The 57,545-nt window shown below is 61.5% G+C and carries 47 protein-coding genes, 1 tRNA gene and 6 pseudogenes (1 of these 54 running past the window's edge); 31 read left to right on the forward strand and 23 right to left on the reverse strand.

Annotation, left to right across the window (positions count from 1 at the left end):
- Window positions 1-97: 97 nt before the first annotated feature.
- Window positions 98-1,366: a YeaH/YhbH family protein gene (locus E4P82_RS08550; RefSeq protein WP_169248491.1), complete on the reverse strand. Its 1,269-nt coding sequence runs from the start codon at window positions 1,364-1,366 to the stop codon at window positions 98-100.
- Window positions 1,367-1,392: 26 nt separating this feature from the next.
- Window positions 1,393-3,315: a PrkA family serine protein kinase gene (locus tag E4P82_RS08555; RefSeq protein WP_169248492.1), complete on the reverse strand. Its 1,923-nt coding sequence runs from the start codon at window positions 3,313-3,315 to the stop codon at window positions 1,393-1,395.
- 679 nt (window positions 3,316-3,994) lie between these two features.
- On the opposite strand from E4P82_RS08555, the pseudogene E4P82_RS08560 reads away from it, so the two are divergent.
- A pseudogene (locus tag E4P82_RS08560) lies at window positions 3,995-5,090 on the forward strand (AI-2E family transporter).
- Between the two features lie 45 nt (window positions 5,091-5,135).
- On the opposite strand, the gene cls reads toward E4P82_RS08560, so the two are convergent.
- The 4 genes and pseudogenes from cls to E4P82_RS08580 form a co-directional block, all read right to left on the reverse strand.
- Entirely contained in the window at window positions 5,136-6,569 is a 1,434-nt protein-coding gene (gene cls, locus E4P82_RS08565) for a cardiolipin synthase (protein WP_169248493.1), read from the reverse strand.
- 9 nt (window positions 6,570-6,578) lie between these two features.
- Complete coding sequence (locus tag E4P82_RS08570; RefSeq protein WP_169248563.1) at window positions 6,579-7,925, reverse strand: PhoH family protein; 1,347 nt, start codon at window positions 7,923-7,925, stop codon at window positions 6,579-6,581.
- A gap of 186 nt (window positions 7,926-8,111) precedes the next feature.
- Window positions 8,112-8,580, reverse strand: a pseudogene (locus tag E4P82_RS08575) (peroxiredoxin).
- Window positions 8,581-8,586: 6 nt separating this feature from the next.
- A complete protein-coding gene (locus tag E4P82_RS08580; RefSeq protein ID WP_169248494.1) occupies window positions 8,587-9,117 on the reverse strand; it encodes a glycine cleavage system transcriptional repressor in 531 nt (176 codons plus the stop codon).
- 167 nt (window positions 9,118-9,284) lie between these two features.
- On the opposite strand from E4P82_RS08580, the gene dapA reads away from it, so the two are divergent.
- The 11 genes from dapA to E4P82_RS08635 all read left to right on the forward strand — a co-directional run bounded on the left by dapA (window position 9,285) and on the right by E4P82_RS08635 (window position 21,133).
- Window positions 9,285-10,163: a 4-hydroxy-tetrahydrodipicolinate synthase gene (dapA, locus tag E4P82_RS08585; protein ID WP_169248495.1), complete on the forward strand. Its 879-nt coding sequence runs from the start codon at window positions 9,285-9,287 to the stop codon at window positions 10,161-10,163.
- A gap of 4 nt (window positions 10,164-10,167) precedes the next feature.
- Window positions 10,168-11,349: an outer membrane protein assembly factor BamC gene (gene bamC / locus E4P82_RS08590; protein ID WP_169248496.1), complete on the forward strand. Its 1,182-nt coding sequence runs from the start codon at window positions 10,168-10,170 to the stop codon at window positions 11,347-11,349.
- Between the two features lie 73 nt (window positions 11,350-11,422).
- Window positions 11,423-13,228, forward strand: a complete 1,806-nt coding sequence (gene mutL / locus E4P82_RS08595) for a DNA mismatch repair endonuclease MutL (RefSeq protein WP_312914461.1) — start codon at window positions 11,423-11,425, stop codon at window positions 13,226-13,228.
- A 28-nt stretch (window positions 13,229-13,256) separates the two neighbouring features.
- Entirely contained in the window at window positions 13,257-14,255 is a 999-nt protein-coding gene (miaA, locus tag E4P82_RS08600) for a tRNA (adenosine(37)-N6)-dimethylallyltransferase MiaA (protein ID WP_169248497.1), read from the forward strand.
- Window positions 14,256-14,488: 233 nt separating this feature from the next.
- Window positions 14,489-14,740, forward strand: a complete 252-nt coding sequence (gene hfq, locus E4P82_RS08605) for an RNA chaperone Hfq (protein ID WP_169248498.1) — start codon at window positions 14,489-14,491, stop codon at window positions 14,738-14,740.
- 30 nt (window positions 14,741-14,770) lie between these two features.
- Window positions 14,771-16,072: a ribosome rescue GTPase HflX gene (gene hflX / locus E4P82_RS08610; protein WP_169248499.1), complete on the forward strand. Its 1,302-nt coding sequence runs from the start codon at window positions 14,771-14,773 to the stop codon at window positions 16,070-16,072.
- Window positions 16,073-16,106: 34 nt separating this feature from the next.
- A complete protein-coding gene (gene hflK, locus E4P82_RS08615) occupies window positions 16,107-17,417 on the forward strand; it encodes an FtsH protease activity modulator HflK (RefSeq protein ID WP_169248500.1) in 1,311 nt (436 codons plus the stop codon).
- Window positions 17,417-18,298 carry a protease modulator HflC gene (gene hflC, locus E4P82_RS08620; RefSeq protein WP_169248501.1) on the forward strand — a complete coding sequence of 294 codons (882 nt, stop codon included), beginning with the start codon at window positions 17,417-17,419 and terminating at the stop codon, window positions 18,296-18,298. The genes hflK and hflC overlap by 1 nt, the downstream gene beginning before the upstream one ends.
- Before the next feature lie 54 nt (window positions 18,299-18,352).
- Window positions 18,353-18,538, forward strand: a complete 186-nt coding sequence (locus tag E4P82_RS08625; RefSeq protein WP_169248502.1) for a DUF2065 domain-containing protein — start codon at window positions 18,353-18,355, stop codon at window positions 18,536-18,538.
- A 57-nt stretch (window positions 18,539-18,595) separates the two neighbouring features.
- Window positions 18,596-19,804, forward strand: coding sequence for an ATP phosphoribosyltransferase regulatory subunit (locus E4P82_RS08630; RefSeq protein ID WP_169248503.1), 1,209 nt, complete (start codon window positions 18,596-18,598; stop codon window positions 19,802-19,804).
- 33 nt (window positions 19,805-19,837) lie between these two features.
- Window positions 19,838-21,133 carry an adenylosuccinate synthase gene (locus tag E4P82_RS08635; protein ID WP_169248504.1) on the forward strand — a complete coding sequence of 432 codons (1,296 nt, stop codon included), beginning with the start codon at window positions 19,838-19,840 and terminating at the stop codon, window positions 21,131-21,133.
- A gap of 49 nt (window positions 21,134-21,182) precedes the next feature.
- Here the strand turns inward: E4P82_RS08635 and E4P82_RS08640 are convergent.
- A tRNA-Leu gene (locus E4P82_RS08640) sits at window positions 21,183-21,269 on the reverse strand.
- Between the two features lie 143 nt (window positions 21,270-21,412).
- Between E4P82_RS08640 and E4P82_RS08645 the strand changes: the two genes are divergently transcribed.
- From E4P82_RS08645 to E4P82_RS08660, 5 genes are read left to right on the forward strand one after another with little or no spacing between them, the layout of a single operon-like run.
- Window positions 21,413-22,945 (forward strand): ribonuclease R family protein, encoded by a 1,533-nt coding sequence (locus E4P82_RS08645; RefSeq protein WP_312914468.1) that lies wholly within the window; start codon window positions 21,413-21,415, stop codon window positions 22,943-22,945.
- On the forward strand, window positions 22,917-23,624 hold the full coding sequence (locus E4P82_RS23165) for an RNB domain-containing ribonuclease (protein WP_312914470.1): 708 nt from the start codon (window positions 22,917-22,919) through the stop codon (window positions 23,622-23,624). The genes E4P82_RS08645 and E4P82_RS23165 overlap by 29 nt, the downstream gene beginning before the upstream one ends.
- 5 nt (window positions 23,625-23,629) lie before the next feature.
- Window positions 23,630-24,391 carry a 23S rRNA (guanosine(2251)-2'-O)-methyltransferase RlmB gene (gene rlmB, locus E4P82_RS08650; RefSeq protein ID WP_169248505.1) on the forward strand — a complete coding sequence of 254 codons (762 nt, stop codon included), beginning with the start codon at window positions 23,630-23,632 and terminating at the stop codon, window positions 24,389-24,391.
- Window positions 24,392-24,429: 38 nt separating this feature from the next.
- Window positions 24,430-25,038 (forward strand): hypothetical protein, encoded by a 609-nt coding sequence (locus tag E4P82_RS08655; RefSeq protein ID WP_169248506.1) that lies wholly within the window; start codon window positions 24,430-24,432, stop codon window positions 25,036-25,038.
- On the forward strand, window positions 24,978-25,664 hold the full coding sequence (locus E4P82_RS08660) for a lysozyme family protein (protein ID WP_169248507.1): 687 nt from the start codon (window positions 24,978-24,980) through the stop codon (window positions 25,662-25,664). Before E4P82_RS08655 ends, E4P82_RS08660 begins: the two co-directional genes overlap by 61 nt.
- Window positions 25,665-25,724: 60 nt before the next feature.
- Here E4P82_RS08660 and E4P82_RS08665 read toward each other — a convergent pair whose 3' ends face one another.
- Genes E4P82_RS08665 through E4P82_RS08675 form a run of 3 tightly spaced genes read right to left on the reverse strand, consistent with a single transcriptional unit; the run spans window position 25,725 to window position 30,102 of the window.
- Window positions 25,725-26,903, reverse strand: a complete 1,179-nt coding sequence (locus E4P82_RS08665; protein WP_169248508.1) for a lipocalin-like domain-containing protein — start codon at window positions 26,901-26,903, stop codon at window positions 25,725-25,727.
- Between the two features lie 5 nt (window positions 26,904-26,908).
- Window positions 26,909-29,416, reverse strand: coding sequence for an ABC transporter permease (locus E4P82_RS08670; protein ID WP_169248509.1), 2,508 nt, complete (start codon window positions 29,414-29,416; stop codon window positions 26,909-26,911).
- On the reverse strand, window positions 29,413-30,102 hold the full coding sequence (locus E4P82_RS08675) for an ABC transporter ATP-binding protein (RefSeq protein WP_169248510.1): 690 nt from the start codon (window positions 30,100-30,102) through the stop codon (window positions 29,413-29,415). Before E4P82_RS08675 ends, E4P82_RS08670 begins: the two co-directional genes overlap by 4 nt.
- 269 nt (window positions 30,103-30,371) lie before the next feature.
- Between E4P82_RS08675 and E4P82_RS08680 the strand changes: the two genes are divergently transcribed.
- The 5 genes from E4P82_RS08680 (at window position 30,372) to E4P82_RS08700 (ending at window position 35,363) form a co-directional block, all read left to right on the forward strand.
- Complete coding sequence (locus E4P82_RS08680) at window positions 30,372-31,034, forward strand: polysaccharide export protein (protein ID WP_169248511.1); 663 nt, start codon at window positions 30,372-30,374, stop codon at window positions 31,032-31,034.
- 34 nt (window positions 31,035-31,068) lie between these two features.
- Window positions 31,069-31,968 carry an XrtA system polysaccharide chain length determinant gene (locus E4P82_RS08685; protein WP_169248512.1) on the forward strand — a complete coding sequence of 300 codons (900 nt, stop codon included), beginning with the start codon at window positions 31,069-31,071 and terminating at the stop codon, window positions 31,966-31,968.
- Window positions 31,943-32,620, forward strand: coding sequence for a GNVR domain-containing protein (locus E4P82_RS08690; RefSeq protein WP_169248513.1), 678 nt, complete (start codon window positions 31,943-31,945; stop codon window positions 32,618-32,620). Before E4P82_RS08685 ends, E4P82_RS08690 begins: the two co-directional genes overlap by 26 nt.
- Window positions 32,621-32,652: 32 nt before the next feature.
- Window positions 32,653-33,603 carry an XrtA-associated tyrosine autokinase gene (locus E4P82_RS08695; protein ID WP_169248514.1) on the forward strand — a complete coding sequence of 317 codons (951 nt, stop codon included), beginning with the start codon at window positions 32,653-32,655 and terminating at the stop codon, window positions 33,601-33,603.
- Between the two features lie 188 nt (window positions 33,604-33,791).
- Window positions 33,792-35,363, forward strand: a complete 1,572-nt coding sequence (locus E4P82_RS08700; protein WP_169248515.1) for a TIGR03016 family PEP-CTERM system-associated outer membrane protein — start codon at window positions 33,792-33,794, stop codon at window positions 35,361-35,363.
- Between the two features lie 54 nt (window positions 35,364-35,417).
- Here the strand turns inward: E4P82_RS08700 and E4P82_RS21970 are convergent, their stop codons facing one another.
- On the reverse strand, window positions 35,418-35,603 hold the full coding sequence (locus tag E4P82_RS21970; RefSeq protein WP_246327463.1) for a hypothetical protein: 186 nt from the start codon (window positions 35,601-35,603) through the stop codon (window positions 35,418-35,420).
- On the opposite strand from E4P82_RS21970, the gene E4P82_RS22800 reads away from it, so the two are divergent.
- The 4 genes and pseudogenes from E4P82_RS22800 (at window position 35,550) to E4P82_RS08710 (ending at window position 38,110) form a co-directional block, all read left to right on the forward strand.
- Window positions 35,550-35,900: a hypothetical protein gene (locus E4P82_RS22800; RefSeq protein WP_281383669.1), complete on the forward strand. Its 351-nt coding sequence runs from the start codon at window positions 35,550-35,552 to the stop codon at window positions 35,898-35,900. The genes E4P82_RS21970 and E4P82_RS22800 overlap by 54 nt on opposite strands.
- A pseudogene (locus E4P82_RS22805) lies at window positions 35,791-36,126 on the forward strand (ATPase); the annotation flags it as partial. The gene E4P82_RS22800 and the pseudogene E4P82_RS22805, both read left to right, overlap by 110 nt.
- A complete protein-coding gene (locus tag E4P82_RS21980) occupies window positions 36,041-36,472 on the forward strand; it encodes a hypothetical protein (protein WP_246327464.1) in 432 nt (143 codons plus the stop codon). The pseudogene E4P82_RS22805 and the gene E4P82_RS21980, both read left to right, overlap by 86 nt.
- A 33-nt stretch (window positions 36,473-36,505) precedes the next feature.
- Window positions 36,506-38,110 (forward strand): glycerol-3-phosphate dehydrogenase/oxidase, encoded by a 1,605-nt coding sequence (locus tag E4P82_RS08710; protein ID WP_169248516.1) that lies wholly within the window; start codon window positions 36,506-36,508, stop codon window positions 38,108-38,110.
- A gap of 105 nt (window positions 38,111-38,215) precedes the next feature.
- Here E4P82_RS08710 and aqpZ read toward each other — a convergent pair whose 3' ends face one another.
- The 4 genes from aqpZ to pdxA form a co-directional block, all read right to left on the reverse strand.
- On the reverse strand, window positions 38,216-38,932 hold the full coding sequence (gene aqpZ, locus E4P82_RS08715; RefSeq protein WP_169248517.1) for an aquaporin Z: 717 nt from the start codon (window positions 38,930-38,932) through the stop codon (window positions 38,216-38,218).
- 171 nt (window positions 38,933-39,103) lie between these two features.
- Complete coding sequence (locus E4P82_RS08720) at window positions 39,104-42,028, reverse strand: ATP-binding protein (protein WP_169248518.1); 2,925 nt, start codon at window positions 42,026-42,028, stop codon at window positions 39,104-39,106.
- On the reverse strand, window positions 42,003-43,124 hold the full coding sequence (locus E4P82_RS08725) for a hypothetical protein (protein ID WP_169248519.1): 1,122 nt from the start codon (window positions 43,122-43,124) through the stop codon (window positions 42,003-42,005). The genes E4P82_RS08720 and E4P82_RS08725 overlap by 26 nt, the downstream gene beginning before the upstream one ends.
- A 166-nt stretch (window positions 43,125-43,290) precedes the next feature.
- The gene (gene pdxA / locus E4P82_RS08730) at window positions 43,291-44,346 is read right to left on the reverse strand and encodes a 4-hydroxythreonine-4-phosphate dehydrogenase PdxA (RefSeq protein WP_169248520.1); all 1,056 of its coding nucleotides are present in this window, start codon (window positions 44,344-44,346) and stop codon (window positions 43,291-43,293) included.
- A gap of 189 nt (window positions 44,347-44,535) precedes the next feature.
- Between pdxA and pdxS the strand changes: the two genes are divergently transcribed.
- Together pdxS and pdxT are read left to right on the forward strand one after the other, a co-directional pair.
- Entirely contained in the window at window positions 44,536-45,417 is an 882-nt protein-coding gene (pdxS, locus tag E4P82_RS08735) for a pyridoxal 5'-phosphate synthase lyase subunit PdxS (RefSeq protein WP_169248521.1), read from the forward strand.
- Window positions 45,417-46,082, forward strand: a complete 666-nt coding sequence (gene pdxT / locus E4P82_RS08740; RefSeq protein WP_169248522.1) for a pyridoxal 5'-phosphate synthase glutaminase subunit PdxT — start codon at window positions 45,417-45,419, stop codon at window positions 46,080-46,082. The genes pdxS and pdxT overlap by 1 nt, the downstream gene beginning before the upstream one ends.
- Before the next feature lie 82 nt (window positions 46,083-46,164).
- Here pdxT and E4P82_RS08745 read toward each other — a convergent pair whose 3' ends face one another.
- Window positions 46,165-46,839 carry a L,D-transpeptidase family protein gene (locus E4P82_RS08745; RefSeq protein WP_169248523.1) on the reverse strand — a complete coding sequence of 225 codons (675 nt, stop codon included), beginning with the start codon at window positions 46,837-46,839 and terminating at the stop codon, window positions 46,165-46,167.
- Between the two features lie 254 nt (window positions 46,840-47,093).
- On the opposite strand from E4P82_RS08745, the pseudogene cobA reads away from it, so the two are divergent.
- Window positions 47,094-47,849, forward strand: a pseudogene (cobA, locus tag E4P82_RS08750) (uroporphyrinogen-III C-methyltransferase); the annotation flags it as partial.
- A gap of 531 nt (window positions 47,850-48,380) precedes the next feature.
- Here the strand turns inward: cobA and E4P82_RS23615 are convergent.
- Window positions 48,381-48,521, reverse strand: a pseudogene (locus E4P82_RS23615) (DUF4124 domain-containing protein); the annotation flags it as partial.
- Between the two features lie 163 nt (window positions 48,522-48,684).
- Here E4P82_RS23615 and E4P82_RS08760 point away from each other — a divergent pair.
- A complete protein-coding gene (locus tag E4P82_RS08760; protein WP_169248525.1) occupies window positions 48,685-49,503 on the forward strand; it encodes an undecaprenyl-diphosphate phosphatase in 819 nt (272 codons plus the stop codon).
- Window positions 49,504-49,595: 92 nt separating this feature from the next.
- On the opposite strand, the pseudogene E4P82_RS08765 reads toward E4P82_RS08760, so the two are convergent.
- The 6 genes and pseudogenes from E4P82_RS08765 to cobU form a co-directional block, all read right to left on the reverse strand.
- Window positions 49,596-52,881 (reverse strand): annotated as a pseudogene (locus tag E4P82_RS08765) (efflux RND transporter permease subunit).
- A gap of 1 nt (window position 52,882) precedes the next feature.
- On the reverse strand, window positions 52,883-53,935 hold the full coding sequence (locus E4P82_RS08770) for an efflux RND transporter periplasmic adaptor subunit (protein WP_169248526.1): 1,053 nt from the start codon (window positions 53,933-53,935) through the stop codon (window positions 52,883-52,885).
- Window positions 53,936-54,052: 117 nt separating this feature from the next.
- Complete coding sequence (locus tag E4P82_RS08775; RefSeq protein ID WP_169248527.1) at window positions 54,053-54,799, reverse strand: adenosylcobinamide-GDP ribazoletransferase; 747 nt, start codon at window positions 54,797-54,799, stop codon at window positions 54,053-54,055.
- Window positions 54,796-55,401 carry a histidine phosphatase family protein gene (locus E4P82_RS08780; RefSeq protein ID WP_169248528.1) on the reverse strand — a complete coding sequence of 202 codons (606 nt, stop codon included), beginning with the start codon at window positions 55,399-55,401 and terminating at the stop codon, window positions 54,796-54,798. Before E4P82_RS08780 ends, E4P82_RS08775 begins: the two co-directional genes overlap by 4 nt.
- Window positions 55,398-56,441 carry a nicotinate-nucleotide--dimethylbenzimidazole phosphoribosyltransferase gene (gene cobT, locus E4P82_RS08785; protein WP_169248529.1) on the reverse strand — a complete coding sequence of 348 codons (1,044 nt, stop codon included), beginning with the start codon at window positions 56,439-56,441 and terminating at the stop codon, window positions 55,398-55,400. The genes E4P82_RS08780 and cobT overlap by 4 nt, the downstream gene beginning before the upstream one ends.
- Window positions 56,438-56,956 (reverse strand): bifunctional adenosylcobinamide kinase/adenosylcobinamide-phosphate guanylyltransferase, encoded by a 519-nt coding sequence (cobU, locus tag E4P82_RS08790; protein WP_169248530.1) that lies wholly within the window; start codon window positions 56,954-56,956, stop codon window positions 56,438-56,440. The genes cobT and cobU overlap by 4 nt, the downstream gene beginning before the upstream one ends.
- Before the next feature lie 268 nt (window positions 56,957-57,224).
- Between cobU and E4P82_RS08795 the strand changes: the two genes are divergently transcribed.
- Window positions 57,225-57,545, forward strand: partial view of an ANTAR domain-containing response regulator gene (locus E4P82_RS08795; protein ID WP_169248531.1) — the 5' portion only. It continues 243 nt past the right edge of the window; only the first 321 of its 564 coding nucleotides appear in the window; its start codon is at window positions 57,225-57,227; its stop codon lies beyond the right edge, outside the window.

The following is a 57,545-nucleotide window of genomic DNA, read 5'->3' on the forward strand; positions in this document are numbered from 1 at the left end:
TGGAATTCCTCGGCGGCGATGCGGCCGATGACCTCGTTGTAACGTTCCAGCATCGAGAACGTCCATTCGGACGACTCGGCAATCAGTCGCGACGAGCTCATGACACGCGCCTCTTGAACAGATCCCGGAATACCGGGTAGATGTCGGCCGGGCCGTCGATCTGCCGCATGGCGAAGTGTGGGTGTTGCTCCTTCACTTCCTCGTAGGCTTCCCACAGGCTCTGATGGCGGTCCGGGGTGATTTCGATGTAGGCGTAGTAGCGCACGAACGGCACGATCTGCTTGAGCAGGATGTCCCGGCAGGCCGGCGAATCGTGGTGCCAGTTGTCGCCGTCCGAAGCCTGCGCCACATAGATATTCCAACTGGAGGTCGGGTAGCGCGCGGCCATGGTCTCGCCCATCAGGTGCAGGGCGCTCGATACCACGGTGCCGCCGGTCTCGCGCGAGTAGAAGAACTCCTGTTCGTCCACCTCCTTGGCCACGGTGTGGTGACGGATGAACACCACCTCGATTTTCTCGTAATTGCGCTTGAGAAACAGGTAGAGCAGGGTGAAGAAGCGCTTGGCCAGATCCTTGCGCGCTCGATCCATCGAGCCGGAGACGTCCATGACGCAGAACATCACCGCCTGGGTGGTCGGTTGCGGCTGCTTGACCCGATTGGTGTAGCGCAGGTCGAAGGTGTCGATGAACGGCACCGCCCGCGCCCGCGCCCGCAGGTGTTCGATGTCCTCGATCAACTCGCGGGCGCGGCTGTCGTCCACCGGCGGTTCGGCCAGCAGTCGTTGCAGTTGCTCTTCCGCTTCTCGCAGCCGGCGGGTGTAGGGCGCGGCCAGCGCCATCCGCCGCGCCATGGCCCCCTTCAGCGAACGCACCACATCGATGTTGGCTGGGTTGCCGGCACTACTGAAGCCGGCGCGCACCGATTTGAATTCGGTGAGCTTGGCCAACTGGGTACGCACCAGATTGGGCAGTTCCAGATCCTCGAAGAATAGCTCCAGGAATTCCTCGCGCGACAGATCGAACACGAAATCGTCTTCGCCCTCGCCGCTGTTGCTGGCTTGACCGCCACCACCGCCACTGCCACCGCCGCCCTGCGGCCGGGCGGCTCGGTCGCCGGCGACGAATTCCTTGTTGCCGGGATGGATGGCCTCGCGCTTCCCGCCCGGCCCGTGGCCGAACACCGGCTCGGACAGGTCGCGGGCGGGGATGTTGACTTTCTCGCCGTTGTCGATGTCGGTGATGCTGCGGCCATTCATGGCCTCGGTCACGGCCTTCTTGATCTGATTCTTAAAGCGCCGAATAAAGCGCTGACGGTTGACGGCGCTTTTGTTCTTGCCGTCCAGCCGCCGGTCGATAAGCGTGGCCATGCGCGGTTTCCTCCGAATTAGTCCGTTTACGATGCCTTGCGGACCCGCAAATACCAGTCGGACAGCAAGCGCACCTGCTTGGCCGTGTAGCCCTTGGCGACCATGCGATCGACGAAATCGGCGTGCTTCTTCTGCTCGTCGGCGCTGGCCTTGGTGTTGAAGCTGATCACCGGCAGCAGGTCCTCGGTATTGGAAAACATCTTCTTCTCGATCACCGCGCGCAATTTTTCGTAACTGGTCCAGGCTGGGTTTCTGCCGGCGTTGTTGGCCCGCGCCCGCAGCACGAAGTTGACGATCTCGTTGCGGAAGTCCTTCGGGTTGCTGATACCGGCCGGTTTCTCGATCTTCTCCAGTTCGGCGTTGAGCGCCGCCCGATCGAACGACTCGCCGGTGTCGGGATCGCGGTATTCCTGGTCCTGAATCCAGAAGTCGGCGTAGGTGACGTAGCGGTCGAAAATGTTCTGCCCGTACTCGGAATAAGACTCCAGGTAGGCCTGCTGAAGTTCCTTGCCGATGAACTCGGCGTAACGCGGCGCCAGGTAGCCCTTGAGGTAGGATAGATATCTTTCCTCGGTTTCGGCCGGGAATTGTTCGCGTTCGATTTGCCGCTCCAGCACGTAGAGCAGATGCACAGGGTTGGCGGCGACTTCGATATGGTCGAAGTTGAACACCTGCGACAGAATCTTGAAGGCGAAGCGGGTGGAAATACCGGTCATGCCTTCGTCCACCCCGGCGTAGTCGCGATATTCCTGCATCGACTTGGCCTTGGGGTCGGTATCTTTGAGGTTCTCGCCGTCGTAGACCCGCATCTTGGAGAAGATGCTGGAGTTTTCCGGTTCCTTGATGCGGGTCAGGGTCGAGAACTGGGCCAGCATCTCCAGCGTGCCGGGCGCGCAGGGCGCTTGCGACAACGAACTGTTGGTGAGCAGTTTCCGATAGATCCTGACCTCGTCCGATACCCGCAGACAGTAGGGGACCTTGACGATATAAACTCGATCCAGAAACGCCTCGTTGTTCTTGTTATTTCTGAAGCTCTGCCATTCCGACTCGTTGGAGTGGGCCAGAATGATCCCTTCGAAGGGGATGGCCGACAGCCCCTCGGTGCTGTTGTAGTTGCCTTCCTGAGTGGCGGTCAGCAAGGGGTGCAGCACCTTGATCGGTGCCTTGAACATTTCCACGAATTCCATCAGCCCGCGGTTGGCGCGGCACAAGGCACCGGAGAAACTGTAGGCGTCCGGGTCGTTCTGGGCGAAATGCTCCAATTTGCGGATGTCGACCTTGCCCACCAGCGAGGAAATGTCCTGATTGTTCTCATCGCCCGGTTCGGTCTTGGCGACGGCGACCTGATGCAGGATCGACGGCCGTAGTTTCACCACTCGGAACTGGGTGATGTCGCCGTTGTATTCCTGCAGACGCTTGGCGGCCCAAGGCGACATGATATGACGCAGGTAACGGCGTGGGATGCCGAAATCTTCTTCCAGGATCGGGCCGTCCTCGTCGGGATTGAACAGCCCCAGCGGCGACTCGAACACTGGCGAGTCGGCGATGGCGTAAAACGGCACCTTCTCCATCAACTGCTTGAGCCGTTCGGCCAGCGAGGACTTGCCGCCGCCCACCGGACCGAGCAGGTAGAGAATCTGTTTCTTTTCTTCCAGCCCCTGCGCGGCGTGCCGGAGATAGGAAACGATTTGCTCGATGGCATCCTCCATCCCGTAGAATTCCTCGAAGGCGGGATAGAGCTTGAGCACCTTGTTCTGGAAAATGCGCGACAGACGAGGGTCGTCGCGGGTATCGACCAAGCTCGGTTCGCCGATGGCTTTCAGCAACCGTTCGGGGGCGCTGGCATAGGCGTTCGAGTCACTCTTGCACAGCTCCAGATACTCGTGCAGCGATAGCGTTTCTTCGCGGCTCTCTTCGTAGCGCGATAAATAGCGATTGAAAATCTTCATCGGTCATACCTCTCTATCATGGTCGCGGGAGCGGGGCGGCTTCCCGGTGCGAGCCTTCGGGTTCAACTTCGACGATTCCTTCCTCGATCCTTGCGTCCCGGGCGTGGGCCGGCGGCGAGAGGGTCGCCGCGGAGCTCCAGCGTATTCCTGGCCGGATCGACCGAATGGTCCCGGTGGCGGGTGGTTGCGGTTGGTTTCCTCCGCTGACGCTGCTTGGGGAGATACAGCAATTAACGGACCAACCGCCGCTGGCGGCTGACGGGGTCGGGACCCGGTTACGGGATGGAGCGTAAACGGATTCCATCCAGGTGTTGTTCAAGGTGAAGACAACAAAATCAGTTGCTTGATGGTGCTTGATTCACCTGAAAGCAGGCTGAACAACTGGTGGAGCCGGACGCGAGCAGCCATGAGGCGCAGTCGATCGAAGAGCATGAATCGTTTGTCGATTGCACAAGTTTAGTGCAATGCACTCAAACTGACAGCTCGCGTGTCGATTGGTTTATCCGTTACGCCGCGCGCCGCCTGGCGCGGGTCGCGCGCTGGTGGGGTTCGATTCCAAGACCTGATAGACCACGGGGGCGGTGGGCGGTTCAGAGCTTGGTCGTCACGGTTGGGATGGCGGCGGCTTTGTTGCTAACATCGCTCGCCACGCGGACGCATTAAGGCTACAAGGCATGCCATGAAGATTATCAGCGACTGGTTTCGTCAGCTTTTCAACGATCCCCAGGCGGTCATTTTGACCGTCGTATTGGTGCTGGGCACCAGTGTGGTCCTGACCATGGGCCGAGATCTGGCGCCGGTGTTGGCCAGCATGGTCATTGCCTATCTGCTGGAGGGTGTCGTGCAACTGTTGCGGCGCTGGCTGCATCTGCCGCGGCTGCTGGCGTCCGTGCTGGTGTTTATCCTGTTCGTCGCCTTCGTGCTGTTTTTGCTACTGGGCTTGTTGCCCATGGTGTCCCGGCAGTTGTCCCAGTTGATCCAGCAACTACCCAATATGATCGTCGAGGGCCAGAACCTATTGCTTAGCCTGCCGACGATGTACCCGGAGTTCATTACCGAGGTACAGGTGTTGGGCGTCATCAACGCCATAAAGGCCGAGATCGCCACCTGGGGTCAGAGCGTGCTGTCCTGGTCACTGGCGGCGGGAATGGGCGTCATCACCATCACCATCTACGTGGTGCTGGTGCCATTGCTGGTATTCTTCTTTCTGAAGGATAAGGACTTGATCCTGAAGTGGTTGCACGGCTTCCTGCCGCACGATCATACCCTGGCGCAGCAAGTCTGGCGCGAGGTGGACCGGCAGATGGGCAATTATGTGCGCGGTAAGTTTCTGGAAGTGTTGGTGGTCTGGGCCGCGACCTTCATAGCCTTCGCCCTGATGGGCTTGCAGTTCGCCATGCTGCTCGCCCTGATGGTAGGGTTGTCGGTGATCGTGCCCTATATTGGTGCGGTGGTGGTGACGGTGCCGGTGGCGCTGGTGGCGTTTTTTCCAGTGGGGTTGGGGTTCCGAATTCATGTGGTTGCTGGGAGTTTACCTGATCATTCAGGGTTTGGACGGCAACGTGTTGGTGCCGCTGCTGTTTTCCGAGGTGGTCGATCTACACCCGATCGCCATCATCGTGGCGGTGCTGGTGTTCGGCGGCCTTTGGGGGTTCTGGGGGGTCTTTTTCGCCATCCCGCTGGCGACCGTGGTGCAATCCATTCTGAAGGCGTGGCCCAGGCCGACCCTGCTAGTGGAGAATGAGAATGTGGAGGCCGGCGCTCTTCGGTCCTGACCTCCGCTGGAGCGATACTGGTTTTCGTGGGATTGGCAAGCGCCATCACAACAACGGCGATAGCAGCCGGGCGGTGGATTCGCCCAGCCGCTGACCCAGGGTAGCGCGCCGGCCCGGCTTGACGTAGCGATTGGCGTGGCACAGATCGGCGGCGAAGCCGCGGGCCAGTTGCCCGGCGAGGCCGGCGTCGTACAGCACCGCCATCGCCTCGAAATTCAGCGCCAAACTGCGATTGTCGAAATTGGCGCTGCCCACCGCCGCAATTCGCTCGTCCACCACCAGCAACTTGGCGTGTAGCATGGGCGGGCCGTACTCGTGAATCGTGACGCCGGCACCGACCAGTTCGTCGTAATAGCTACGCGCGGCGGTACTGACCAAGCGGGAGTCGCTCCGCTTGGGCACCAGCACCCGCACCACCACGCCGCGTAAGGCGGCGGTGATCAGGGCGGCGGTCAGCGCCTCGCTGGGGACGAAGTAAGGCGTGGCCAGCAGGATTTGCCGCTGAGCGCCGGTGATGGCGGCGAAATACAGCTTAGCGATGGCGTGGCGATCGTTGTCGGGGCCGGATTCGACGACTTGCAGCCATGGGCCGGCCGCTTCGGCGAAATGGGGAAAAAATTCCGGTTCGAGCGGTTCCTGGCCGGTGGCGAAGTACCAATCTTCCAGGAAGATGAATTGCAAGCGATGAACCGGTTCACCCTCGATGCGCAGGTGCAGGTCGCGCCAGGCCTCCGTTCCTTGCTGGAGATGGCTGTGAGCGTCGCTGACGTTGATGCCGCCAGTGAAGCCGATCCGGCCATCGCAGACCACGATCTTGCGGTGAGTGCGGAAGTTGACGTAGCGCAGACGCAAGCGGCGCAGGCCGATGGGATTGAACCAGGCGACCTGGACCCCGGCGTCCCGCAGCGGTTGTAGAAAGCGACGATTGGCGCGGTCGGAGCCGATGGCGTCCAGCAACAGTCGCACTCGCACTCCGGCGTGGGCCTGGTCGACCAACCGGTCGCGCAATCGGGTGCCGATCCGGTCTGGTGTCCACAGATAGTATTCCAGGTGGATGTGATGCGTGGCGGCGGCGATGCTTGCCTCGATGGCCTCGAAGCAGGCATCGCCGGTTTCCAGCGGGGTCACGGCGATGGCTGGCGTGGGCGTGCCCTGGCTGACCCGCTCCAACAGCAGCGCGAGTTGCCGCTCCAGACCAGCTTCCGGGAAGTGGGGCGGGATGGCTTGGTCGGGGCGTAGGTCACGAGTGGATTGAATCAGGCGCTCGCGGGCGCGACCGTAGCGGCGCCGGCGCCGGTGCAGCCGCCGCGGTCCGAACAGCAGATACACCAGAAAGCCGAAGTAGGGCATGAACAGCAGGGCCAGCAACCAGGCCAGCGTCGCTGCTGGCGAGCGACGTTCCAGGATCAATCCGACCGCGACCAGGGCAATCCATAGCAGCCAGGCCAGCGAGAACAGCGCGATCAGATGATCGGTCATGCGTGGCGCTTAAAGCCGGTCGGACGCGAACTCGGCCAGCCGCGAGCGCTCGCCGCGACGCAGAGTAACGTGGCCGCCGTGTGGCCAATCCTTGAACCGGTCCACCACGTAAGTCAGACCCGATGTGGTTTCGGATAGATAAGGGGTATCGATCTGGGCGATGTTGCCCAGACAAATCACCTTGGTGCCGGGGCCGGCGCGGGTGATCAGGGTTTTCATTTGCTTGGAAGTCAGGTTCTGGGCTTCGTCGATGATCAGATACTTGTTCTGGAAGGTGCGGCCCCGCATGAAGTTGAGAGAGCGGATCTTGATCTTGCTGCTGAGCAGATCGGCGGTGGCGGCACGGCCCCATTCGCCGCCTTCCTGTGGGGCCAGCACTTCCAGATTGTCCATCAATGCCCCCATCCAGGGCGTCATTTTTTCCTCCTCGGTGCCGGGCAGGAAACCGATATCCTCCCCGACCGGAACGGTCACGCGGGTCATGATGATCTCGCGATAGCGTTTCGCATCCAGCACCTGCGCCAGTCCGGCCGCCAGCGCCAGCAGCGTCTTACCGGTGCCGGCGGCGCCGAGTAGGGAGACGAAATCGATTTCCGGGTCCAACAGTAGATTGAGCGCGAAATTCTGCTCGCGATTGCGGGCGGTGATGCCCCAAACCGCATGATTGGGGGTGGTGTGATCCCGGAGGATTTCGATGACGGCTTCCATGCCGCGTAACTGGCGGACGATGAACGCCGCATCGGTTTCAGCTTGAAACAGCCCTTGATTCGGATGCCAGTTGGCGATGTCGGGACCCTGGACCCGGTAGAAGGTGCGACCACTGTCCTTCCATGATTCCATCTCCTTGCCGTGGCTGTCCCAAAAGCTGGTGGGCAGGTTGTGCGTGCCGCCGTAAAGCAGGTTGACGTCGTCCAGCGCTTGGTCGTTGTAATAGTCTTCGGCGTGGATGCCGAGGATGGCGGCCTTGATCCGCAGGTTGATGTCCTTGGAAACCAGCGTGACCTGACGGCGGGGATGATCCTGTTGCAGGGTCAGCGCCATGCCGAGAATGTCGTTGTCCGGGGTGTTACCCGGCAACGTGGCGGGCGGGCTCAGGCGGGTGGGGCGAATCTGGAAATAGAGCCGGCCGCTGCTCGGTTCCCCGAGCTGGTTGACCGGGCCGGGTAGCGGCAGACCCCGATCGATCTCGTCCTTGCTGGCGCCGGCGATCAGATCGTCCAGGAGGTGGCTGACCTGGCGGACGTTGCGGGCGACCTCGGAAACGCCCTTTTTGGCGCGGTCCAATTCCTCCAGCACCATCATCGGCAGGTGGATGTCGTGCTCCTTGAAGCGAAACAGGGCGGTGGGATCGTGCATCAGCACGTTGGTGTCGAGCACGAACAGGCGGCGGTCGGCTGGATGAAGCGGAGGGGGTCGTGACGGCGGTTTGGGGGCATCGGGGCGGAATCGGGCGTCATGGCGCGGGTTTGCGGTTGGGCGGGGGGAGCGGGAAGGACCGGCGCGGCGGGCGCGACAGATATGTGGATCGGGTATCGGCGTGGGTTACGAAGTCAGGGATTCCACCGCCGCCAGCACTTCGGCGGCGTGACCATCGGGTTTGACTTTGCGCCATTCCCGTCGCAGCACGCCCTCCGCATCAATCAGGAAGGTGCTGCGCTGCACGCTCACCACGTCCTTGCCATACATTTTTTTTTGGCTGTAGCACGCCGAACCGTTGGCACAGGGTCTGGTCGGTGTCGGCGATGAGGGGAAACGGAAAGCTTTGCTGGGCGCGGAAACGGTCATGGCTGCGCAAGCTGTCGCGCGATGCACCGAGCACCACCGCGTTCAGGGCGGCGAAGCGGTCGTGCAGGTTCCGGAACTGCTGACCTTCAAGCGTGCAGCCCGAGGTATTGTCCTTAGGGTAGAAATACAGGATCACCCGGTGGCCACGCAGTTCGGAAAGCCGCATGGTTCCGTCGGTCGTGACGGCGCTGAAGTCGGGAGCGGGCTGGCCCACGGTCACATTCATGTCGGTTTACCCCTTGATCGGTTCCAGCACCGCATCCAGGTTCAGGTCGTCGCAGAAATCCAGGAATTCCTCGCGCAGCAGGGCGATGTGGGTGTTGGCCGGAATACCGATGGCCAGGTTGACCGAGAACATCGGCGTGCCGGTATGCGGGGCGCTGTAGCTGCGCGTGACCATGTCCTCGATGTTGATCGAGCGGCTGGCGAAGAAGCCGGCTAGGTGATGGACGATGCCCGGTTGGTTGACCGCCACCACTTCCACGGCGTAGGGCAGGACATCGCCCGCCGGTACGCGGCCCTCGGTGCGTTTGGCGACGATGGTCATGTCCAGCGCCTGCTCCAGCCGCTTGAGTTGCATTTCCAGCTTGGTCAGGGTATTCCAGTTGCCCTGGACCAACAGCAGGATGGCAAACTCGCCGCCCAGCACGGTCATGCGGCTGTCCACGATGCCGCAGTCGCATTCCAGGATCACGCGGGACAGTTCGTTGACCAGACCGGGACGATCTTCGCCGAGGGCGGAAACGACCAGATAGTTTTTCACGGACGGAGCTTCCTACGGGCAAATAATCGGGGAATGATAAACCGCAGTGTACAGGCATCCAGCGGGGGTGAAAACCGCCCTCGCGCCGCCCCACGCGGGCGCTTGTCAAGCTCGCCTGGTATCCGTACCATGCGACGATTGTTTGGAAAATCAGAGAGTATAAGATTATGTTTCGTGGCAGCATGGTGGCGATCGTTACCCCGATGCGCGCGGACGGCGCGCTGGATTTCGAGGCGTTGGCGCGGCTGGTGGAGTTTCATATCGACAGCGGCACCGATGCCATTGTCGCCGTCGGTACCACCGGTGAATCGGCGACGCTCGATTATGAGGAACACATCGCGGTGATCCGCAAGGTGGTGGGACAGGTCAAGGGGCGGATTCCGGTGATCGCCGGTACCGGCGCCAACTCCACCCGCGAGGCGCTGCATCTGACTCAGCGCGCCATGGAGGCCGGTGCCGATGGCTGCCTGTTGGTGACCCCGTATTACAACAAGCCCACCCAGGAAGGCTTGTACCAACATTACAAACTGATCGCCGACAGCGTGGCGATCCCGCAGATTCTGTACAACGTGCCCGGTCGCACCGCTTGCGATATGAAGCCGGAAACCGTCGAGCGCTTGGCCGATATTCCCAACATCGTCGGCATCAAGGAAGCCAGCGGCAGCATCGAGCGCATTCGGGAACTGGTGCGGCGCCTCGGTGATCGCATGGATGTCTACAGCGGCGAGGATGGAATTGCCGCCGAAGCGATTCTCAACGGCGCCAAGGGGACGATTTCGGTCACCGCCAACGTCGCGCCGCGCGCCATGCATGAGATGTGCGCCGCCGCGTTGGCTGGCGACCGCAACCTGACCGAAGCCATCGACAACCGGTTGGCCGAACTGCACAAAGCGTTGTTTCTCGAATCTAACCCGATTCCGGTGAAGTGGGCGGTCGGCCAGTTGGACTTGATTCCACCGGGCATCCGCTTGCCGCTGACGCCGCTGTCCGACGCCTTGCACCCGGCGGTGCTGGCGGCGATGCGGCAGGCAGGAGTGATTGGATAACACCATGACGATTCGATTTTCGTTTTCCCTTTGGCGCGCGATCGCGCTTGCCGTCGCCACCCTGATGGTTACCGCAGGTTGTTCCACCAGCTTCGATACCCTGCTGCCGGACCGGCGGCCGGATTACCGGAAAAGCACGGTGTCGCAGCCGCTGGAAATCCCGCCGGATCTCACCGCGTCCACCATCGACGATACCTTGCTGGTGCCGGAACTCAACCCGGCGGGTTCGGCCAGCCTGTCGACCTACGCCAAGGAACGCGGTGGACCGCAAGCGCAGGCCCGCGCGCCCGAGGCGGTGCTGCCGCAGCAGCCGGGCATTACCCTGGAACAGGACGGCAACCAGCGCTGGTTGGCGATCGCGGCGCCCACCGATCAGGTGTGGCCCAAGGTTCGGGAGTTCTGGACCAGTAACGGTTTTGTCCTGAAGCGCGACGATCCCACCATCGGCATCATGGAGACCGACTGGGTGGAGAACCGCGCCGATATTCCCCAAGACGGCCTGCGCGGCATTCTGAAAAAGTATCTGGATATCCTCTATTCCGCGCCGACCCGCGATAAGTTCCGGGTCCGGCTCGAACGGGCCTCGGACGACAAGGTTACGGATCTGTACCTGACCCATTACGGGGTGGAGGAAGTGGCGGTCGGCGGCGCGTCCGCCAGTGCCAGCAATGCCTATATCTGGCAGCGGCGACCTTCCGATCCGGAGTTGGAAGCCGAAATGCTCAATCGGCTGACGGTCTATCTGGGTGCATCGGAGAAGCGAGCCGAGACCCAGCAGGCCAAGGCGGCCGAGACGGCGGGGCCGCGCGTGCGCCGGATCGAGCAGGGTGGCGAGAGTCAGTTGATCATCGACGAGGACTATTCCCGAGCCTGGCGGTTGGTGGGGCTGGCGCTGGATGGCAGTAATTACGCGGTGGAAGAACAGAACCGCGGTCAGGGTCTGTATGTGGTCGAGTATCGCGATCCCGAAAAAGAGAACCAGAAACCGGGCAGCGAGGGCTTTTTCTCCAAGTTGGCCTTCTGGCGCGACAAGCCGGAAGCACCGGCGGTGGGAACCCGCTACCGGGTTCGGCTGGCCGGTCAGGGTACGCACACGTTGGTGGTGGTTCGCAACAGCAGCGACCAGCCCGACGATTCGGTCGGTGCCCGGCAGTTGCTGGACGTCTTGCAACAGGTCATCAAATAATGGCGAATGGCGAGCGGCGATTAACGGTTCGCCATCTCGCCACGCCTCCGCCCGCTGCGGGATACGCCTTGCGGTGAGCGCGGACATTCGGCGATTACCGCCGCAACTGGTCAGCCAGATCGCCGCCGGCGAGGTGGTCGAGCGCCCGGCGGCGGTTGTCAAGGAACTGTTGGAAAACAGCCTGGATGCTGGAGCGACTCGCATCACCATCGAAGTGGAGCAGGGTGGGGTGCGGTTGATCCGGGTGCGCGACGACGGCGGCGGCATTGCTCCCGCGCAACTGGCGCTGGCGCTGGCCCGTCACGCCACCAGCAAGATCGCCAGCTTCGAGGATCTTCAACAGGTGGTCAGCCTGGGTTTCCGCGGCGAGGCGTTGCCCAGCATCGCTTCGGTGTCGCGGTTGACCCTGACCTCCCGCGTTGCCGGCCAGGACAGCGGTTGGCGCATGGGTGGCGACGGTGGCGATGTCTTCAGCGAGCCGGTGCCGGCGCCGCATCCGCTGGGCACCACCGTCGAGGCGCGCGAGCTGTTCTTCAACGTTCCCGCCCGGCGCAAGTTCCTGCGCGGCGAGCGCACCGAGTTCGGTCATATTGAGGAAGGGGTCCGCCGTCTGGCGCTGAGTCGGTTCGCGGTCGGGTTCCACCTCTGGCACAACCAGCGCGCGGTATTGCGCCTGGAGCCGGCGCTCGACCGGGAAGCCGGCGCCCGGCGGCTGGCGGAGTTGTGCGGCCGGGAATTCGGCGCGGCCAGCGTGTGGGTCGACCGTGGCGAGACCGGTTTGCGGTTGACGGGTTGGTTGGGGTTGCCGGCCGTATCGCGCGCGCAACCGGACTTGCAATATTTTTTCGTCAACGGCCGGCCGGTGCGCGACCGGATCATGGCGCACGCGGTCCGGCAGGCTTATCGGGATATTCTCTATCAGGATCGTCAGCCGGCGGTCGTGCTCTATCTGGACATCGACCCTGACCGGGTCGATGTCAACGCCCATCCCGCCAAGCACGAAGTGCGCTTTCGAGACAGCTCGCTCGTCCACGAATTTATTCGTCGCGCTGTGCAGGCGACGCTGGCCGAGATCAGGCCCGGCACGGCGCCGCGACCCATCGTTCAAGCCGGTGAGCGTTGGCGGCCAGCGGGCGGATCCGGCGGTGGGCCGGTTTCAGCGGAGCGTTGGGAGCTCCGCCAGCCGGGATTGCCGTTGCGGGTGGACGAACAGATGGCGGTGTACGGTCGGATGCACTCGTCTTCGGGTCCCGAACCGGCTCCGGCCGATCCCGCTCCCGTCGCGGATGCCGAACGACCGCCGTTGGGCTACGCGCTCGGCCAGTTGCACGGTTGCTATGTGCTGGCGGAAAACGCCGATGGGCTGGTGGTGGTGGATATGCACGCCGCGCACGAGCGTATCCTGTACGAACGCTTGAAGCGCTTGCAGGCGGAAAACGCGCTCAAGACCCAGACCTTGCTGGTGCCGGTGACGCTCACGGTGGGTCCCAGGGAGCGCCAGTTGGTCGAAGAGCACGGTGCGCTGTTCGCCCAATCCGGTCTGGAGGTGGCGATACTGGGGCCGGAAACCCTGGCGGTGCGACAGGTGCCCGTGTTGCTGGTGGATACCGATATCGCCGGGATGGTACGCGACATGTTGGCCGATCTGGCGGTGCACGAGACCAGTGACCGGTTGGAGGACGCCAACCAAGCGTTGCTGGCCAGTCTGGCCTGTCACGGCGCCATACGCGCCAACCGGCCGCTCAACCTGCTGGAGATGAATGCCTTGCTGCGTGATATGGAGCGTACCGATCGCGGCGGTCAGTGCAATCACGGTCGACCCACCTGGACGCAACTGACGCTGGACGAGCTGGATCGACTGTTTCGGCGCGGACGCTGAGCGGAGAGATCACGGACAGGTGACGACGATGGGCGGGACGAGTCTGGCGACGGATTGTGGACTGGTCGATCCGCGTCCGCCGGTGTTGTTTCTGATGGGGCCGACCGCCTCCGGCAAGACCGCGCTGGCGGTGGCGCTGGCCCAACGCCTGCCGTTCGAAATCATCAGCGTGGATTCGGCGTTGGTCTACCGGGGCATGGATATCGGCACCGCCAAACCCGATGCGGACACCTTGCGGCTCGTCCCGCACCGACTGGTGGATATTCTCGATCCGGCCGAGGCGTATTCCGCCGGTCGGTTTCGGACCGATGCCCTGGCTGAGATCGCCGCCATTCAGGCCGCTGATCGTTTTCCGCTGCTGGTCGGTGGCACCATGCTGTACTTTCGGGCGCTGGAACGAGGCTTGGCGGAGTTGCCGGTCGCCGATCCGGCGATTCGCACCCGGTTGGCCGAGGAACTGGCAGAGCGTGGTGGCGCGGCGTTGCATGGACGATTGGCGCGGTGCGATCCGGCCGCCGCCGCGCGGATTCATCCGCACGACGCCCAGCGCATCCAGCGGGCTCTGGAAGTATATGAACTGACCGGGCGCCCGCTGACGGAACTTTGCGCCCGGCCGTGCGACGAAATGTTACCGTTCCGTGTCGTCAAGCTGATCTTGGCGCCGATGGAGCGGCGGGTTTTGCATGACCGTATTCGAACCCGGTTCCAGCTCATGCTGGAGCAGGGCTTCATTGCCGAAGTGGAGCGCCTGCGCGCGCGTGGCGATTTGGACCTGACCAAGCCCTCGATGCGGGCGGTCGGCTATCGGCAGGTTTGGGAGTACCTGGACGGCTTGTTGGATCGCGTGGACATGATCGAGCGCGCCGTGGTGGCCACGCGCCAGCTCGCCAAGCGGCAGTTGACTTGGCTGCGCGCGGACATGGTGGCGGCATGGCTGGACAGCGGTCAGCCGCGGTTGCTGGAGCAGGTTGTTGTCGAGTTGCGCGCACGCGGGTTTTTCCCCAAGGACACGCAGTGCTTGTGCTAGTATGCGAGCGTTTTAGACCGGCCGCTGTTTCGCCGCCGGCGTGAGCGCGGCATCTTGGGAACGGGGTGATTCCCATGAATAATACACGGCGGGAACGTGGCGAGCCGGTCCGATGGGTATTTCTGAGGGGGTAGGCACGCATCGTGCATGGTGTCTGTGGTTTAGGATGATTTCAAGAATCCTTGAGATTTTTTTTGTATGTTTCGTGCCCATAACAACAAGGGAGAATCGTAATGGCGAAAGGTCATTCCCTTCAGGAACCGTTCTTGAATGCATTGCGCAAGGAACGAATTCCGGTTTCGGTCTATTTGGTCAACGGGATCAAGCTGCAGGGCCAGATCGAGTCTTTCGATCAGTTCGTGGTGCTGCTCAAGAACAGCGTCAGCCAAATGATCTACAAACATGCCATTTCCACGGTCGTACCGGTGCGCAACGTGCGCTTGAATCTGGCAACGGACGACGGCACCGCCGGCGATCCGTCCTGACCGGTTCGAGCGGAATTACGGGGGGGCGTTTTGTTCGAGCGTCCGCGCGGCGGCGAACGTGCTGTTCTGGTGCACCTGTCGCTGGACAAGCCTGAAAGCAGTCAGGATTTCACCGAGTTTCAGGAGCTGGCCGCATCGGCGGGCGCCGAGTGCGTGGCGCTGATTACCGGGCGACGACGCACGCCGGATCCCCGCCTGTTCGTCGGCGGCGGCAAGGCCGAGGAAATCCGGGATGCGGCACGAAGCGGCGGGGCGGAACTGGTCATTTTCGATCACGCCCTGTCGCCCAGCCAGGAACGCAATCTGGAGACGCTGCTGCAATGCCGGGTTCTGGATCGTACCGGCCTGATCCTGGATATCTTTGCCCAGCGGGCGCGCAGTTTCGAAGGCAAGCTGCAGGTGGAACTGGCGCAATTGCGCCATCTATCCACGCGGCTGGTGCGCGGCTGGACGCACCTGGAGCGACAACGTGGCGGCATTGGGCTGCGTGGTCCGGGTGAAACCCAGCTCGAAACCGACCGTCGCCTGCTGGCCGACCGGATACGGCAGATCCGCCTGCGTTTGGATCGGGTCGATCGGCAACGCGAGCAGGGGCGGCGGGCCAGACGCAAGGCTGATCTACCGACAGTCTCGCTGGTCGGCTATACCAACGCGGGTAAATCCACCCTGTTCAATGCCCTGACGCAGGCCGGCGTCTATGTGGCGGATCAATTGTTCGCCACCCTGGATCCGACGCTGCGGCGGCTGGATCTGCCAGGCGCCGAGCCGATCGTGCTGGCCGATACCGTGGGTTTCGTCAGCCGTCTTCCGCACGAGTTGGTGGCGGCCTTCCGCTCGACCCTGCGAGAGACCTGTGAAGCCAGCCTGCTGTTGCATGTGATCGACGCCGGCCATCCGGATCGAGACGACATCATCGCCCAGGTGGACGCCGTGCTGACGGAGATCGGCGCGGCGGAGGTGCCCTGCTTGCGGATCTTCAACAAGATCGATCTGACGGGTGAATCGCCTCGGCTGGAGCGGGACGCCGAAGGGCAACCGCGAGCCGTTTGGTTGTCGGCGGCATCCGGTACGGGCACCGACCTGCTGATCGCGGCGCTGGCCGAGCGTCTGCGAGGCGAGACCATGCATGGTTGGTTATGTCTGCCCCCGGCGGCAGCCCGGTTGCGAGCGCGTCTGTTCAGTCTGGACGCGGTGGTGGACGAGCGGATTGGGCCGGCGGGAGAATGGTTGATCGAGGTGCGCACATCGCGCAGTAATATGGATCTGCTCCGTCGCCGGGACGGCTTGCAAGCGGAATGGGTGCGTTCGGGTCTGGCAATCCCGGCGGTGTGAAGAGTATCGGAGATAACGAATTTTGAGGTACGACATGGCCTGGAATGAACCGGGAGGCGGCAATCGCGATCCCTGGAGTGGAGGCGGCCGCGATCAGGGGCCGCCCGATCTGGATGAGGTGATCCGCAAACTGTCGGACAAGTTTGGCGCCCTGCTGGGTAGTCGGCGTAGTGGCGACGGTGGCGGCGGCGGTGGCGGTGGATCTTCGGGTGCCGGATTTGCCGGGGTCGGTCTGGTGGTCGGGTTGATCGCTCTGATCGGTTGGTTGATCGCCAGTATCTACATCGTCAACGAAGGCGAGCGTGGCGTGGTGCTACGTTTCGGCCGCTATCTGGAGACCACGTTGCCAGGTCCGCACCTGCGGTTGTTCCCCATCGACCGGGTGGAGATCGTGAATGTCGAGCAACGGCGCTTCCGGGAAATCGGCTATCGCTCCGGCGGTAACGGCGGCCGGCAAGCGGCGATCCGTTCGGTGCCGAAGGAGGCGTTGATGCTGACTCAGGACGAGAACATCGTGGACGTGCGGCTGGCGGTGCAATACCAGGTCAAGGATCCTCGTGCCTACCTGTTCCACCTGATCGATCCGGAAAGCGTTCTGGTTCAGGTGGTGGAAAGCGCCGCGCGGGAAACCATCGGCAAAAGCACCATGGATTTCGTGCTGACCGAAGGCCGCAGCGATATCGTGGCCGATATCAAGACCCTGAGTCAGCGCATTCTGGACAGCTACGGTCCGGATCAGCCGGCCGAGGCGCCGCCGACGGGGCAGGAAGCGGTGCAGGCCGGATTGGATAAACAGCAGGGTGGCGCCGGTCTGCAAATCGTGACCGTGGTGCTGCAGGATGCCCAGCCGCCGGAGGAAGTGCAGGATGCGTTCGCCGACGCGATCAAGGCGCGCGAGGACGAACAGCGACTCAAGAACGAAGCCGAAGCCTACGCCAATGAAATCATCCCGAAGGCGCGCGGTCAGGCGGCTCGGCGGCTGCAGGAAGCCTCGGCTTATAAAGAACAGGTCGTCGCCCAGGCCCAGGGCGAGGCCAGTCGCTTCGAGCAGTTGCTGTCGGCGTATCAGAAGGCGCCGGAGGTCACTCGCGAGCGCTTGTATCTGGAGACCTTGGAGTCGGTGTTGTCGCAGACGAGCAAGGTGTTGGTGGATGTCAAGAGCACCAATAACCTGTTGTATCTGCCACTGGATCGACTGCTCAACCCCTCGGCGGGATCGAATGCGGCCAGCCCGGCGACCAGCTCCTTGCCGGAGACCTTGCCCGCCACCTCGTCGACAACGATCGACGGCAGCGCGGCGGCCACGCGTTTGCGCGATCTTAACCGCGGTCGGGAGGTGCGCTAATGGCTCTGTCTCAATTGCCGGTATCCCGGAACGTGCTGTTGGGCGCGGTCTCCGCCGTTGTGTTGCTGCTGTCGCTGTCGCTGTTTACGGTGGATGAAACCCAGACCGCGCTTCGCTTTCAGTTGGGTGAAATGGTCGAGGCGGATTACCAGCCGGGCCTGCACTGGAAATGGCCGCTGATCAACAATATCCGCAAGTTCGATCGACGCTTGCAAACCCTGGATACCGAACCGGAGCGGTTTCTGACCGCTGAAAAGAAGAACGTCATCGTCGATTCCTTTGCCATGTGGCGCATCCAGGACGTGCGACGGTTCTACACGGCGGTGGGCGGCGATCCGGTTCAGGCTAACGTGCGACTGGATCAGATCGTCAAGGACGGCCTGCGCAGCGAGTTCAGCAAGCGCACCATCCAGGAAGTGGTATCGGGTGATCGCGACCAGATCATGGAAACCTTGAGTCGCCTGCTCAAGGAGCAAGCCAAACAGTTGGGGATCGCCGCTGTGGACGTGCGGATTAAGCGGATCGATTTGCCACCGGATGTCAGCAATTCGGTATTTAGCCGCATGAAAGCCGAACGGTTGCGGGTGGCCAAGGATTTCCGCTCGCGCGGCGCCGAGGCCGCCGAGCGTATTCGCGCCGATGCCGACCGGCAAAGCACGGTGATTCTGGCCGAAGCCTATCGCGACGCGGAACGGCAGCGCGGCGAAGGCGATGCCCAAGCCACCGATATCTATGCCCGGGCGTACGGCAAGGATCAGGACTTTTACAGTTTCTCGCGTAGCCTGACGGCCTATCGACAAAGCTTCGGCGACAAGAGCGACATACTGCTGCTACAGCCGGAAGGTTCTCAGTTCTTCCAGTATTTCAATAAATTGCAATGACTGGAAGCGATGGCTGGGTCGACAACGGTATCGCGTCCCCCAGCGAACGCCGCCATGTGGAATGAACTGCTGGCGGCTTTCGGCCTGATGCTGGTGCTGGAAGGTATCTTGCCGTTCCTCAGTCCAGGCCGTTTGCGCCAGACGTTGTTGCAGATGGCAAAACTGGAGGATCGTGCGCTGCGTCTGATTGGATTGGCCAGTATGTTGCTGGGGTTGTTGGTGCTGTATGTATTTCGCTGAGTTCGCCCGATCCATCCTCCACCGGTTTTTCCGGATCTCACTACATTTTCTCCCACCATGACCGCTGAAGATCGCTGGCTTTTGCCTGAAGGCATCGAAGAAATTCTGCCCCCCGCCGCCGGCCGAATGGAGCGGCTGCGCCGCGAGTTGCTCGATTTGTACGAGAGCTGGGGTTACGAACTGGTTACCCCTCCGCTGATCGAGTTTCTGGAATCGTTGCTGACCGGCACCGGCAACGATCTGGAACTGCAAACCTTCAAACTGACCGATCAATTGAGCGGGCGGATGATGGGGGTGCGGGCCGACATGACGCCACAGGTGGCTCGGATCGATGCTCACCTGCTCAAGCGTGCCGGCCCGGTCCGGCTGTGCTACATGGGCACGGTGCTGCGTACCCGCGCCGACGGCTTTGGCGGTTCGCGCAGTCCGTATCAGGCCGGGGTGGAACTGTATGGTCACCGTGGCCACGAAAGCGATCTGGAAGTGTTGATGCTGATGCTGGAGACCCTGCAAACGGCAGGCATCGGCGCGGTGCATCTGGATTTGGGACATGTGGCGGTATTTCGCGAACTGGTCCGTCAGGCCGGATTGGATCGGGAGCGCGAGGGGCTGCTGTTTGAGGCATTGCAGCGCAAGGCCTTGCCGGAGATACGCCAGCAACTGGCCGTCTGGGCACTGCCGGCGCCGTGCGAACAAGCACTGCTGGCGCTGGCCGAACTGAACGGGGGGCCGGAGGTGCTGGACGAGGCGGATTTGCGTTTGGCGGCGACCGACGAGGCCGTGCGCGACGCGCTGGCGATGCTGAGGCGGCTGGTGGCGGCCCTGTTGCAGCGCTGGCCGGAACTGCCGATTCACATCGATCTGGCCGAACTTCGGGGATACCGTTATCACACCGGCGTCCTGTTCGCGGCCTACGTGCCGAGACAGGGGCAGGCGGTGGCGCAAGGCGGGCGCTACGACGAGATCGGTCAGGTGTTCGGTCGGGCCCGACCGGCAACCGGTTTCAGCACCGATCTGGCGACGTTGCTGTCGCTGGCGCCGCCGGTGGAGGCCACCGCTACCGGCATTTATGCCCCACCGGTCGGGGATGCGGCGCTAGAGCAGCGGGTGGCGGCGTTGCGGGGCCGGGGGGAACGGGTGATTCGCGCCTTGCCGGGCGCGGCGGCGGCGCCAGAAACCCTGGGTTGCGATCGACTGCTGGTCCAGCAGCAGGATGGCGAATGGGACGTGGTTCTCCCGCCGCTGCCCTCCGCCGCGAACGAATAGCCTTTTCTCAGGAAATATCGGGATAACACTGACATGGGCAAGAATGTAGTTATTATCGGCGCGCAGTGGGGCGACGAAGGCAAGGGCAAGATCGTCGATTTGCTCACCGAGAGCGCTGCGGCGGTGGTGCGGTTTCAGGGTGGGCACAACGCCGGGCACACGCTGGTCATCAACGGTCATAAAACCGTGTTGCATCTGATTCCCTCCGGCATCCTGCGCGAAGGCGTGCGCTGTCTGATCGGCAACGGCGTGGTGCTGTCGCCGACGGCGCTGCTGGCCGAGATCGATCGATTGGAAGCGCAGGGGGTCGCGGTGGCGGACCGGCTGCGGATCAGCGAGGCTTGTCCGTTGATCCTGCCTTATCACATCGCGCTGGATCAGGCACGGGAAAAAGCGCGCGGCGAGCGAGCGATCGGTACCACCGGCCGTGGTATCGGGCCGGCCTACGAGGACAAGGTGTCGCGGCGGGCGGTGCGCTTGGGCGATCTGTTCCAGCGCGAGCGTTTCGCCGCCAAGCTCGGCGAAGTGCTGGATTTCCACAACTTCGTGCTGCGGCATTATTTCCAGGCCGAAACGGTCGATTTTCAGCAGGTGCTGGAAGAGACGCTGGCCATGGCCGAACGGCTGCGACCGCTGGCGGCGGATGTGACCGAACTGCTGGACGCGCATCGTCGGCGCGGCGACAACATGCTGTTCGAGGGCGCGCAGGGCGCGCTGCTGGATATCGATCACGGGACTTATCCCTATGTCACTTCGTCCAATACCACCGCCGGTGGCGCGGCCACCGGGACCGGGCTGGGGCCGCGCTATCTGGATTATGTGCTGGGGATTACCAAGGCCTATGCGACCCGGGTCGGTGGTGGGCCGTTCCCGACCGAACTGTTTGACGAAACCGGCGAGTATCTGGCCGACCGGGGGCACGAATTCGGTTCGACCACCGGCCGCCGGCGGCGCTGCGGTTGGTTCGATGCCGTGGCGCTGCGCCGCTCGATCCTCAACAACAGCGTAACGGGTCTGTGCGTGACCAAGCTGGATGTGCTGGACGGGCTGGACAGTATTCGGATGTGCGTCGACTATCGCTGCGGGGTGGATCGGCTGGACCATGTGCCTCTGGGTGCCGAAGCGCTGGCGGCCTGTGAGCCGATCTACGAGGAGATGCCGGGCTGGCGGGATTCGACCTTCGGGGTGCGGCGGTATGAGGACTTGCCGGCCGCTGCAAGGGCTTATCTTCGGCGCATCGAGGAATTGGCCGATGCCCCGATCGATATCATTTCCACCGGCCCGGATCGAGCGGATACCATTGTGCTGCGAAATCCGTTCGCGGAGTGAGGGAGCGGGAAAGCAAAAGGCCCGGTTATCGACCGGGCCTTTTTCAATCTGGTGCCGAAGAGAGGACTTGAACCTCCACTGGGTTACCCCAACTAAGACCTGAACCTAGCGCGTCTACCAGTTCCGCCACTTCGGCTTGAGCGTCGCGCCGGTTACGGCGACAACGGGAGCGCACTATACGGATTGCTTCCCAGCCTGTCAATCGTTTCCGATTCATATTCTTGTAACCATTTCGAAGCGTTCTCATGACTCAAAAAAAAACGTAGTTCCTGGCGACAGATGGATCCTTTTCTAGCCCGGGAACAGGAGCAGTATGGCCGTCCCTCTCCCAGCCGCGAGTTCATTTTGCAATATCTGGAAGAGCGGGGGATGCCACTGACCTTGGAAGCCTTATGCACCGAATGGGGCATGGAGGAAAGCTGGGAAGTCGAAGCTCTGTCCCGTCGCTTGCGGGCCATGGAGCGGGACGGGCAACTGATCCGCAATCGCCGCGAAGGCTATGGGCCGGTCAGCAAGATGAACCTGGTGACCGGGCGAGTGATCGGTCATGCCGAAGGCCACGGGTTCCTGATCCCCGACGAAGGCGGCGATAGCCTGTTTCTCTCCCCTCGGCAGATGCGCAAGCTGCTGCACGGCGATCGGGCGGTGGTGCGGGTGATCGGGGTGGATTACCGAGGCCGGCGCGAGGGTGCGGTGGTCGAGGTGCTGGAGCGCAACACCGAGACCGTGGTGGGCCGGTTTTGCGAGGAGCGCGGCGCCTGCTTCGTTATTCCCGATAACAAGCGCATCAATCAGGACATCATCGTGCCGCCCGACGGTCGCGGCAATGCTCAAGCCGGTCAAATCGTCATCGTCGAACTGATCGAACAGCCCAGTGGGCGAACCCGGCCGCTGGGCCGGATCAAGGAGGTGCTGGGCGAACACATGGCGCCGGGGATGGAAGTACGGATCGCCATCGCCAGTCACGGTATCCCGGTGGAATGGCCGGAGACGGCGTTGGTCGAAGCGCGCGATTTTGGCGAGGCGGTGCCGGAAGTGGCCAAGCAGGGCCGCTGGGATTTACGGGCGACGCCGCTGGTGACCATCGACGGTGTCACCGCCCGCGATTTCGACGATGCGGTGTACTGCGAGCGGCGTGGCGCCAACTGGCGACTGCTGGTGGCCATCGCCGATGTGTCCTGGTATGTGCGGCCGGGCACGGCGCTGGATCAGGAAGCGCGCAAGCGCGGCAATTCGGTGTATTTTCCGGACCGGGCCATTCCGATGCTGCCGGAAACGCTGTCCAATGGCTTGTGCTCGCTGAATCCCGAGGTGGATCGGTTGTGCATGGTCTGCGAGATGACCTTCAATGCCGAGGGTCGCATCGTCCGCTCGCGTTTCGCCGAGGCGGTGATGCGCTCCCACGCCCGGTTGACCTACGATACCGTGGCAACCATCGTCGTCGACCGTGATCCGCGAGTCCGCGCCGAATTCGCCGAGGTAGTACCGCACCTGGATCGATTGCACGAACTGTATCAAGTGTTACGGACGGGTCGAGAGCAACGCGGGGCCATGGACTTCGACACCCAGGAAACCGTGATCGAATACGGAGCGGATCGCAAGATCGAGCGGATTTTGCCGACCGAGCGCAACGACGCGCATCGTCTGATCGAGGAATGCATGATTTCCGCCAACGTGGCGGCGGCGCGTTTTCTGCAACGCCACAAGATGTTGGGCTTGTACCGGATTCACGAGGGGCCGACCACGGATCGCCTGAACAAGCTGCGGGCCTTTTTTAGGGGAGATGGGGTTGGGGCTGGGTGGCGGCGATAAACCCTCGCCGCTGGACTATACCCGGTTGCTGGTTCAGGTTCGTGATCGGGCTGACGCCCATCTGATCCAGACGGTGATGCTGCGTTCCTTGGCTCAGGCGGTCTACAACCCAGGCAATGCCGGTCATTTCGGGTTGGCGTTGGAGGCTTATGCCCATTTCACGTCGCCGATCCGCCGCTATCCCGACTTGCAGGTGCATCGCGCCATTCGCCATGTGCTCAATGGCGGCAAGCCGGCCGATTTCCCTTTTACCCATGCCGATCTGATCGGCTTGGGCGAGCATTGCTCAATGACCGAGCGGCGGGCCGATGAGGCGGTGCGCGATGCGGTGGAATGGTTGAAGTGCGAGTTCATGCTGGACAAGATCGGGCAAGTGTTCGACGGCATTATCACCGGAGTCACGGGTTTTGGCCTGTTCGTGGAGTTGCGCGAAGTATTCGTGGAAGGTTTGGTGCATGTGACTTCGCTGCGCAATGATTATTACCAGTTCGATCCGGTGGGCCATCGTCTGCATGGCGAGCGGTCCGGGCAGGTCTATCGTTTGGGTGATGGCCTGCGGGTACGGGTGGCGCGGGTCGACCTGGACGAGCGCAAAATCGATTTCGAGCCGCTCGAAAGCGAGCGCGGCGAGAAGACGGAACGTCGGGGCCAGCGGAGTCGTCGCCGGCGCAGGGAATGAAGCCCATGACCGATGAGCTGATTCATGGTGTGCACGCGGTGGCGGCGGCGCTGAAATACGAGCCGGAGCAGTTGCGTGGCTTGTGGGTGGAGAGTCAGCGGCGGGATGCGCGGATACAGGCGTTGCTGGACGAAGCCGCCAAGCGAGGTGTGCCGATTCGAGCGGTCAACCGGGCTGAATTGGATCGTATGAGCGGCGGTGCGCGCCATCAGGGTATCGTCGCGCGGTTGGCGGTTCAGCAGCGAACTCACGACGAGGCGGATTTGCCGGCCTTGCTGACGGCGGCTGGACCGGCGCTACTACTGGTGCTGGACGGGGTGCAGGACCCGCACAACCTGGGTGCTTGCCTGCGCGGCGCGGCGGCGGCGGGCGCGCAGGCTGTGATTGCACCCGCTGACCGCGCCGCCGGTTTGAATGCGACGGTGCGCAAGGTGGCCTGTGGCGCGGTGGAGATCGTACCGTTCATCGCAGTGACCAATCTGGCGCGGACGCTGCGCGAGTTGCGGCAACAGGGGCTTTGGATCGTCGGCGCGGCCGGCGAGGCGGACACCAGCCTGTATGAGGTGGATTTCACCCTGCCGACGGCTATCGTATTGGGCGCGGAGGAAAAGGGGTTGCGGCGGTTGACCCGCGAAGTCTGCGACCGGCTGGCGCGAATCCCGATGGCCGAGAACGGAGTCGAAAGTTTGAACGTGTCGGTGGCGGCGGGGATTTTTCTGTTCGAGGCGCGGCGGCAGCGCGGCGTGAAAAATAATGGATATATTTAAAGCTGTGTCCGGTATGGCTTGAGGTTGAGGTGGAACTAATGAGTTTCAAGAATGTGCGTGCAGCTCAAAAATGGCAGGGTATTGATATTGGGCGATGGGCGTGGATCGGGCTTGGCCTTTGGTCCCATTTCAGCATGGCGGAGGCTCCCGCGACCGTTTTTGGTGAGTACGTCGGTAGCAGTTGTCCTCCCAAAACCGAGGCGAATACCTGTGTGCCCACCAAGGCGAGCGATCATGTCAGCATTCTGCATGACCAGGAAACAGAGGCCAAAATCAATGTAAAGATTGTCTTCGATAAAGGTCATATTTGCGCCCTGGAAGGCAGAGCCGTGTGGTCGGAGGGTTCTTTTATGCTTCATGCGGATGGCCTCGATCCTGAGAAACCTTGTCAACTGCTGTTGCAAATTAAGGGTTCCGAACTGACACTGGAGGATGCGGGAGGGCTTTGTCGCGAAGTCTATTGCGGGGCGCGTGGGACCTTCGAAGGCGCGCGTTTCAAAAAAGCGGCCATAGCACTCTTGCGGCGGAGGTTTGTTCGCAATCGATCATGGTTTGGAAGCAATGACTTTGCCGGGAGAAGAACATCATGCGTGCCAGCGTTAAAAGTCAATTCAGAACGTTCAATGCCCCCTTGGAAGGGGTCGTGAAGTACATGTATCTGGATATCAAAGGCTTGGTTACCATTGGGGTCGGCAATCTCATCGATCCGATCAATGCGGCATTGAATCTACCATTTCGTTATAAAAACAAACCAGGCGTCACGAATGCCGGCCAGTCGGCGAGTAGGGCCGATATCGAAGCCGAGTGGAAACTGATCAAAGGTAAACAAGAGCTCGCGCAAAAAGGACACCGTGCGTGCGAACCCTTGACCAAACTGGAGCTCGATGATACAGCCATCAATACCCTAATTGATCAACGCCTTATGCAAAACGAAAGTTTTCTTAAGCGTCAAAAGGCATTCAAGGACTTCGATCAGTGGCCAGCCGATGCGCAACTTGGACTATTGAGCATGGCTTGGGCGATGGGACCGGGTTTTTCGGCAAGCTGGCCGAAATTCAGCGCAGCCTGCGAGAAAATGGATTTCGATGCGGCGGCGGAGAATTGTAAGATGAGCGAAGCTGGCAATCCCGGTGTCATTCCACGTAATAGGGCCAACAAGCGCCTGTTTCAAAATGCAGCGGCTGTACTTGCCGGTGAAGGGGATGGTTTTTATAAGCGCGAAATTCTGTACTATCCACAAATATTGCTGAAACCAGTGATTATCAGCAATTAAATAACTTGGTGGGATCAGGGGTTATGGAATTAAAAAAGACTTTGGCGGATTGCAAGAGCGTCAGGGTACCGCGACGGGTGGTTCAAAGCGCGTCATTTCCAAATATCCCTGACCTTGAAGTTCTCGATCACTAGCGTGGCCATGCACCGCTACCGCCCCTTCCCAATACCGTACCGTTAGCCGCATTTCTTGGTCGGCGATTTTGGGGGTGACAGTCAGATCCAGTTTCTCGGTCGGTACGCGCAGCCGCCAGCCGGCGGGATAGCGGTCGCCAGTGCGCGGGCTGGTCCATGCACCGAGCGGTTGCAAGTCCACCTCGTTCCAGCGCAGCACGCGCGCCGAGCCATCGGCCTCGACCAGCATGCCTTTGCTGAACGGATCGACGCCGCCATCCTTGCGGCGCAGCCGATAAAACATGACGTCCCGTCCATCGTCGAGTTGCAGCGCGAACCAATCCCAGCCGCTTTGCTCCGGCCCCAGCGCGCTGGTACTCCATTCCCGGTCCAGCCAGCTCGCGCCGCTGACGGTGAACATCTGTCCGTTGAGACTGATCGTGCCTCGGGTCGGCAGGCGGGTCAGGGAATAGTAGTAGGATGCATTGCCGGGTTCGGCGCTTTTCTGACTCAAGCCCTGTTCTCCTTGCAAGACCAGCGGCTTGGCGGTGTCCAGCAGCAGATCGATGGCGATGTCGTCTTGATGCGCCCGTACCCGTAGCGGAAATGGCTCGGATCCGGTGCTCGCCAGCTCCCAATCTTCCAGCCAGACGCGCAGTGGCGCTGCTTGCGCGCCGGCCAGCCCCATTGCACCCCGATTGAAGCGCTCGAAGGCCCGATGCCTGTCATCGGCTGCGTCGGTCAGCGCGAAATGGCCCATGTAGACCTGATTAGTGCGCCAAGCCGAATCCGCAACCGGCGCGGTCGGGGCCAGCGCGATGCGAAACAGAGTCAACTGGTAACCGAACTCCCGGCCAGTGGCATCGGTCAGATTGCCGGTCACGTACCACCATTCATTGCGAAATGCCGGGTGTGGGCCGTGATCGGCGGGGAAGACGAATAGTCGTGGCTGGTAGGCCCGTTGGTAGCCGGCGTTGGCGTCGCCGCCCAGAGCAGAGCCGACGCCAACGCTGTTAATAATGCCGCCTTCTGGGGGTATGCGGGGCCAGAGGTAATAGCCGGTCGTCGCCAGGACCAGCACGGCTGACAGAATCGCTAATCCAACTCGCCAAAATCGCCGATTCATGAACGTTACTCGCTGCGCAGCGCGTCGGCCGGACGGGCGCGGGCCATCCGCCAGATCGGATACAATCCGGCCAGCAGAGCGGCGCCGATCGCCAGCGCCAGCGTTTCCAGCAATAGCAGCGGGTTTACTTGAAACGGCAGGCTCCAGCCGAAGGCTCGGCGGTTGATGACGAAGATCAGCACCGCCGCCAGCAGCAGCCCGGTCGGTAGCGACAGCAAGCCGGCGGTGGCGCCCATGAACCCCGTCTGCAACGAGACCAGCCCACCGATTTCTCCCGCCGTCATGCCGGTGGCGCGCAGCACCGCGAACTCCCACGCCCGCTCCAGTTGCAGGGCAAGCAGCGCGCTCAACACGCCGACCACCGCCACCAGGATTGCCAGCAGCCGCAGCACGTTGGTGATGGTGAAGGTGCGGTCGAAGATGTCCATCGTGATGCCTTGGATGTCGCGGTTGGAGCGGATCAGCAAAGGCTGAATCGGTCCCAGCCGTTCCCGCAGGCGTGTCCGCAGGGTCGTCGGATCCGTGTCCGCCGCCGCGAATACCGCCGCCGAGCCGACCGCCGGATCGTGCCAATAGCGTTCATAGCCGGAGCGGTCCAGCAAAATCCGGCCGTGCTCCGAACCGTAGTCCAGGAAGACTCCGGCGATGGCGAACGAGTGTAGTCCCTGTCCGGTCGATAGCGCTATCCGGTCGCCGGCCGAGAGCTGGCGGCGGTAGGCCAGCGGTTCGGAAATCAACACCGCCTCGCCGGTTTGGAACAGTCGCCAAGTGGTGTCCGCGTCGCCGGCGATCAGGTGGTAGCCAGTTTGGGAGGCGGGGGCCAGTTCCACCGCAAGCAGGGTTACGGGGCGGCGCTCCAGTTCGATCTTGAGGGCGCGATAGGTGGAGATCGCCGCCACACCCGGCGTATCCCGCAGCACCGCCAACGCGGCGGGAGTCAGCACATCCGAGCGGTCGCCACCGTCTTCGACGGCAGGCGAGGCTACATAGAGATCGGCGTTCAGCAGGTCGCCGATCCAGATCGCCACGCCGCTGCGAAAGCTATCCACCATCACCCCGACTCCAACCGTGGTGGAAAAGGCGACCATCAGCGCCGCGACCGCGATGCCGGTGCGGCTCAGATGGCGGGCGACATCGCGATTGGCCATCCGCGCCAGCAACCCCAGTCGGGCGGTCAGCGGTCGGCTTAGCCGGACCAGCCCGACCATGGCCGGCGGCGTCAGCAGCGCGCAGCCCAGAATCAACAGGAACAGTCCGGCGAAACCTGCTGTCAGCGTATGGGAAACCGCCAGCACCAGACCACCACCGGCCAACAACCCCAGGCCGGCCAGCAGCAGCCGGGGCAGGGCAGCGCGCCACCGGGTTTCGAGATGAGCACGGCTCAGCACCGCACCCGGCGGGGCGTCGGCGGCTTCCCGCGCCGGCAGCCACGCCGCCGCCAGCGTCGCCAGCAGGCCGAGCGCTGTGCCCTTGGCCAGTGACCACGGCTCGATCGTCAATTCGCGGACGCTGAGCGTGAAGTACAGGTCGTTGATGCTGCGGGTGACCAGATGCACCAGTCCCGATCCCAGCCATACCCCCAGCACGCCGCCGAGCAGCGTGCCCGCCAAGCCCAGCAGCAACGCTTCGCCCAGCACACCGGCGAACAATTCCCGGCGGCTGACGCCCAAGGCCCGCAAGAGGCCCAGCAAGGCGCGGCGCTGCACCACCGAAAAGGTCATGGCGTTATAGATCAGGAACATTCCCACCACCAGCGCCAGCAAGCTCATGGCGGTTAGGTTGAGCGAGAAGGCGGCGCTCAGATCAACCGTTGCTTGATTGCGCTCGGCCGGGCGTTCCAGCCGTAAATCCGGTGGTAGCCAAACGCGGAGTTCGGTCGCCAGATGCTCGCCGGCCGGACCTTCCGGAAGAATCAAATCGATGTGGTCCAACCGGCCGTCGCGGCCCAGCAAGGTCTGCGCCGTGGCGATGTCGGTGACGATCAGCCCCTCGAAAGCCACCCCCCGTAGCGTGCCGGCGCGGCGCAGGGTCAAGCGTTGTCCACCACGTTTCAGCGTGACTTCCGAACCCAGCGCCTCCGATAACAGGGCGGCGTTCGGATTCAGCAGCAAGGCGCGTAAATCGAAATCGCCGCCGGTGAGATCGGCCGCGAGATCGCGAAAGGGTGCTTCCGCGAATGGATCGACACCGAGGATTTGCAGCAACTGCCCCGGATGGTCGGCGCGAGGCAGGTAGCCGGTCACCACCGGAGCCGCCGGTCGGATGCCGTGCTCGACCCGCAGCCGGGTATAAACTGTTTCGGCCACGCCTTGCGGTCCGCCGAGGATGCGGTGGGTGGCGTGGCCGGTGATGCGATTCATGGCCAGTTCGAAACCGCGACGGGCGCTGGTATTGGCCAGATCCACCGCCAGCACCACCGCCACCCCCAACGCGATGCCGAGGATGGTTAGCCCCAATTGCCAGGGATGTCGCAGCGGGTGCCGTAGCAGCGCCCGCCAGAATAATGGCGTCATTGAACTTCTCGGAGATATCCGCCGTCCACCATCAGAATGCGGTCGGCGCGGGCGGCCACTTCCCGGCTGTGCGTGACCATGACGATGGTAGTGGCCGCTCGCTGGTGCAGGGTGAGCAGCAGATCCAGGATTCGCTCGCCGGTGGCGGTATCGAGGTTACCGGTGGGTTCGTCGGCCAGCAATAACAATGGATCGTGGACCAAGGCCCGGACGATGGCTAGCCGCTGCTGTTCGCCGCCGGACAACCGTTCCGGAAAACTATGGCGGCGGTTGCCCAGCCCGACGTTATCCAATAACTCCATGGCCCGGTCACGCCGATCCAGGCTCGCCAGTCCGTTTAATTCCAGCGGCAGGAGCAGGTTTTCCCCGGCGGTCAGAGTCGGTATCAGGTTGAAAAATTGGAAGACGAAGCCAATGTGGCGGCGACGAAACCGGGTGCGTTCGATCTCGCTTAAATCGGTCAGCGTCAGGTCATCGATGCGGATTTGCCCGGCATCCGGCAGGTCGATGCCCCCGAGCAGATTGAGCAGGGTGGATTTTCCGGAACCGGACTGACCGAGCAGAGCGACGAATTGGCCACGCGGGATATCCAAGGTCAAGTCGGCGAAGATGGTGCGCCGCAGGTCGCCTTCCGTGTAGTGTTTGAGTAGATGGCGTATCGCGATAAAGGTGTCCGTGGGGTCCATTAAATCCATCGGGGTTGTTGTAACTATGGACTAAAGAATGTATCAACCACTACTATTATTGTAAGTGCACAAAAGAGACTGTGGCGCGGCGCTTGAAGTTCCTCACCGATTGGCGCTGTGGACCTGAGACTGGAGGCGATGGTGGTTCCAAGTAGCCCATCCAGTCACGCAGTCAGAGCGATGTCGATGAAATATATTTCATAATCAAATGGTTGTATTAAATATGCGAAAGCTTGGAAAATTCAAGATTGAGGCGTGCATGGGGGGTCATGGCAGTTGTGCTCGTGCTCGGCGCCTGCGCCAAGCAACCGGGCTTGCCACCTTCGACGCAGTATGGTTCTCAGACGACTTCGCCGGAAACCTACAATTACCTGATCGGTCCTGGCGACCAGTTGCAGATTTTCGTCTGGCGCAATCCGGAAGTTTCGCAGACCGTGACCGTCCGCCCGGATGGCAAGATCAGTACGCCGTTGGTGGAAGATTTACAAGCCAGCGGCAAGACCTCCGCCCAACTGGCGAAGGATTTGGAAAAAGCGCTGGAGACTTATATCCGTCAGCCGATCGTCACTGTGATCGTCGTGGCCGGGATTGGACCGTACAGCGAGCAGATTCGGGTCATCGGTCAGGTGGGTGGTTCACGCGGTGGGCAAACGACCGGATCGCAGGGTGGGCAAACGACCGGATCGCAAGGAGGTCAAGCCGGCGTACAAGCCATTGCCTATCGACGAAAAATGACCCTACTGGACGTGATGGTGACGGTCGGTGGTTTGAACGAATTTGCCGCTGGCAACAAAACCAAGTTGGTTCGCATGGTGGATGGAGAACAAAAGGAATATGAGGTTCGCCTGGACGATCTGCTCAACGGCGACATTTCCGCCAACGTGGATATGTTGCCGGGCGATATCCTGATCGTCCCGGAGTCCTGGTTCTAAGTCGGCGGCGCAGACGGCTTCGAAGGACGCGCTCATGAATGACATCATTGAACTGGTACTGGGCTATCTGCGGGGAATCTGGCGTCATCGTTGGTATGCCATGGCTTGCGCGTGGCTGGTCTGCGTGCTCGGTTGGACCGTGGTCTGCATTCTACCCGATCAATATGAAGTATCAGCGCGGGTCATCGTAGACACCCAAACCATATTACAGCCCCTGCTTAAGGGATTGACGGTGGAAGTCGATCCCGATACCCAGGTTGCACTAGTCACAAAAACCTTGCTTAGCCGTCCAAATTTGGAACAAATCGCTCGCTTGGCTGGTTTGGATTCTCAGGTCAGGGGAACCGAGGCCATGGCCCGACTGCTTGAAGATCTACAGAAAAGGGTCAATTTATTGGGTTCTGGCAAGCAGCAAGAAAATCTATATACGATCACTTACGTTGGGCTTAATCCACAGGACGCTGAGAAGGTGGTTCGGTCGGCATTAACTGTTTTCGAAAAGAATTTGGTTGGTGGCAGTATGTTGGACGCTGAATCTGCTCAGCGATTTGTAGATGAGCAAGTCAGTGAATATGAAAATCGACTAAGTGTAGCTGAGAACCGTCTCAAGGAGTTCAAGCTTAAGCATGTGGGCCGAATGCCTTCGGAAGGCCAAACTTATAACGCGCGCTTGCAACAAATGGCTGCCGATCTTTCAGCGGTTCGGTTGGAACTCACTCAAGTGGAAAATCGTCGCGATTCTTTAAAACAACAGATCAATGAGGCTTTACAGCAACAGATCAAAGGTGATGGAGAAGTGGTTGCGTTGCCCATCGATCAGCGAATCCAGACTCTTGAACAGAATCTTGATGAGTTGCTGATCAAGTTTACCGATAAACATCCAGATGTCAGTATCCTCAGACTGACTATTGCTGACCTTAAAAAAGCAGCGTGAACAAGAGCGTCTAAAATATGCAGCTAGTCTTGCCGAGAGTGGTGCTAATTCGCGAAGTCAGAATGTCAATACAGTCTATCAGCAACTCAAGGTAAAACTTGCGGAAGAAGAAGCAAATATTGCCTCCTTGCGGGTAAGATTTGATGAGTATATGAAGCGATATAAAGAACTGCAGGCACAAGTTAGCACTCTTCCTCAGATTGAAGCTGAATTAGCAGCTTTGAATCGTGACTACGAAGTTAATCGCCAGCAGTACGAGCAACTGCTAGCCCGTCGGGAATCGGCTCGGCTGTCCCAAGAAGCTGAAAAAGCTAGACAGGAACTTCGCTTTAGGGTCGTCGATCCGCCTCGAATGCCAAATAACCCATCAGGACCGAAGAGACCGCTGCTGATGACTCTAGTGCTGGTCACTGGTTTGGGTGCCGGAGTGGGATTGGCATTTCTACTCTCACAACTCTGGCCGACCTTCGATAGTCGCCGTGGCCTCATGGAAAATACGGGTATTCCGGTATTTGGCAGCGTCGGCATGATACTGTCGCCGCCGGCCTTGCGTCGTGAGCGGCGATTGACGGTCGCATATGTCTCTTTTGGCGGGATGTTGCTGGTGGTCTATGCCGGTTTGATCGTCGTGGAAAGAGTCGGTTTGCTATGAGTGCTCAGGTTGGCTGTTGAGGAGAGTTACAGGTGGACAGCATCGAAAAAGCCATGCTTGGCCAATCACCTAGCCCGGTTGTACCGCTCCCGGTTGCACCGCTGGAGATGGAAGCTCCCGTTCTTCCTGCAAAGACCGACGTCATCGAAAGAGCTGTCGTCGGTCTGACGATAGCTCCGTCAGGCGGAGCCGCCGGTAAGTCGGTTGCCACGGTCAAGCGGACCCAGCGCTCGGTGATGCTGGATTTCCAACAGATTCAGGCAACAGGCCTGCTGGTGCCGGATACCCGCCGCAGCCGCATCAAGGAAGAGTATCGTCATATCAAACGTCCCTTGCTCATGAATGTCGACGGCAAGGGAGCCGCCACCACCGAGCATGCCAACTTGATTGTGGTGACCAGCACTCGTCCGGGTGAGGGCAAAACCTTCACGGCCTGCAATCTGGCCTTGAGCATCGCCACCGAGCGGAATCGCACGGTGTTGCTGGTGGATGCCGATGTGCTCAAGCCCGCCGTGGCGAAAACGCTGGGATTCGAGGCCGAGCTGGGGTTGGTGGATTTCCTGATTGACGATCAGATGGATTTAGCCGATGTGCTGGTGGATACCAACGTACCTTCGTTGACCGTCCTACCTGCTGGTAGCCAGCATCATCTGTCCACCGAACTGCTCGCGGGCGAGAACATGCGGCGATTGACGATGGAGTTGAGTCGGCGTTATCCCGATCGTGTGGTCATTTTCGATTCTCCGCCCTTGTTGGCAACCACCGAGGCCAGCGTGCTGGCGCGTTTGATGGGGCAGGTGGTCATGGTGGTCGAGGCCGGACGCACTCAGCAATCGCAAGTCAAAGCTGCTTTGGCCCTACTTGATCCCAATCAGAGTGTCGGTTTCGTGCTGAACAAGACTCGTAGTTTTTTGGGTCAGGAATATTATGGGTACGGTTATGGTGGAGGCGACGATAGTAGCGGGAGTAAAGTGAGTGCCTAGCTACAGTGAAGCAGGGAGCGATGAATGCGCGGGATAGAAAAAAAAGCCCACGCGCCATGGCCCGGCCCGCCGATGCCTTGAGCCGGCCAAAGCACCCAAATGGTTTTTAGCCGCTTTGGTGCTGGCGGGTTTCAGTCTTGGCTGTGACGCGCAAGAAGCGGACGGTTACTCGCGGGGGAGGGTGGCGGGTGACACCGCGACTCAGTGTGGGGACTACCTATTCCGACAATATCCAATTGGCACCGTCCGGTGAGGAGGAAGGGGACACGGTCCTGCAGGTCGATCCCGGTATTTCCGTGCGCAAGCAGGGCGGACGACTGAATCTTCGCCTGGATTATACTGCCCAAGGCTTGTTTTACGCCGATCATCGCGATGCAGATCAAATCAACAATAATCTGTTGGTATTTGGAACCGCTGAGCTTTATCAAGATAACCTGTTTCTGGATGCTTATGGTTCAGTCTACCAAGTCCCTGTTGTTTCCAATGGACGAGTCGATGTCGGTGGTCTAGGGTCGGACGGAGGAGCACTATCCAGCCTTGGGTTATTTAATAATGTCACTTTGAATGTATTGCCCAGTGCTTCGGGTGTATTGGATCCGATTGGTATCTTCAGCAACATTGCCCTGACCGATAACCAGACGACCCAGTCCACTTTCGGTATCAGCCCCTATTGGCGCCAGAATCTGGGTGGTTGGGTGAAGGCGCTGTTGCGCTATCGTTATGAAAATATCAGTTACAGCGGGTCTGACAATCCAATTGACCAGCAGGAAGGCTTATTTGATAGTCAAATTAATTCCATCGATTTAAATTTGACCAGTGACCACAATTTTGATGTATTGAAATGGAATCTCAGTTATTTTTATCTGAAGCAGACTGGTCAGCAGAATAATGACATCCAGGGTGATGGAAATGATCGGCAGGAGCAGATTACTGGGCGATCGGATTACCGATTGAATAATTCTTGGTCGTTGGTGGCCGAAGCAGGTTACGTCAACAATCAATCCTCTACTTATACCGACAATACTAACGGTCCTTATTGGGGATTGGGTGCTACTTGGAAACCAAACCGATATTATTCTCTTACCGGCTTGTATGGATTGAACTACAATAATGCCACTATACAATGGAACCCTTCTCAGCGCACCAACCTGATCATTAGCCGTGCATACCAGGGGGTTGGTTACAGCCCTGGTGTATACTGGAATGGTTCATTCAGCCATCGGGCGCGTTTCAGCGTTTGGTCAGCGAGTTACACCCAGGAAGTCACTACTTCCCAGCAGTTGGCAAGTAACGATTTGACCGGGGTTGGTCCAGATGGCCAACCAGTTGTCCTTAATGACCAAAATCAAATTGTATCTGGTGGCTCGTTGGGGCTGAGTAATGAACAGTTCTTGCGTAAATCTTTCAATTTGGGCGTGACGTATCTGCGCAGTCGGACTGGCTTGACTTTTGCCGCTTTCAGCGATAATCGCGAGTTTCAAGATCCTACTCAAAATGAAGAGACTTATGGTGTCGGTGCGCTCTGGAGCTGGCGATTCGCGCCGCGTACCGCCTCGTTCCTAGGGGCGGGTTGGGGGCGTGATGACTTGGGCCTCGATCAGAAAAATGAATACTGGTTATCGGTCATTGGGTTGGCGCGGGTATTTTCGCCGGATACGGGCGGTCTGATCAGCTACCGCTACTACCGGAACGATGCCGATCCCACCGACCAAGGCTTTCGAGAAAACCGGCTCAATATTCGTTTCAGCATGAAATTCTGAAATGGCGTTCAATGTATATTGATTACTATGGCTTTAGTGCCAAACCCTTCCAACTCAGTCCCGATCCCCGCTTTTTTCTTTGGCAGCAGCGTCCACAGCCGTGCGCTCGCGTACCTGCGCTACGGCTTGAGCCAGGGTGAGGGTTTTATCGTCATCACTGGTGGAATCGGAACGGGCAAGACGACCCTGGTTAAAAACCTGTTCGCCGAATTGGATACCAGCCAGGTGGTCGCCGCCCAATTGGTAACGACTCAATTGGAGGCTGACGAGTTGTTACGCAGTGTGGTGGCTGCATTCGGCTTGCCTTTTGAAGAGGCGGGCAAGGCTGCCTTGCTGAGGCATTTCGAGGATTTTTTTGCGCGGTCACGCCCGACAAGGGCGGCGGGTACTGCTGGTGGTGGACGAAGCGCAGAATCTGCCGGTTCGTTCCCTGGAGGAACTGCGGATGCTGTCGAATTTTCAGGTGGCCGCTACCCCGTTGTTGCAAAGTTTTCTGCTGGGACAGGAGGAGTTTCGTCAGACCTTGCAGGACCCTAGCATGGAGCAGTTGCGGCAACGGGTCATTGCTTCCTGCCACCTGAATCCACTGAGCGAGTTGGAAACCCGCGAGTACGTCGAGCATCGTCTGCATGTGGTGGGCTGGGTTGAGGGTCGGCCGGGTTTTACCGACCGCACGCATGGGGCTGTTTACCGGCACACCCAGGGAATTCCCCGTCGAGTCAATATTTTTTTGCGACCGTTTGTTGCTGTATGGATTTCTTGAAGGGTTGATGGAGATTTCCGAAGGAGCGGTTGAGGAGGTAGCACAAGAACTGATTCAAAATGAGCAGGGAGGCGGCGTGCAGACGCAAGCGAGGAGCAGTGGTAGCGGTTCGCTGCTGCGGATGGGCCACGCAATGGAGCAACGTCTTTCCGAGTTGGAGCGGACGGTGGAGACCTTGTTGCATCATCCGGAATGGCAAGATATTCAATTTGAGCGACTCGAACGGCGCCTCCAGCAACTGGAGCCGGTCGTGCGAGTTCTCCGACGGCAGTTCGCCGAGTTCTCCCAGGACATGGAGGAAACGCCATCCGAAGAGACCGCAACTGCGGAAAAACCGCCATCCTGAGCGTGATTCGGGCTCGTCGCCAGTCGGGTCTGTATGCAATTGCGAAAGAGCAACATTCGGAAACTGGATCAGGAGATCTACGATATCCTGATCGTCGGCGGCGGTATCAACGGTGCGGTCTCCGCGGCGGCGCTGTCCGGCAAGGGCGCGCGGGTGGCGCTGATCGACCAGCGCGACTTTGCAGGCTTTACCAGTCAGCAGTCGTCCAACCTGGTTTGGGGCGGCATCAAGTACCTGGAAAACCACGATTACGCGCTGGTTCGCAAGTTGTGTCTAAGCCGCAACCAGTTGCTCCGCAACTACCCTTCTCGGGTTCGGGAGATTCGTTTTTTCGCCAGCATCGACACGGGGTTTCACTTTCATCCCCTGTTCTTGTGGGCGGGTGCCTGGTTGTATTGGTTGTTCGGTAACGGGTTTACCCAAACCCCACGCCTGCTGTCCAAGCGGACGATCCGACGGGAAGAGCCGGTGGTAAAGATTCAAGATACTGTTGGCGGCTTCGAATATTCCGACGCCTACCTGCCCGATAACGATGCCCGCTTCGTATTTCAGTTCGTGCGCTCGGCCATGGATCGCGGTGGTGTCGCGGCCAACTATGTGGAATCGCTCGGTGCTCGCCGCGAGGGTGAGATCTGGATTGCCCGGGCGCGGGATGTCATCGACGGCGGGGAGATGGAAATCCGCGCCCGAGTGTTGATCAACGCCGCCGGTCCGTTCGTGGACGACCATAACGCGCTGACCGGCGAACAGACCGAACACCGCCATGTGTTTTCCAAGGGTATCCATCTGATCGTGCCCCGGATCACCCTCAATCCACGCATTTTGACTTTCTTCGCCGACGATGGACGCTTGTTCTTCATCATCCCGATGGGTGCGCGTGCCTGCATCGGTACCACCGATACCCCGGTGGAGACGCCGTTTGCCGAGGTGACGGACGAGGACCGGCGGTTCGTGCTCGACAACATCAACAAGCGCCTGAATCTGGACCGACCGTTGACTTGCGCCGACATCGTTGCCGAGCGTTGCGGGGTTCGGCCGTTGGTGGTGAAAGCCCAGGCCAGCGACCATGGCCACGATTGGCTGCGATGGTCTCGCAAGCACGAAATCGAGGTGGATCGGGCCAAGGCGCATCTCAGCATTTTTGGCGGCAAGCTGACCGACTGCATCAACATTGGCGATGAAGTTTCCAGGATCGTGGCCCAACTGGGGATTGCCCTGCCGCATCGCGATCATCGCTGGTATGGCGAACCGCATGCGTCGGTTCGTGAGGAGTATCTGCGCCAAGCCAGGCTGATGAAGCTCGATAGCCATGCCTCGCCGAACTCCGGCGAACCGCTCTCCAGCCGGTTGTGGCGGCGCTACGACCAGCAGGCATTGGAACTGCTTGCCGAAATCCGCGAGGACCCGCGCCAAGCGGAGATGTCGATCGAGGGTACCGACTATCTTCGCTGCGAAATTCAACTCGCCCAGCGCCGGGAAATGATCGTCAGCTTGGAGGACTTCCTGCGCCGGCGTTCCAAGATCGCGCTGATCATGCGTCGGGCGGATATCGGGAACACGATCGGCCTGATGGAGATTTGCGAGATTCTGTTCGGCGACCGGGCCGGGGAAAAGCTCGACGAATACTTCCAAGACTGACCGGCAGCCCGGCGGTTCGGTGTTCGGGCGGCCCTTCCGTTGTCGGCTGGAAACGAACGAGGGCGCGTTGTGACGCGCCCTCGGTTCCGCATCGTCGTCAAGGACTCAGGCAGGGTGATCGTTGGCCATCCAGCGGTGGAAGAAGCCGGCCAGCGCCGCGCCGACGATGGGCGCGAGCCAGAACAACCACAACTGCTGCAAGGCCCAGCCACCGACGAAAATCGCTTGGCTGGTACTGCGCGCCGGGTTGACCGAGGTGTTGGTGACCGGGATGCTGATCAGATGGATCAAGGTCAGGCACAGGCCGATGGCGATGGGCGCGAAGCCGGTCGGGGTGTTCTTGTGGGTGGAGCCCAGGATGACGATCAGGAAAAAGAAGGTCATCACCACTTCGCAGATCAGCGCGGCGTTCATGCCATAGCCACCCGGCGAATGTTCGCCGAAGCCGTTGGCCGCGAAGCCGCCGAGCGTGGAAAAGTCACTCTTGCCGGTGAAAATCAGGTAAATGATGCCCGCGCCGGCAATACCGCCAAGGACTTGGGCGATGATGTAGGGGATCAGGTCGGCAATCGGAAAACGCCCACCGGCCCACAGTCCCACCGAAACGGCCGGATTCAGATGACAGCCGGAGATGTGGCCGATGGCGTAGGCCATGGTCAGCACGGTCAAACCGAAGGCCAGCGCCACGCCGACGAGGGCGATGCCCAAGGGATACTTGTCGGGGCCGTAAAAGACAGCGGCTAGCACGGCGCTGCCGCAGCCACCCAACACCAGCCAGAGGGTGCCGATGAACTCGGCGGCCAGACGATTTGCAAGCGGCATGTGGATTTTTCCTCCAAGGATTAAGAGATGCTACGAGATTGCCGTTATCGAGCCACGGCCGTGAGCGCCAACCGCCGACCAGGGGGTGAATCGAGATTGATATGCGGATGGCGCTGTAAAAGTAATTGCCATCCCGTCACAAAGTCAATCCAATGTTCAGGCACTTTCGCCTCAGCCGAGCAGTATGCGCAATTTCTGTCCCAACTCGTTTTTGCGATAGGGTTTGGCCAAGATTTCCACATCCTCGGCGAGTTGGCCGCCAACGATCAGCGGGTGCTCGGTGTAGCCGGAGGTGAACAGCACGCGCAGACCGGGATATCGGCGTTGCGCCTCGGCCGCCAGCTTGACGCCATCCATCTCGCCCGGCAGCACGATATCGGTGAACAACAGAACGATCTGGGGTGTCGCTCCTAGTAGTTCGAGCGCCGCCGCGGCGTCGCCGGCTTGCCGGGTGTCGTAACCTAGAGCGCGCAAGGCATTGACGGCGAACAGTCGGACGTCGGTATCGTCTTCGACCACCAAGATGGTTTCGCCGTGGCCTTTGAAAACGGTGTCCGCTGCTTTCACACCCGTCGGCGGACTGGCGGCGACCTGCATTTGCGGCAGGTAAAGCCGTACCGTGGTGCCCTGACCGAGCTTGCTGTGAATCGCGATATGGCCGCCGGACTGTTTGACCAGGCCGTAAACCATGCTGAGCCCCAGGCCGCTGCCTTTGCTGGTTTCCTTGGTGGTAAAAAAGGGTTCGAAGGCATGTTCCAGCACCTCGGGCGCCATGCCGCCACCGTTATCGCGAACCGCCAGCATGACATATGGACCGGGCCGCACATCTTGTTGGGTCGCGGCGTAATTCTCGTCGAGTTGAACGTTGCCGGTTTCCAGCGCGAGCTTGCCACCTCGCGGCATGGCATCGCGGGCATTGATGGCCAGATTGAGTAGGGCGCTTTCGAGCTGATCCGGGTCGACCAGGGTCTGTTTCAGGTCGGTGGCCAGCATCGTATCGATCTGGATATTGGCGCCCAGGGTGCGCCGCATGAGATCGAGCATGCCGAGTATCAGCTTGTTCAGGTCGGTCGGTTGCGCCAGCAGCGGCTGACGGCGCGCGAACGCCAGTAGCCGCCGGGTCAGATTGGCGCCCCGGTCCACCGCCCGCAGCGCCTGCTGGGCCAGTTCGTGCAGCCGGGGCTGAGCCGCCAACTGTTCGTGCAGGAGTTCGAGATTGCCCATGATGACGGCGAGCAGGTTGTTGAAGTCGTGGGCGATGCCGCCGGTGAGCTGACCGATGGCGTGCATCTTCTGGGCTTGGCGGAGTTGCACCTCCGCTTGCTTGCGCTTGGTGATGTCGCGGGCGACCACGATGGCGGCGGATTTGGCGACGATCTGCACGTCGGGCGGCGGGAAGAGGTGTTGTTGCGCGGTGTTGGCGGGGATGGTGGAGCGGTCGGTGAACTGCACGTCGAGCGGCGCGGTGCGCGACTCGAACCAGCGGGGACCCGAAGAGGTTTCCAGTTCGTATTCGGCGATTTGAATTTGCTGGGTTCTCAGCGCCCGCAGGATGATGTCGAGGAAAAGCGCCGCCATTTCCGGCGGGTGGACTTCGCTGAGTAGTTTACCGCGGATGGGCGCGGGGACTTTGCCGCGCATGAGAGTGGCACCGATGTCCCGCCCCGCGGCCAGCACTTCCCGGTAGCGACCGTCCTCGTCGACCACGAAGACCAGATCCGGCATGGCGCGGGTCATGGCCCGCAGCCGAGCCTCGCTCTCCCGCAGCGCGGCTTCCGTCTGGTTGCGGACCGCGATTTCCTTGATGAGGGAATAATTGGTGGTTTCCAATTGAGCGGTGCGTTCCATAACTCGTTGCTCCAGCTGGGCATAGGCTTCGCGCAGCACGGTTTGGGCCTGTTGCATCGAAGTGCGCATGGTATTGAACGAACGGGCGAGTTCGCTGAGCTCATCGTTGCCGTTGGCGATCAGGTTATCGCTTAGGCTCCCCATTGCCAGTTTTTGGGTCGCCTCGGCCAGGGCGGCGATCGGCAAGGCCAGATCCCGGGCGTGCTTTCTCGACATGCCATAAGCAACGGCCAGCATCACCAGAATCATGATCGCCAGGTTCCACACCGTGATGGCGCTAGCGGCCCGCGCGGCGTCGGCTTCCTGTTCGAGACGGATTTTGGCGTCCGCCGCCATGGTGGTCGCCAGCGCGATCGTCCGGTTTGCCATGGGGTCCGTTTCCGCCGCCAACCGGTGCAGTGCGATATTCCAATCCACCGCCCGACGCTGTCGGATGATCTCTCCAGCGAAGGTGATGAAGGCTTGCCATTCGCGCTGAAAGAGGCGCAGCAACCGGCCCTGTTCGAGCGTGAGTAGCGGGTCGGCGGTCGCTTGCGCGACCAGGGCTTGGGTGGTGCCCAGTTGTCGTTCGAGCCGCTCGATATAGTGCAGGCCGTCCGGCCCCAGGGTTTCCCGCAGCAGCAGATGACTGCCGGCCAGCGCACCCTGGATTTCCATCAAACGCACAAGCAGAGGTTTTCGGCCGTCGTCGCTTTCCCGCGTTGTTTCTTCGAGCGCCAGCAGCGCCGCCGTAATCGAAGCCAGTTCCCGCACGCTGGGCTCGACCTTGAACAAATAGGTCATCCGCGCTGGTTCGTTGCCCGGAGCGCGCGCCACCTCCTGCACCCACCACTGGGATTCCTGTAGATCGGCGAGCAGGGCTTGCAGTTCCCTCAGCCGCTCCGGGTCGCAGCTTCGCCCCGCCAGCAGATGCCGGCATTGTTTGATTCGTTCGATCGCCGGCTGGATTTCCTGTTGCCAGGCCGCTCGCCAGTCCACCAGAAATTGCGGGTCTCCGAGGCTGACCCAGCCGCGCAGGCTGGCCAGGGAATGCCGCACGCCGGCCAGCATCTGGGTGGACGCTTGCGCCAGCGGCACGCCTTCGTTGACCAGCAAGATGACTCTGGCCCGCAGTTCGTAGGTCGAAACCAGGGCGACCAACAGCATGCCCACGCCGACCAGCGCCACCGATAGATGGGAAAACAGCAATCGGCGGTGAAGGGGGTGTTTTTGCGCGGCGTGCTCAGCGTTCTGGCGTGGTGGAGTCATGTTTGGCTTCCCCAGGCGCTGTCGGAGCGGCGGCGATGAAGCGTTCGAGCTGCTGCAGTTGCGCTTGCAGGATTCCGGCCCGCTGATAGCTGTGCGCTGGAAATTTTCGTCCGGGATAAAAAGCCGGTGCCACGGGTTTGTTATCGCCCAATTGTTTATACAGATGATTTAATTGCGAAACAACCAGGGAAGCCACCATATAAACATCGCCGGGAGTCAGTTGAGTCATATCGGTTTGACGGGTATCGATATCGAGCACGGTAAACCCCAGGATTTGCGCGATGTGGGCGATGCTCCGCAGGCAGGCAATCAGGCGTTGATAGACGTCGCTGGGTTGTTTGTTCGGTTCGAACGGCGGTTCTTCCGGGATACGGATCGCTTCCGGGTAACGAGCCAGCAGGCGGGCCGCGTAGTCAATCGCCAAGGTGATTTCCATGTAGACGTCGCTGGGCGCGAAGTGTCGTTCCAGCAGCAAATCCACTTGGCGGTTCAGGTCGATCAGGGCGGTGAAGTTATCCGGCCGGGTCGGAGTCGGATCGGTCCTGGTCTCGGGTTCGGGGGCTATCTCCAAGGCGCGCATAATCTGCTGAAGAATCTCATGGGCGTCCTGGAGATTCGCCAGAATATCCGAGGTTCCCAGTTCGTCCGCGGACGTGGGCGGCGAGGTTGCGCGCACCCGACTGATTTCGAATAGCAGCCGGTCGGTTTTTTGCCACAGCGTCAGTGTCTGGAAGTACAGGTCGCGAGTCAGGTCGCTGTGAATGCCGATATTGAATTTTCCAGCCCTGGGGGCGCCCATGAAGCGGCGCAACCGTTCCAGATCCTGGCTGTAGGCCGCGATTTGCGCGGGGATCGCGTCGGTATCGCTTCCGGTCGTTCCCGGCGAGGATGGGTTCGGTTGGGCAACCTCGGCGTAGCCGTGGCTTCCGGCGGCGAGCAGCAGGAAGAACACGGATAGCATGCAAGCGCGCAACGGGTCCCACGCCACGGCCCGCCATCGCAAGCAGCGCCCGGGCTGGCCATGTCGACCGGTTTGACCGAAGTGGCGACCAAATCCCGGTTCTTCGTCGGTGGTCAGTAGCGGTCGTGGTGTCATGGCAGATCCGGTTTACGGGGGTTTGCGAAAAATTTCAAGGTCGCGGGATTGGTGCGTCCCGCGATGGGCATCATAAGCGACCGGCGGCTTGTTCGAACAATGGTTCCTGACGGTCGGTGGCGAACGGCACGCGCCGCCGCACGGATGTTCCGACTCCGTTGCGTCGTCAAACGTCGTTGTGGGCAGAGGCGGGGCGCCGTTCCAGGGCAGCCCGATACTGGGGCGCATACACCGCCGCCAGCCGGATGGCTTCGGACATGCTTAGGGGATTGGCCGTGCCTTTGCCCGCCTGGTCGAAGGCCGTGCCGTGATCGACCGAGGTGCGGATGAATGGTAGGCCGATGGTGATCGCGATGGTGCGTTGGAAGTCCACCATCTTGGTGGCGATATGTCCCTGGTCGTGATACAGCGACAGCACGGCGTCGAAGGCGCCGTTCAGGGCGAGGTGAAATACCGAATCGGCGGCGATGGGGCCGACGGCGTCGATTCCCAAGGCTCGCGCGGCGGCGATGGCTGGCTCAAGTTTCTGCGTTTCCTCGTCGCCGAACAGGCCGTGTTCGCCGCCGTGGGGATTGAGCCCCGCCACCGCCAGCCGTGGTTGCGGGATACCCAGGGCCGTCAATGCGCCGGCGCAGCGCTGCAGATAGTCCAGCACCCGTTGCTGGGTGACCATCTGGATGGCGCCCGCCAGCGAGACGTGGCGGCTGAGAAAAAACACTTTCAGGGCGAATACCTGGAACAAGGTCAGCGGATCGGCGGTCCCGGTCAGCCGGCCCAGCAACTCGGTATGACCGATATCCTGAATGCCGGCCGCTCGAAAGGCTTCCTTGTTGATCGGGGTGGTGGCCATCGCGTCGATCAGGCCGCTTTGGCACAGCTCGACGGTTTTGTGGATGAACTCGAAGGCGGCGCGGCCGGCTTCCGCTTGTACTTGGCCGAACGCGATCCGGTCGGAATCCACGTTGGCCAGATCCACCAGGTCGATGGTGCCGGGTCGGTACTGGCCCTGGGCGGGATCGTCCACGATCCGAATGGCCAAATCCAAGTTCGCGACCCGCAGTGCCCGGCGCAGGGCGCTGGCTTCGCCGACGACCAAGGGTCTGGCGATGTCGTACAGAGCGGGTTGCGCCAGCGCCATGGCGACGATTTCCGGGCCGATCCCAGCAATGTCGCCCAGGGGGATGCCGATGATGCCGTGGTGGATTGCCTTTCTGTCGCCCATGCCGTCACCTCGTCGTCGGGGTTTGAAAGGTTTTGCGGCTCCAGGGTGAAAACGAGGTCGAACCGTGGTCTGAGGGTGTACGGTCCCCCAACACGATGGTGCTATACTCCACCGCTTTGCTGGAACCGGTCAGTCCGGACAAGCCACCCGATGCGGCATATCCGCTTCACATTGTAGACGAGTAGCAGCATGGCAGAGAATCGATATCTCCTGAACACGCAATTGGCGCAGATGCTCAAGGGCGGGGTCATCATGGACGTGGTTGACGTGGAACAGGCCCAGATCGCCCAAGAGGCGGGCGCGGTGTCGGTTATGGCCCTGGAGCGGGTACCGGCCGACATCCGCAAGCAAGGTGGGGTGGCGCGCATGTCCGACCCCGGTTTGATCAAGGCGATCAAGGAAGCCGTCACCATCCCGGTCATGGCCAAGGCGCGCATCGGCCATTTTGTGGAAGCGCAGATCCTGCAAGCGCTCAAGATCGATTATATCGACGAGAGCGAGGTGCTGACGCCGGCCGACGAAGAGTGTCATATCGACAAGACTCGATTCGAGATCCCCTTCGTTTGCGGTGCCCGCAATCTGGGCGAGGCGCTGCGGCGAATCGCCGAGGGCGCGGCCATGATCCGCACCAAGGGCGAGGCCGGTACCGGCAACGTGGTGGAGGCGGTGCGCCACATGCGCGCCATGAACCGGGAGATTCGCCAGTTGGTCAGCATTCCGGCCGAGGAAATCATGGGTTTTGCCAAGGCCAACGGTCTGCCCTACCAACTGGCGCTGGAGGTCAGGACGCTGGGCCGGTTGCCGGTGGTCAACTTTGCGGCCGGCGGCATCGCCACCCCCGCCGACGCGGCATTGATGATGCAATTGGGCTGCGACGGAGTGTTCGTCGGCTCCGGCATTTTCAAGTCGAGCGATCCGGTGCGCCGAGCACGCGCCATCGTCAAGGCCACCGCCTATTTCAACGATCCCGAGAAACTGCTGGAGGTTTCGATGGATTTGGGCGAGCCGATGCCGGGGCTGGACGTGGCCAACATGCCGGGCGAGGAGCGACTGGCGGGACGAGGCTGGTAATGTCCGCGACCGCCGGTTCCAGCCCGGTCGGCGTGCTCGACCTGCAGGGTGGGGTGCAAGAGCACCTCGATCACCTGCGGCGGCTCGGCGTGCCCGGCCGGCCGGTCAAGCGCGCCGCCGAACTGGAAGGTCTAGCGGGGCTGATCGTTCCCGGCGGCGAAAGCACCTGCCTGTCGCGCTTGCTGACGATTTTCGATTTGCGGGAACCGATCGAACAGGCGTATCGGGGCGGTTTGAAGCTGTGGGGTACCTGCGCCGGGGCGATTTTGCTGGCTCGGGAGAACCTCGGCGAAACGCCGTATTTCGGCCTGATCGACATCGCGGTCAGTCGCAACGCCTTCGGCAGTCAGCTCGAAAGCTTCAACCGCGCGGCGCTGGTGCCGGCGGTGGCCCGCGAGCCGGTACCGCTGACCTTTATCCGCGCGCCGAAAATCCTGCGAGTCGGGTCCGGCGTGCGGGTGTTGCTGCAACTGGACGACTACATCGCGGCGGCGGAGGACGAGCGGATTCTGGTCACCGTATTCCACCCGGAACTGACCCCGAGCCTGGCGTTTCACCGCTACTTCGCTCGCAAGTGCGGCCTGAATCCGACCGGGACCGACGATGCCGGGCTCGATCCCGATTGGACGCCGCTGAGCTGGACCCGCTTCAGTTCCCACGCCTGAACATCAATCGATGTCTCGATGCTGGCCGGGGCACGCGCGCGCGCTTTTCCTCCAAGCGGAAGGGCTGACTCAGGCCGGAACGTCATGGCCGAATGTCAATCGGCGTGCCGTCCGGAATCGCCTGCCAGAGTTCCTCGATTTCGTTGTTGGTGACGGCGATGCAGCCCGCCGTCCAGTCCCGCAGTCGATGCAGTGGTCCCATCGAGCCCATGCCGTTGGGCAAACCGTGAATCATGATGTTGCCGCCGGCCGAGCGTTTCTGCTTGGCGGCGAAAGCGGCTTCCTGGGGACCGGGATAGGAGATGTGCAAGGCGCGGTGATACGAACTGTCCCGCTTGCGAAAATCGATGACGTAGCGACCTTCGGGCGTTTTGTTGTCGCCCTCGAACTGCTTGGCCCCCACCGGTTGGCGGCCCAGGGCGATTTCATAGCTCTTGATCGGCCGGTTGTTGCGAAACAGCGTCAGGCGGCGGGCGTTTTTCTCCACCAGTACCCGGTCGGCGATGCGGTTCGAAAGGCGTGGCGGAGGTTGAGGCGACAGCATCGCGTGCTTTTCCACCGGTACGCTCTGCTCGGGAACCTGGTCGGGGTTTGGGGTCGGCGTCGAGGGTTGCGCGACCGGCGGGGTCGTTTGGTCCGTCGGCGGTCGGTCAATCGGTGAGCCGGACGGCGGCGGGCGCAAGAAGCGGTAAACCATGATTGCGCCGTTGATCGTGGCGAGAACCAGGGTGATGGATAACAGAATCCGAAATTTCATGATGAAAGCCGTCAATCTGGACAAGGGCGGATTTGGATGCCCGATGGCGTGAACCATAGGGTAACCAGTCAACCCGGCAACGGGCAATGGGGATTTGAAGTGTGATTTATATCATCTTCATCGTCGGCGATAACCCCTCGATGATTTCCGATTGCAATAGTCTGAGATTGGCTACACTTGGGAACCTGATCAGGGACGTGGCAATCTCCGGTGGCGAACACACAACAATGGCGGCGTGATGAAAAGGCTTAAAACGGTCTTCAGTGGGTGAAGTGTATCTAGTGGGTGCTGGCCCCGGCGATCCCGAGCTGCTGACGCTCAAGGCGCTGCGTTTGATGAAACAAGCCGATGTCGCGGTGTATGACCGACTGGTCGCTCCAGCCATCCTTGATCTGCTGGAGCCGCGCGTCGAGCGGATTTTCGTCGGCAAGGAACCGGACCATCACACGCTGCCGCAGGATAATATCAATCGCTTACTGGTGGATCTGGCTTTGCAGGGCCGGCGGGTGCTGCGACTGAAAGGCGGTGACCCATTCATCTTTGGACGCGGCGGCGAAGAGATCCAGACTCTGATGGCATCCGGTGTCCCGTTTCAGGTGGTGCCGGGCGTGACCGCCGCCGCCGGATGCGCCGCCTACGCCGGCATTCCGCTGACTCATCGCGATTATGCCCAGGCGTGTGTATTCGTGACCGGCCATCTCAAGGACGGCACGCTGAATCTGAACTGGCCGGTGCTCGCGCAGCCGCGACAGACGGTGGTGTTCTACATGGGTCTCAAGAGCATCGGCCATATCTGTGCCCAGTTGCGCGAACACGGCATGGCCGACGACATGCCGGCGGCGCTGGTGGCACAAGGCACCACGCCGGAACAACAGGTCTTTTGCGCCACATTGGTCACGCTGCCTCCCATGATCCAGCAGGCCGACATTCACTCGCCGGCATTGTTGATCGTCGGCGAGGTCGTGAAACTGCATACCCAACTGATGTGGTTTCAGCCCGTTTCGGCGTGACTTGTCCGGTGCGACGATAGCACGACGCTGTTCGGTCAGCGTCCCTTGAACACCCCTTTCGACGACGGCGAGATGCCCACCGGGGCTGGATTGAAGGGCGGGTTGGGTTTGGCCAGTGGTCGGTGCGGGCGCGGTGCCGGGTTCGGGAGGGGGCGGCTGGCGGCAATCGGGTCCCGATTGGCAGGGCCAGGGTCGCGGCGGCTTGGGTGGAGAAGGAGGATAGGGCGGGTAGGGTGATGGATAAGGATAGGAGGGGTAGTAAGGCGGCGGATAGCTGATGACGGTGTTGTCGTCGTCGCTTTGCTGCTGTTGCTCCAGTTGCTGGTTGAGCAAGCTGTTCTTCAGTTGCTGATTTTTCAGCTCCAGGTTGCGGAGCGCCTGCTCCTGGCGGGCTTTTTCCGCAGCCTCGCGTTCACTGGCCATTTGCTCGGACAAGGCGTTGATGCGCGCGATCTCGGCGGCGGAATCATCGGCGTCGGTTGGGTTGGCTGGAGATGGCTGCGGAATGTCGAGGGTTTGCACCCGTTCCGCGTTTTCCGGCTTTCGCTCGCCATAGTGGACCCGCCCGTTGGCGTCGGTCCACTTATAAATCTGTTGCTGGGCGGGCACGGTGGTGGGCGAGGCCAGCAAAATGACAGTACTCAACGAAAGGACCAGCGGTTTACGGTTCATAGGTCGGCTCCGATGAGTTAATCATGCAGGCCAAGGATCGGATTCGACAGGGCTGATGGGGTGATCGGGGCAGGGCGTTCGCCGCCCGTGGTCCGCATGGTGGGGTCGCGCGGGAATTGCTAGAATCCCCCGCCCATATCAATCACGAACCAAGGGAGCGCTTTTGGACATCCTGTTGATTCTCAAGGCCCTGATTCTGGGGCTGGTGGAGGCCGCCTCGGAATTCCTGCCGATTTCCAGTACCGGTCACCTGATCATTGTAGGGGATTTTCTGAACTTCATCGGGTCGCGAGCCGAGACCTTCGAGATTTTCATCCAACTTGGCGCGATCCTGGCGGTGGTATGGATCTATCGGGCGCGGTTGCTCGACGTCGCCACGCATCTGGATCGGGACCCCAGCGCGCGGCGCCTGGTGCTGAATTTGATTGTCGCCTTCATCCCGGCGGCGGTTTTCGGCCTGCTACTCCATAAGGCCATTACTCATTACCTGTTCAACCCGGTCACCGTGGCGGCGGCCTTGGTGGTGGGAGGCATCGTCATCCTGCTGGTTGAGCGCTACGCCCGCGCGGACCGGGTACAACGGATCGATCAGATGAGCGGGAAGGATGCGCTGCTGGTGGGAATCGCGCAATGTTTGGCGCTGTTTCCAGGGGTTTCCCGTTCCGGCGCGACCATCATGGGTGGGATGCTGGGCGGGTTGTCACGCTTCGCGGCGACCGAATTTTCCTTTTTCCTGGCGATTCCGACCATGTTCGCCGCGACGTTTTACAGCTTGTACAAAGAGTGGGGCCGTCTGACGATGGCGGATATACCGATATTCGCGGTTGGATTCGTGGCGGCGTTTCTGGGTGGATTGGTGGTGGTGCGCTTTCTGCTGGCCTATGTGGGCCGGCATAGCTTTGTCCCTTTCGCCTGGTACCGGATCGTGTTCGGCGGTTTGTTGCTGGTGTATTTCCATTACCATCCCTGGGTCGGGAATTGAGGGTGTTACCAGCGGCGCGTCCATTGCGCCGAGTCGCTGATGCGCAAGCCCCCCGCCAGTCGTCCGGCGGAGGATTTGCGAAGCCGGTGAGCTCAGGCGGGCGTTTCGGCCGGTTCCAGCCGCTTGCGGAACGCCGCGTAATACAGCACCGGGATGAAGATCAGCGTCAGCAGGGTGGACACCATGATGCCGAAGATCAGTGAGATCGCCAGCCCCCGGAAGATCGGATCGTCGAGGATGAACAATGCCCCCAGCATGGCCGCCAGCGCCGTCAAGATGATCGGTTTGGCCCGCACCGCGCTGGAGCGGATCACCGCCTCCTCGAACGGCGTCCCGCTGGCGACTTCCAGGTTGATGAAATCCACCAGCAGGATCGAGTTGCGGACGATGATGCCCGCCAGCGCGATCATGCCGATCATCGATGTGGCGGTGAACTGGGCGTGCAACAGGGCGTGGCCCGGCATCACGCCGATGATGGTCAGCGGGATCGGGGCCATGATGATCAGCGGCACCAGGTAAGAGCGGAACTCCGCCACCACCAGCAGGTAAATCAGGATCATCCCCACGGCGTAGGCGATGCCCATGTCGCGGAAGGTCTCGTAGGTGATCTGCCACTCGCCATCCCATTTCAGGCTGTAACTGTAGGGATTGTCCGGCTGGCGAATGAAGAACTGTTCCAGCGGTTCGCCGCCAATCGCTTGGTCGCGCAGATGGGCGAAGATTTCGAACATACCGTACAAGGGACTATCGAGTTTGCCGGCCATGTCGCCGAACACGAACACCACCGGTAGCAGGTCTTTGTGGTAGATGGCGTTTTCGCGCTGAGTCCGTTCGACGTCGACGATCTCCGATAGCGGCACCAATTGTCCGCCCTGAGCGCGGGTTTTCAAATCCAGCACGGTCGCCATGCCAGCTTTGTCGGCGATCGGTAGTTCCAGGCGTAGCGGGATCGGGTACTTGGCGGTGCTGGAGTGCAGGTAGCTGACGTCCTCGCCGCGCAGCGCGGTGTTGAGGTCGGTGGCGACCGCCTGCTGCGATACCCCGAGCAGGGCCGCCTTCGCCCGGTCCACATGCGCGATCAGCCGTTCGGTGGGCGCCTCGACCGTATCGTCCACATCGATGATGTCCGGCGTGGCGCTGAAGATCCGCCGCACTTCCTGGGCGGCCCGAATCTGGCCGGGATAGTTCAGGCCGTAGACCTCGGCCACCAAGGGCGACATGACCGGCGGACCGGGCGGCACCTCGACCACCTTGACGTTGGCGTCGTAGCGCTTGCCGATTTCCTGCAAGGGACCGCGCACGCTCAGCGCGATGTCGTGGCTCTTGCGATGGCGGTGTTTCTTGTCGACCAGGTTGACCTGGATGTCGCCGACGTTGGCGCCGGTGCGCAGGTAATACTGCCGGACCAGACCATTGAAATTGATCGGCGCGGCGGTGCCGGCGTAGATCTGATAGTCGGTGACTTCCTCGACCGTGCCGAGGTAGCGGCCCAGTTCGCCCAGCACCCGGGCAGTCTGTTCCAGCGTTGTCCCTTCCGGCATATCCACGACCACCTGAAACTCCGACTTGTTGTCGAAGGGCAGCATCTTCAGCACAACCAGTTGGAAATAAGCCAGGCTGACCGAACCCGCGATCAGCAGCAGCACGCTCACGCCCAGCACCCAGCGCAACGGCTTGCCGCGTCGCCCCCGCAGGAAAGGGCCGACCACGCGCCGGAACAGTCGATGCGAAAAATCTTCTCGGCCTTCCTCGCCGGTGGTCGCATGGCGCTCGTCCGCAGGCGGCGGCGAGGCCAAGGCCGCGCGCTTTTCCACCACCCGTCGCAGCACCTTGTAAGTCAGCCACGGCGTGAACACGAACGCCACCGCCAGCGAGATCAGCATGCCCATGCTGGAGTTGATCGGGATCGGACTCATGTACGGTCCCATCAGCCCGGAGACGAAGGCCATCGGCAGCAGGGCGGCGATCACGGTAAAGGTGGCCAGGATGGTCGGGCCGCCGACCTCGTCCACCGCCAGCGGAATCGCCTCGACCAGCTTGCGTCCGCCCAGATGGATGTGGCGATGGATGTTTTCCACCACCACGATGGCGTCGTCCACCAGAATACCGATGGAAAAGATCAAGGCGAACAAAGATACTCGGTTGAGGGTGAAGCCCCAGGCCCAGGACGCGAACAACGTGATCGCCAAGGTCAGGATCACCGCCGTGCCGACGATGAAGGCCTCGCGCCAACCCAGCGCGATCAACACCAACACGATGACCAGGCTGGTGGCGAAGATCAGTTTGTGGATCAGGGTCATCGCCTTGTCGTTGGCGGTGACGCCGTAGTTACGAGTGACGGTGAGATTGACGCCCTCGGGAATGAAGGTGCCCTTGAGTTGCTCGACGCGTTCCAGCAGTTGGTCGGCAACCTGGACCGCGTTTTCACCGGGCTTCTTGGCGATGGCCAGGGTGACGGCCGGGAATTCGCCCTGACTGGAAATGCCCTTTGCCATCGCCGCCGGACCCGTACCCAGCCAGACGTAGCGCTCCGGCGAATCTGGACCCAGTTCGATCTGGGCGACATCGGCCAGATACACCGGCGTGCCTTTGTGCAGCCCCACCACCAGACTGCCGATTTCCCGCGGGTCCACCAGGAAACTGCCGGCCTGCACCGGAATTTCGCGGTTGTCGCCGACCAGGTAGCCAGCGTCGGCCGAGGCGTTGGCGGCTTGCAACGACCGGCGCAAGTCGGCCAGCGCCAACCCGTACCCGGACAGTTTGGCGGGGTCGAACAGCACCCGCACCACCCGATCCGGCGCGCCGATGGTGTACAGGTCGCGAGTACCGGCAACGCGTTTCAATTCGGTTTCCAGGGTATGCGCCACCCGGCTCAGATCGTCGGCGCTACGTTGCGGGTCTTCGGTCCACAGCGTCAGGGCGACGATTGGCACGTCGTCGATGCCCTTGGGCTTGACGATGGGCTGACCAACTCCAAGGTTGGTCGGCAGCCAATCGAGATTGGAGTAGAGCTTGTTGTACAGGCGGACGATGGCGTCGGTGCGTGGCTGGCCGACCAGGAATTGCACGGTCAGCACCGCCATGCCGGGTCGTGACACCGAATACACATGTTCGACGCCCTCGATTTCCGAGAGCATCTGCTCGGCCGGGCTGCTGACCAATCGCTCCACCTCGCGGGCGGTGGCGCCGGGGAAGGGGGATGAACACATTGGCGAAGGTCACGTTGATCTGCGGTTCTTCCTCGCGCGGGGTGACCAGCACCGCGAACACGCCCATCAACAGCCCCACCAGCGCCAGCAGCGGGGTGATTTCGCTGAGCAGGAATTTTTTCGCGATCGCCCCGGCTAGGCCGAGGCGCGGTTCGGCGGCGGCGCTCATCCTACTTCTCCGCCGTGCGTTGTAGCTGTTCCTTCAGATAAACACCGGCTCGGATCGGGTCCAGCGCCACTTGTTCGCCCGGCTCCAACCCGGCCAGGATTTCGACCACGTCGCCCTCGGTCCGGCCAGGCCGAACCTGTCGCAGGGTGACGCGACCGTCCTTGACCACATAGACACCGCTGACTTCGCCGCGCTGCGCCAATGCCTGCTTCGGCACGGTCAATCGGCTGTCCTCGCCGACTCGGAAAGCAACCTTGACGAACATGCCCGGATAGAGGCCTTCGGTCTTGGGCGGCAAGTAGACCCGTACCTTGAACACGTTACTCTGCGGATCGGCATAGGGGAAAAAGATCAATTTTGCGGCGGCGATGCTGTTTTTGTTGTCCGGCGGCAGCAAGACTCGCGCCTGGCTATGTTTGCGCACTGGCACGATCAAGCGTTGGGGAATGTCGGTTACCACCCGCAGTTCGTCGAGCGAGAAGCCGGTTAACAGCGCCTTGCCAGGTTGGACGGCTTCGCCCCGCTGCACATGGCGCTCCAGGACGATGCCGCTGTAGGGGGCGTTGATGGTGGTGTAGCCCAGCGATTCCTTTGCCTGGGCGACGCCGGCCTGAGCGGCGTCGAGCCGGGCCTTGGCGGCATTGAATCCGGCGGTGGCGGAGTCCATCTGCGCCCTGGATACCAGTTGCCTTTGGTAGATGTCCTTGATCCGTTTGTACTCGGCCTCGGCCTCGATATGGCGGGCCTGGGCTTCGCGCAAGCTGGCCTGGGCTTGCTCCAGGCCGGCGCGCTGCTCGATGTTGCGGATACGGACGATCGGGGTACCCGCTGGGACGAAATCGTTGACATCCACCATGATGTCTTCGACCTGACCGGCGGTTTGGGCGGAGACGGTGCTTTGGTTGACCGCCTCAACCACGCCGTCGAGCACTTGTTCGTCGGGTAGGGTTTGCCGTTGGACCTCGGCGACCGGAAACGGCGGTTCGGCGGCGAGAAGCGCCGGCGCAGCGGTCAACAGGCAACAGAGCAGCAGCGGACGTGTCGGTATGGGCATGGAATTCTCCCTTTGACCTGAGCGGGTATAAGGTCTTTATATATTAGCAATATCTAATATTTCAAGGCGAAAAACAAATGAATCGGAAAAATCCATGAATCGATGTCGCCGAGCGGTTTATTCCACCAGCAGCGCCGGGACCAGCAGCGCGACGGTTTCAGCCAATTCGCAGGCAGCCCCAAGAGTGTCGCCGGTGGTGCCGCCCAGTCGGTTCAGCAACCAGTGGCGCATGCCGAAAAAACCGGCGGCCAGCACACCGAGCAGTACGCCACCCTGCCAGTCGAGCAGTACGACCGTGGCGAGGGCAACCAGCAAAACCAGCGTGGCGCAGCTTAGTCGCGGCAGATAGTCGGCGTAGGCCGCGCCCAGTCCTTCAGGCCGCACATAGGGCGTGGTGGCCAGGAGTAGCACGATGACGGAACGGCCCAGCACCGGCGCCAGCAACAGCACGGTGCGGGCATCTCCGGCCAGCAGCACTTGCAGGGCGGCAAACTTGGTCAGCAGCACCAGTACGATGATGACCACCGCCATCGGGCCGCTGCGTGGGTCTTTCATGATGGCCAGAGTCCGGTCGCGATCGCCGTGACCCCCGATCCAGGCATCGGCGGTGTCGGCTAGCCCATCCAGGTGCAAGCCACCGGTCAGCAGGACCCAAACCGCTAGCACCAGGGCCGCCAGCACACCGGGGTCGATTAGCCAGAGCATGGTGTGCAATCCGGCCAGCAGCGTGCCGATGAGCAGCCCCACCACCGGGAAGAATAGCACCGACAACCCCAGTTCCTCGGGGCGCGGCGGGGTGGCGGGCGACGGGACCGGCAAGCGGGTCAGCAATTGCAGGGCCAGGGCGAAGGCGCGGAGGATCATGCCACCCGGCCATTGTGAAACACCAGACGGGGTTCGGCCTCCGGGTCGTGAAACCAGTGTACCCGGCTGAGCGCCGCGAAAGGCACTTCGAAGCGCCACAGGCGCCGCAAAGGCATGTCCAGAATCCGGCGCAGCACCATGCGGATGGTGCCGCCGTGGGCGACCAGCAACACATGTTGGCCACGGTGGCGTTCCAGCAGCGTCGCCCAGGCTTGGCCGACCCGTCGGTCGAAGTCAGCGACGGGCTCGCTTTCGGGGATCGGGTGGGCGATGGGGTCACGCCAGAATTGCGCCAGCGCCAGCGGGTCGCTGGCGTGGACTTCGGCGACGCCGCAGCCTTCCCAGACACCGAAGCGGATCTCGCTGAATCCCTGAACGATCTCCAGAGGGCGATCCAACTGCTGGGCCAGCTCGCGGGCGAAGGCGGCGCAGCGGATCAGCGGCGAGCTGACGATCGTTTGCCAGCCGCGAAAGTCCCCGACCGCCGCGCGCATCTGTTGCCATCCCAGCGGGCTGAGTGGATCGTCCAGCGCGCCGCGAAATTTTTTGCCGCCCGCCGGTTCACCGTGCCTTAGCAGATCGACGGTGGTGAAGTCGTTCATGATTGCGAGACTCCGGCTTCGGCGAAGGTGGCCATGCGGGCGTGCAGGGCGGCGGCGGCGCGTAGGATCGGCATCGCCACCGCCGCGCCGCTGCCTTCACCCAGGCGCATGTCCAGATCGAGCAACGGTTGTGCGTCCAGCGCGTCCAGCAGTCGGCGATGGCCGGGTTCGGCGGAACGGTGAGCATGGAACAGCCAGGCCGCCAGATCCGGCTGGTGCCGGGTCGCGACCAGCGCGGCGGTAGTGGCGATGAAGCCGTCCACCAGCGCTGGAACCCCGAGTTGGGCGCAGCGCAGGTAGGCGCCCGCCAACGCGGCGATTTCGAAACCGCCCAGCCGTTGCAGGGCCACAAGCGGCCGGTCGGCGCGGTGCCGGGCCAGTCCTCGTTCGATGGTCAGCGCCTTGCGGGCGACGCCGGCGGCGTCCAGGCCGGTGCCGGGGCCGGCCAGTTGCGCGGCCGGCAGACCGAGCAGGGAGCAGGCGACGGCGGCGGCACTGGTGGTATTGCCAATGCCCATCTCGCCGCCGATGAACAGCCGTGCCCCGCCGATCGAGGCGCGCTCGGCGGCTTCGCGGCCCGCCGTCAGCGCGTCGTGCAACTGTTCGACACTCATGGCGGGTTCGTGAACGAAATTGGCGGTACCGGCGGCGATTCGGGCATCCAGCACGCCCGGCAGATCGCCCAGCGCCTGCACGGTGCCGACGTTGACCACTTCCAGCCGGGCGTTCCATTCCTGGGCCAGCACGCTGATCGCGGCGCCGCCACGAGCAAAGTTACGCACCATTTCGGCGGTGACGACCTGCGGAAAGGCCGATACGCCTTCGGCGACGATGCCGTGGTCGGCGGCGAACACGCTGATCCAGACCTGATCCAGCCGCGGCTGTTGGGTGCCTTGCATCGCGGCCAGGGTCGCGCCGAGCCGTTCCAGTCGACCCAGCGAGCCGGGCGGCTTGGTCAGTTGCGCCTGCCGCTCGTGGGCGGCCGCCAGCGTGGCGGTGTCGGGGCCGGGAATCGGGTCGTCAAACCAGGGATGGCTCATGCGGGACAGTCCTTGAGGGTAAGAGGCAGGCCGGCCACCACGAGGGTGACGCGGCCACAGAGGCGGGCGACCGCCTGATGCAATCGGCCGGCTTCGTCGCGGAAGCGGCGGGCCAAGGGGTTGATGGGGACGATGCCCTGGCCGACTTCGTTGCTGACCAGCAGTACCTGTCCAGGCAGACTGGGCAGCGTGTTCAACAGGGCGCGCGTTTCGGCGTCCAGGCGGTCGTCGCCGGCGGCCAGCAGGTTGCTGAGCCACAGCGTCAGGCAGTCCACCAGCAGGCAGCGATCCGGGGCGGCGTGGGTTTGCAGGGCGGAGGCGAGGGCCAGCGGTTCTTCCACCAGTCCCCAGTCGGCGGGGCGGTCGGCGCGATGGTGGGCGATGCGCTCGTTCATCTCCGCGTCGCCAGCTTGGGCAGTGGCGAGGTAGATGACATGCAGGCCAGCGGCGGCGGCTTGGCGTTGGGCGAAGGCGCTTTTACCGGAGCGGGCGCCGCCGAGGATGAGCTGTTTCATGTCGGGCGTGGTTTATGATTTTTCCGCGAGCACCCATGGTGGGTGGCGTGGCCTCATTATCGTTGATTTCGGCGAATTACCAAATCGGATGACGCGGATGGTGACTGGTTCGCCGCGCGGAATTTCCGCCGCGGCGTGGATGCGGGGCCATGGCGGTGATGATGGGAGCCCAATGTAAGGTGTGTTTGCAATTGGCATGGATAGTGCTCAAGACCTCGGCGTCGGGTTTGAAGCACATCAAGGTCGCTGATGAAAAAAAATCGAAGTCATGCTGATCGACGCTCATTCAGGGCGGTCGGCGATTTTGGAGCAGGCGCTGAGCGACGCCGGCTACCGGATTGCCATCCGCATCGTCAGTACTGACCGGTTGCTACAGCAAGTGCGGGATATCAAACCCGATGTCATTCTGATCGATATCGACCTTCCCGATCGCGATACCCTGGAACAGTTGCGCGATGTCGGGCGGAACCAGCCCAAACCCATCGTGATGTTCGCTGAACGCAGCGACCCCGAAACCACCGCCGCTGCCTTACGGGCGGGGGTTAGCGCCTACGTGGTTGACGATCTGAACCCTCGTCGCCTCAAACCC

This window comes from Candidatus Competibacter phosphatis, from assembly GCF_012939995.1.
In the GTDB taxonomy this organism is placed as follows: Bacteria; Pseudomonadota; Gammaproteobacteria; order Competibacterales; family Competibacteraceae; genus Competibacter; species Competibacter phosphatis.

Excerpts from the sequence above, each read along its gene's own strand:
- cobT (WP_169248529.1), bottom strand. The coding sequence starts at position 56,441 with ATGAGCCATCCCTGGTTTGACGACCCGATTCCCGGCCCCGACACCGCC.
- E4P82_RS08675 (WP_169248510.1), bottom strand. The coding sequence starts at position 30,102 with ATGGACCCCACGGACACCTTTATCGCGATACGCCATCTACTCAAACAC.
- hflK (WP_169248500.1), top strand. The coding sequence starts at position 16,107 with ATGGCCTGGAATGAACCGGGAGGCGGCAATCGCGATCCCTGGAGTGGA.
- dapA (WP_169248495.1), top strand. The coding sequence starts at position 9,285 with ATGTTTCGTGGCAGCATGGTGGCGATCGTTACCCCGATGCGCGCGGAC.
- E4P82_RS08570 (WP_169248563.1), bottom strand. The coding sequence starts at position 7,925 with ATGCACGATCCCACCGCCCTGTTTCGCTTCAAGGAGCACGACATCCAC.
- E4P82_RS08680 (WP_169248511.1), top strand. The coding sequence starts at position 30,372 with ATGGCAGTTGTGCTCGTGCTCGGCGCCTGCGCCAAGCAACCGGGCTTG.
- E4P82_RS08655 (WP_169248506.1), top strand. The coding sequence starts at position 24,430 with ATGAGTTTCAAGAATGTGCGTGCAGCTCAAAAATGGCAGGGTATTGAT.
- cls (WP_169248493.1), bottom strand. The coding sequence starts at position 6,569 with ATGACCGATCATCTGATCGCGCTGTTCTCGCTGGCCTGGCTGCTATGG.
- hflC (WP_169248501.1), top strand. The coding sequence starts at position 17,417 with ATGGCTCTGTCTCAATTGCCGGTATCCCGGAACGTGCTGTTGGGCGCG.
- E4P82_RS08660 (WP_169248507.1), top strand. The coding sequence starts at position 24,978 with ATGCGTGCCAGCGTTAAAAGTCAATTCAGAACGTTCAATGCCCCCTTG.
- pdxA (WP_169248520.1), bottom strand. The coding sequence starts at position 44,346 with ATGGGCGACAGAAAGGCAATCCACCACGGCATCATCGGCATCCCCCTG.
- E4P82_RS08780 (WP_169248528.1), bottom strand. The coding sequence starts at position 55,401 with ATGAACGACTTCACCACCGTCGATCTGCTAAGGCACGGTGAACCGGCG.
- hfq (WP_169248498.1), top strand. The coding sequence starts at position 14,489 with ATGGCGAAAGGTCATTCCCTTCAGGAACCGTTCTTGAATGCATTGCGC.
- E4P82_RS08550 (WP_169248491.1), bottom strand. The coding sequence starts at position 1,366 with ATGGCCACGCTTATCGACCGGCGGCTGGACGGCAAGAACAAAAGCGCC.
- cobU (WP_169248530.1), bottom strand. The coding sequence starts at position 56,956 with ATGAAACAGCTCATCCTCGGCGGCGCCCGCTCCGGTAAAAGCGCCTTC.
- E4P82_RS08725 (WP_169248519.1), bottom strand. The coding sequence starts at position 43,124 with ATGACACCACGACCGCTACTGACCACCGACGAAGAACCGGGATTTGGT.
- E4P82_RS08555 (WP_169248492.1), bottom strand. The coding sequence starts at position 3,315 with ATGAAGATTTTCAATCGCTATTTATCGCGCTACGAAGAGAGCCGCGAA.
- E4P82_RS08670 (WP_169248509.1), bottom strand. The coding sequence starts at position 29,416 with ATGACGCCATTATTCTGGCGGGCGCTGCTACGGCACCCGCTGCGACAT.
- E4P82_RS23165 (WP_312914470.1), top strand. The coding sequence starts at position 22,917 with ATGGGGTTGGGGCTGGGTGGCGGCGATAAACCCTCGCCGCTGGACTAT.
- E4P82_RS08720 (WP_169248518.1), bottom strand. The coding sequence starts at position 42,028 with ATGACTCCACCACGCCAGAACGCTGAGCACGCCGCGCAAAAACACCCC.
- E4P82_RS21980 (WP_246327464.1), top strand. The coding sequence starts at position 36,041 with ATGGGGCTGTTTACCGGCACACCCAGGGAATTCCCCGTCGAGTCAATA.
- bamC (WP_169248496.1), top strand. The coding sequence starts at position 10,168 with ATGACGATTCGATTTTCGTTTTCCCTTTGGCGCGCGATCGCGCTTGCC.
- pdxT (WP_169248522.1), top strand. The coding sequence starts at position 45,417 with ATGTCCGCGACCGCCGGTTCCAGCCCGGTCGGCGTGCTCGACCTGCAG.
- E4P82_RS08645 (WP_312914468.1), top strand. The coding sequence starts at position 21,413 with ATGGATCCTTTTCTAGCCCGGGAACAGGAGCAGTATGGCCGTCCCTCT.
- E4P82_RS08665 (WP_169248508.1), bottom strand. The coding sequence starts at position 26,903 with ATGAATCGGCGATTTTGGCGAGTTGGATTAGCGATTCTGTCAGCCGTG.
- E4P82_RS08775 (WP_169248527.1), bottom strand. The coding sequence starts at position 54,799 with ATGATCCTCCGCGCCTTCGCCCTGGCCCTGCAATTGCTGACCCGCTTG.
- E4P82_RS08685 (WP_169248512.1), top strand. The coding sequence starts at position 31,069 with ATGAATGACATCATTGAACTGGTACTGGGCTATCTGCGGGGAATCTGG.
- miaA (WP_169248497.1), top strand. The coding sequence starts at position 13,257 with ATGGGCGGGACGAGTCTGGCGACGGATTGTGGACTGGTCGATCCGCGT.
- E4P82_RS08745 (WP_169248523.1), bottom strand. The coding sequence starts at position 46,839 with ATGAAATTTCGGATTCTGTTATCCATCACCCTGGTTCTCGCCACGATC.
- pdxS (WP_169248521.1), top strand. The coding sequence starts at position 44,536 with ATGGCAGAGAATCGATATCTCCTGAACACGCAATTGGCGCAGATGCTC.
- E4P82_RS08770 (WP_169248526.1), bottom strand. The coding sequence starts at position 53,935 with ATGCCCATACCGACACGTCCGCTGCTGCTCTGTTGCCTGTTGACCGCT.
- rlmB (WP_169248505.1), top strand. The coding sequence starts at position 23,630 with ATGACCGATGAGCTGATTCATGGTGTGCACGCGGTGGCGGCGGCGCTG.
- E4P82_RS08710 (WP_169248516.1), top strand. The coding sequence starts at position 36,506 with ATGCAATTGCGAAAGAGCAACATTCGGAAACTGGATCAGGAGATCTAC.
- E4P82_RS08635 (WP_169248504.1), top strand. The coding sequence starts at position 19,838 with ATGGGCAAGAATGTAGTTATTATCGGCGCGCAGTGGGGCGACGAAGGC.
- E4P82_RS08625 (WP_169248502.1), top strand. The coding sequence starts at position 18,353 with ATGTGGAATGAACTGCTGGCGGCTTTCGGCCTGATGCTGGTGCTGGAA.
- E4P82_RS08630 (WP_169248503.1), top strand. The coding sequence starts at position 18,596 with ATGACCGCTGAAGATCGCTGGCTTTTGCCTGAAGGCATCGAAGAAATT.
- aqpZ (WP_169248517.1), bottom strand. The coding sequence starts at position 38,932 with ATGCCGCTTGCAAATCGTCTGGCCGCCGAGTTCATCGGCACCCTCTGG.